Annotated in this window: 47 protein-coding genes and 1 pseudogene (1 of these 48 running past the window's edge); 31 read left to right on the plus strand and 17 right to left on the minus strand. The window is 70.5% G+C overall.

Annotation, left to right across the window (positions count from 1 at the left end):
• Positions 1-159 precede the first annotated feature (159 nt).
• The 3 genes from KUM44_RS21790 to KUM44_RS21800 are packed head-to-tail and all read right to left on the minus strand — an operon-like array spanning position 160 to position 3,633.
• The gene (locus KUM44_RS21790; RefSeq protein ID WP_217210067.1) at positions 160-789 is read right to left on the minus strand and encodes a TetR/AcrR family transcriptional regulator; all 630 of its coding nucleotides are present in this window, start codon (positions 787-789) and stop codon (positions 160-162) included.
• Between the two features lie 23 nt (positions 790-812).
• Positions 813-2,897 carry a YhgE/Pip domain-containing protein gene (locus KUM44_RS21795; protein ID WP_217210069.1) on the minus strand — a complete coding sequence of 695 codons (2,085 nt, stop codon included), beginning with the start codon at positions 2,895-2,897 and terminating at the stop codon, positions 813-815.
• Positions 2,869-3,633, minus strand: a complete 765-nt coding sequence (locus tag KUM44_RS21800; RefSeq protein WP_217210075.1) for an ATP-binding cassette domain-containing protein — start codon at positions 3,631-3,633, stop codon at positions 2,869-2,871. The genes KUM44_RS21795 and KUM44_RS21800 overlap by 29 nt, the downstream gene beginning before the upstream one ends.
• A 165-nt stretch (positions 3,634-3,798) precedes the next feature.
• Here KUM44_RS21800 and KUM44_RS21805 point away from each other — a divergent pair, with 165 nt between their 5' ends.
• The 3 genes from KUM44_RS21805 (at position 3,799) to KUM44_RS21815 (ending at position 6,033) form a co-directional block, all read left to right on the plus strand.
• Entirely contained in the window at positions 3,799-4,371 is a 573-nt protein-coding gene (locus KUM44_RS21805; RefSeq protein ID WP_217210077.1) for an SAV_6107 family HEPN domain-containing protein, read from the plus strand.
• 198 nt (positions 4,372-4,569) lie between these two features.
• Complete coding sequence (locus KUM44_RS21810; protein ID WP_217210079.1) at positions 4,570-5,340, plus strand: methyltransferase; 771 nt, start codon at positions 4,570-4,572, stop codon at positions 5,338-5,340.
• 300 nt (positions 5,341-5,640) lie between these two features.
• A complete protein-coding gene (locus KUM44_RS21815; RefSeq protein WP_062718999.1) occupies positions 5,641-6,033 on the plus strand; it encodes a DUF3040 domain-containing protein in 393 nt (130 codons plus the stop codon).
• Between the two features lie 206 nt (positions 6,034-6,239).
• Here KUM44_RS21815 and KUM44_RS21820 read toward each other — a convergent pair whose 3' ends face one another.
• The 4 genes from KUM44_RS21820 to KUM44_RS21835 all read right to left on the minus strand — a co-directional run bounded on the left by KUM44_RS21820 (position 6,240) and on the right by KUM44_RS21835 (position 11,878).
• Positions 6,240-8,627, minus strand: coding sequence for a DUF3488 and transglutaminase-like domain-containing protein (locus KUM44_RS21820; RefSeq protein ID WP_217210082.1), 2,388 nt, complete (start codon positions 8,625-8,627; stop codon positions 6,240-6,242).
• Positions 8,624-9,997, minus strand: a complete 1,374-nt coding sequence (locus KUM44_RS21825; protein ID WP_217210085.1) for a DUF58 domain-containing protein — start codon at positions 9,995-9,997, stop codon at positions 8,624-8,626. Before KUM44_RS21825 ends, KUM44_RS21820 begins: the two co-directional genes overlap by 4 nt.
• Complete coding sequence (locus KUM44_RS21830) at positions 9,994-11,037, minus strand: MoxR family ATPase (protein WP_217210087.1); 1,044 nt, start codon at positions 11,035-11,037, stop codon at positions 9,994-9,996. The genes KUM44_RS21825 and KUM44_RS21830 overlap by 4 nt, the downstream gene beginning before the upstream one ends.
• Before the next feature lie 232 nt (positions 11,038-11,269).
• Positions 11,270-11,878, minus strand: coding sequence for a carbonic anhydrase (locus tag KUM44_RS21835; protein WP_217210088.1), 609 nt, complete (start codon positions 11,876-11,878; stop codon positions 11,270-11,272).
• A 373-nt stretch (positions 11,879-12,251) separates the two neighbouring features.
• Between KUM44_RS21835 and rsmH the strand changes: the two genes are divergently transcribed.
• The 16 genes from rsmH to KUM44_RS21915 all read left to right on the plus strand — a co-directional run bounded on the left by rsmH (position 12,252) and on the right by KUM44_RS21915 (position 30,134).
• The gene (gene rsmH, locus KUM44_RS21840; protein WP_217210092.1) at positions 12,252-13,208 is read left to right on the plus strand and encodes a 16S rRNA (cytosine(1402)-N(4))-methyltransferase RsmH; all 957 of its coding nucleotides are present in this window, start codon (positions 12,252-12,254) and stop codon (positions 13,206-13,208) included.
• Positions 13,209-13,286: 78 nt separating this feature from the next.
• Positions 13,287-13,889, plus strand: coding sequence for a septum formation initiator family protein (locus KUM44_RS21845; RefSeq protein WP_217210095.1), 603 nt, complete (start codon positions 13,287-13,289; stop codon positions 13,887-13,889).
• Between the two features lie 5 nt (positions 13,890-13,894).
• The gene (locus tag KUM44_RS21850; protein ID WP_308402688.1) at positions 13,895-15,853 is read left to right on the plus strand and encodes a penicillin-binding protein 2; all 1,959 of its coding nucleotides are present in this window, start codon (positions 13,895-13,897) and stop codon (positions 15,851-15,853) included.
• Between the two features lie 172 nt (positions 15,854-16,025).
• Complete coding sequence (locus tag KUM44_RS21855; RefSeq protein ID WP_217210099.1) at positions 16,026-17,555, plus strand: UDP-N-acetylmuramoyl-L-alanyl-D-glutamate--2,6-diaminopimelate ligase; 1,530 nt, start codon at positions 16,026-16,028, stop codon at positions 17,553-17,555.
• A gap of 4 nt (positions 17,556-17,559) precedes the next feature.
• On the plus strand, positions 17,560-18,981 hold the full coding sequence (gene murF / locus KUM44_RS21860; RefSeq protein ID WP_217210101.1) for a UDP-N-acetylmuramoyl-tripeptide--D-alanyl-D-alanine ligase: 1,422 nt from the start codon (positions 17,560-17,562) through the stop codon (positions 18,979-18,981).
• On the plus strand, positions 18,978-20,051 hold the full coding sequence (gene mraY / locus KUM44_RS21865; RefSeq protein ID WP_030049260.1) for a phospho-N-acetylmuramoyl-pentapeptide-transferase: 1,074 nt from the start codon (positions 18,978-18,980) through the stop codon (positions 20,049-20,051). Before murF ends, mraY begins: the two co-directional genes overlap by 4 nt.
• Entirely contained in the window at positions 20,033-21,457 is a 1,425-nt protein-coding gene (gene murD / locus KUM44_RS21870; protein ID WP_217210108.1) for a UDP-N-acetylmuramoyl-L-alanine--D-glutamate ligase, read from the plus strand. The genes mraY and murD overlap by 19 nt, the downstream gene beginning before the upstream one ends.
• Before the next feature lie 103 nt (positions 21,458-21,560).
• Positions 21,561-22,925, plus strand: coding sequence for a putative lipid II flippase FtsW (ftsW, locus tag KUM44_RS21875; RefSeq protein ID WP_217210110.1), 1,365 nt, complete (start codon positions 21,561-21,563; stop codon positions 22,923-22,925).
• A gap of 6 nt (positions 22,926-22,931) precedes the next feature.
• Entirely contained in the window at positions 22,932-24,023 is a 1,092-nt protein-coding gene (gene murG / locus KUM44_RS21880) for an undecaprenyldiphospho-muramoylpentapeptide beta-N-acetylglucosaminyltransferase (RefSeq protein WP_030049257.1), read from the plus strand.
• A 25-nt stretch (positions 24,024-24,048) separates the two neighbouring features.
• Positions 24,049-24,846: an FtsQ-type POTRA domain-containing protein gene (locus tag KUM44_RS21885; protein WP_217210117.1), complete on the plus strand. Its 798-nt coding sequence runs from the start codon at positions 24,049-24,051 to the stop codon at positions 24,844-24,846.
• A 284-nt stretch (positions 24,847-25,130) separates the two neighbouring features.
• Positions 25,131-26,354: a cell division protein FtsZ gene (ftsZ, locus tag KUM44_RS21890; protein ID WP_217210118.1), complete on the plus strand. Its 1,224-nt coding sequence runs from the start codon at positions 25,131-25,133 to the stop codon at positions 26,352-26,354.
• A 10-nt stretch (positions 26,355-26,364) separates the two neighbouring features.
• Entirely contained in the window at positions 26,365-27,093 is a 729-nt protein-coding gene (pgeF, locus tag KUM44_RS21895; RefSeq protein WP_217210123.1) for a peptidoglycan editing factor PgeF, read from the plus strand.
• Positions 27,094-27,099: 6 nt separating this feature from the next.
• Entirely contained in the window at positions 27,100-27,819 is a 720-nt protein-coding gene (locus KUM44_RS21900; RefSeq protein ID WP_217210132.1) for a YggS family pyridoxal phosphate-dependent enzyme, read from the plus strand.
• Positions 27,820-27,941: 122 nt separating this feature from the next.
• Positions 27,942-28,583 (plus strand): cell division protein SepF, encoded by a 642-nt coding sequence (locus KUM44_RS21905; RefSeq protein ID WP_030049252.1) that lies wholly within the window; start codon positions 27,942-27,944, stop codon positions 28,581-28,583.
• A 59-nt stretch (positions 28,584-28,642) separates the two neighbouring features.
• Positions 28,643-28,930 (plus strand): YggT family protein, encoded by a 288-nt coding sequence (locus KUM44_RS21910; protein WP_004001943.1) that lies wholly within the window; start codon positions 28,643-28,645, stop codon positions 28,928-28,930.
• A 55-nt stretch (positions 28,931-28,985) separates the two neighbouring features.
• Complete coding sequence (locus KUM44_RS21915) at positions 28,986-30,134, plus strand: DivIVA domain-containing protein (RefSeq protein WP_217210138.1); 1,149 nt, start codon at positions 28,986-28,988, stop codon at positions 30,132-30,134.
• Between the two features lie 209 nt (positions 30,135-30,343).
• On the opposite strand, the gene ileS is transcribed toward KUM44_RS21915, so the two are convergent.
• On the minus strand, positions 30,344-33,487 hold the full coding sequence (gene ileS, locus KUM44_RS21920) for an isoleucine--tRNA ligase (protein ID WP_217210143.1): 3,144 nt from the start codon (positions 33,485-33,487) through the stop codon (positions 30,344-30,346).
• 1,275 nt (positions 33,488-34,762) lie between these two features.
• Here ileS and KUM44_RS21925 point away from each other — a divergent pair.
• From KUM44_RS21925 to KUM44_RS21950, 6 genes and pseudogenes are all read left to right on the plus strand, one after another.
• Positions 34,763-35,932: a TraR/DksA C4-type zinc finger protein gene (locus tag KUM44_RS21925; RefSeq protein WP_374202060.1), complete on the plus strand. Its 1,170-nt coding sequence runs from the start codon at positions 34,763-34,765 to the stop codon at positions 35,930-35,932.
• A 70-nt stretch (positions 35,933-36,002) separates the two neighbouring features.
• Positions 36,003-36,599, plus strand: a complete 597-nt coding sequence (lspA, locus tag KUM44_RS21930; RefSeq protein WP_217210150.1) for a signal peptidase II — start codon at positions 36,003-36,005, stop codon at positions 36,597-36,599.
• A gap of 75 nt (positions 36,600-36,674) precedes the next feature.
• The gene (locus KUM44_RS21935) at positions 36,675-37,619 is read left to right on the plus strand and encodes an RluA family pseudouridine synthase (protein WP_217210152.1); all 945 of its coding nucleotides are present in this window, start codon (positions 36,675-36,677) and stop codon (positions 37,617-37,619) included.
• On the plus strand, positions 37,616-38,098 hold the full coding sequence (locus tag KUM44_RS21940) for a GNAT family N-acetyltransferase (RefSeq protein WP_217210154.1): 483 nt from the start codon (positions 37,616-37,618) through the stop codon (positions 38,096-38,098). The genes KUM44_RS21935 and KUM44_RS21940 overlap by 4 nt, the downstream gene beginning before the upstream one ends.
• A gap of 87 nt (positions 38,099-38,185) precedes the next feature.
• Positions 38,186-39,803 (plus strand): annotated as a pseudogene (locus KUM44_RS21945) (Na+/H+ antiporter).
• 38 nt (positions 39,804-39,841) lie between these two features.
• A complete protein-coding gene (locus KUM44_RS21950; protein ID WP_217210156.1) occupies positions 39,842-40,582 on the plus strand; it encodes an SDR family NAD(P)-dependent oxidoreductase in 741 nt (246 codons plus the stop codon).
• A 131-nt stretch (positions 40,583-40,713) separates the two neighbouring features.
• Here KUM44_RS21950 and KUM44_RS21955 read toward each other — a convergent pair whose 3' ends face one another.
• Positions 40,714-41,832, minus strand: coding sequence for a mechanosensitive ion channel family protein (locus KUM44_RS21955; protein WP_217210158.1), 1,119 nt, complete (start codon positions 41,830-41,832; stop codon positions 40,714-40,716).
• Between the two features lie 95 nt (positions 41,833-41,927).
• Here KUM44_RS21955 and KUM44_RS21960 point away from each other — a divergent pair, with 95 nt between their 5' ends.
• Entirely contained in the window at positions 41,928-42,497 is a 570-nt protein-coding gene (locus KUM44_RS21960) for a dienelactone hydrolase family protein (RefSeq protein ID WP_217210160.1), read from the plus strand.
• Positions 42,498-42,561: 64 nt separating this feature from the next.
• Here the strand turns inward: KUM44_RS21960 and KUM44_RS21965 are convergent, their stop codons facing one another.
• The 4 genes from KUM44_RS21965 to KUM44_RS21980 all read right to left on the minus strand — a co-directional run bounded on the left by KUM44_RS21965 (position 42,562) and on the right by KUM44_RS21980 (position 47,418).
• Entirely contained in the window at positions 42,562-44,235 is a 1,674-nt protein-coding gene (locus tag KUM44_RS21965; protein WP_217210162.1) for an alkaline phosphatase, read from the minus strand.
• 112 nt (positions 44,236-44,347) lie between these two features.
• Complete coding sequence (locus tag KUM44_RS21970) at positions 44,348-45,187, minus strand: thioredoxin domain-containing protein (RefSeq protein ID WP_217210211.1); 840 nt, start codon at positions 45,185-45,187, stop codon at positions 44,348-44,350.
• Positions 45,188-45,295: 108 nt separating this feature from the next.
• A complete protein-coding gene (locus tag KUM44_RS21975; RefSeq protein ID WP_217210164.1) occupies positions 45,296-45,988 on the minus strand; it encodes a hypothetical protein in 693 nt (230 codons plus the stop codon).
• Between the two features lie 89 nt (positions 45,989-46,077).
• Positions 46,078-47,418, minus strand: a complete 1,341-nt coding sequence (locus tag KUM44_RS21980) for a DUF2252 domain-containing protein (RefSeq protein WP_217210166.1) — start codon at positions 47,416-47,418, stop codon at positions 46,078-46,080.
• Positions 47,419-47,619: 201 nt separating this feature from the next.
• Here KUM44_RS21980 and dnaE point away from each other — a divergent pair, with 201 nt between their 5' ends.
• A complete protein-coding gene (gene dnaE, locus KUM44_RS21985) occupies positions 47,620-51,159 on the plus strand; it encodes a DNA polymerase III subunit alpha (RefSeq protein ID WP_217210168.1) in 3,540 nt (1,179 codons plus the stop codon).
• Positions 51,160-51,277: 118 nt separating this feature from the next.
• Here dnaE and KUM44_RS21990 read toward each other — a convergent pair whose 3' ends face one another.
• Complete coding sequence (locus tag KUM44_RS21990; RefSeq protein ID WP_217210170.1) at positions 51,278-51,442, minus strand: hypothetical protein; 165 nt, start codon at positions 51,440-51,442, stop codon at positions 51,278-51,280.
• A gap of 244 nt (positions 51,443-51,686) precedes the next feature.
• Here KUM44_RS21990 and KUM44_RS21995 point away from each other — a divergent pair, with 244 nt between their 5' ends.
• The 4 genes from KUM44_RS21995 (at position 51,687) to KUM44_RS22010 (ending at position 55,799) form a co-directional block, all read left to right on the plus strand.
• Positions 51,687-52,904, plus strand: coding sequence for an NYN domain-containing protein (locus tag KUM44_RS21995; protein WP_217210171.1), 1,218 nt, complete (start codon positions 51,687-51,689; stop codon positions 52,902-52,904).
• 214 nt (positions 52,905-53,118) lie between these two features.
• Positions 53,119-54,093: an ABC transporter ATP-binding protein gene (locus KUM44_RS22000; protein WP_217210212.1), complete on the plus strand. Its 975-nt coding sequence runs from the start codon at positions 53,119-53,121 to the stop codon at positions 54,091-54,093.
• 124 nt (positions 54,094-54,217) lie between these two features.
• The gene (locus tag KUM44_RS22005) at positions 54,218-55,042 is read left to right on the plus strand and encodes an ABC transporter permease (RefSeq protein ID WP_217210172.1); all 825 of its coding nucleotides are present in this window, start codon (positions 54,218-54,220) and stop codon (positions 55,040-55,042) included.
• A gap of 34 nt (positions 55,043-55,076) precedes the next feature.
• Positions 55,077-55,799: a DUF2567 domain-containing protein gene (locus KUM44_RS22010; protein ID WP_217210173.1), complete on the plus strand. Its 723-nt coding sequence runs from the start codon at positions 55,077-55,079 to the stop codon at positions 55,797-55,799.
• 189 nt (positions 55,800-55,988) lie between these two features.
• Here the strand turns inward: KUM44_RS22010 and ybaK are convergent, their stop codons facing one another.
• The 3 genes in view from ybaK to KUM44_RS22025 are tightly spaced (at most 46 nt apart) and all read right to left on the minus strand, a layout consistent with a single transcriptional unit that may run on beyond the window.
• Entirely contained in the window at positions 55,989-56,498 is a 510-nt protein-coding gene (gene ybaK / locus KUM44_RS22015) for a Cys-tRNA(Pro) deacylase (RefSeq protein ID WP_217210178.1), read from the minus strand.
• Positions 56,499-56,544: 46 nt separating this feature from the next.
• Positions 56,545-57,282 (minus strand): LON peptidase substrate-binding domain-containing protein, encoded by a 738-nt coding sequence (locus KUM44_RS22020; protein ID WP_062719033.1) that lies wholly within the window; start codon positions 57,280-57,282, stop codon positions 56,545-56,547.
• Positions 57,283-57,293: 11 nt separating this feature from the next.
• Positions 57,294-57,671, minus strand: partial view of a hypothetical protein gene (locus tag KUM44_RS22025; RefSeq protein WP_217210180.1) — the 3' portion only. It continues 654 nt past the right edge of the window; 378 of the gene's 1,032 nt are visible here — the last part of the coding sequence; the start codon falls outside the window, past its right edge — the gene reads right to left on this strand; its stop codon occupies positions 57,294-57,296.

A 57,671-nucleotide genomic window follows, 5' to 3' on the forward strand; every position in this document is an offset into this window, starting at 1 on the left:
GACACGGGGGAGTACGGGGGAAACGGGGGACGGGGGAAACGGGGAACGGGGGAGCACGAGAAGGCGCCGGTTCGAGAGTGGCCCGCGGGGGACGCGGCCACTTTCGGACCGGCGCTTTCGTCTGCCGACCCTGCCGCCGCGGCCAACGCAGCGGCGGTTTCAGCGGCGCCCGCTCACCCTGCCCTGCAACAGCCGGGACAGCGCCGCGTGCACGTCGTCCAAGGAGCGCTCCGGCTGGAACGACTTCCAGTCGAGCGCGGCCACCAGGACCATGCCGACCAGCGCGGAGGCGGTCAGCGCGACATCGATCTCCTCGCTGAACTCGCCGTTCTCCACGCCCTCGCGCAACACCCCCTCGACGACCGCCACGGCCTGCTGCCGGACCACCATCAGCGTGGACTGCCAGGTCCGGTTCGTCCGCCACAGCTCGGCGACGTAGAGCTGGGTGAAGGACGGGTAGCGGTCGATGAAGACCAGCCCCGCGCGGACCATCGCGTCCAGGGCGTCCACCTTGGTGCCGCCGTCCCGGGCCGTCTTCTCGGCCGCCTCCCGAAGGGAGGCGGTCAGGAGTCCCACGCCGTGGCGCAGCAGCTCCTCGAAGAGGACCGACTTGCTCGCGAAGTTGTAGTAGACCGTGCCCTTCGCCACCCCGGCCCGCTCGGCGATCTCGTCGACGGTGGTGGCGGAGAAGCCCTGTTCGGCGATGAGCGTGACGGCCGCCTCGTAGAGCTTCTGCCGGGTGGCCTCACGGCGCGTGCTGCCGCCCGACGCGGCGTTGCTGCTTTCCATGGCCCTGATTGTCCCGCGCGCGCTCACAGGGTCAGCTCCGGGTGCAGCCGGTCGAGCGTCCACACCTGCCGGCGGCGGGCGGACAGCGCGGTCAGCGCGACGGCGCCCGCGGTGAAGGCGACGAGCACCACGCACGCGTGCCAGACCGGTTCGAGGCCGCCGCCCGTGATGAGCCTCCTGAGCGCCTCCACGACGTAGCTCATCGGCAGGAAGGGGTGAAGCGCGTTGAAGAAGGCCGGGCTGGTCTGAACGGGGTACGTGCCGCCCGCGGACGTCAACTGGAGCATCAGCAGGGCCAGGACGAGGATCCGGCCCGCCGCGCCGAAGCGCGCGTTCAGCCACTGCACGATGGCCGAGAAGCACGCCGTCACCAGGAACAGGAAGCCCACCGTCCCGGCCGCCCGCGCCATCTCCAGACCGATCGCCCAGTGCAGCACCGACATCAGCGCCACGGTCTGGAGCACCCCGATCGCCACCACGGGCAGCCAGCCGGCCAGCGCGATCCGCCATGCGGAGGCGCCCGCGGCGAGCGCACGCCGGTTCATCGGCGAGATCAGCATGTACGCCACCATCGCGCCCACCCACAGGGACAGCGGAATGAAGTACGGGGCGAACCCGGTGCCGTAGTTGGCCGCCTTGTGCATGTCCCGGGAGACGAGCTGGACCGGGTCGGACATGACCTCGGTGCGCTGCTCGCGGGCCTTCTTGTCGTAGTCGGGGATCTGCTCGGCGCCGTCGTGCAGTCCGTCCGAGAGCTTCCCGGAGCCGTCGACGAGCTTGTAGATGCCGCCGTTGAGGTCGACCGCGCCGGTCTTGAGCTCGCCCACGCCGGTGTCCAGGTCCACCGCGCCGGTCCTGGCCGAGCCGAGGCCCGAGTGCAACTTCTTGGCGCCCGCGGCGACCTTGGCGGCGCCCTGGTTCAGCTTGTTGATCCGGGTGACGGCGTCGTCGAGGTCCTCGGAGAGCCGCGGCGCGCGGTCGGCGAGCGCCTGGGACTGCTTCTGGAGGGTGGCGAGGTTCTTGTCGAGCTTCTTCAGGTCGCCGTCGTGGTCGGCGACCAGCGTGTTGAGGTCGTCGGCGATCGTCGCCACGTCCGCGGCCGCGTTCTTGGCCTTCTTCAGGTCCGAGCAGGCCGGATCGGACAGTACGGCGTCCTCGCAGCGCGCCTTGTGGACGGTCTCCAGGACGGCGGCGGCCGCATGGGCGTCCCGCGCGGCGCCCGGAGCGTGCTCCACCAGGTCGTCGAGGTTGTTGCGGATCGCCTTGGAGGTGTCGGCGACCAGCTTGGCGGTGTCCCCGATGGTCTTCTCGTTGTCCTGGAAGAACGGGCCGATCTTCTTGTCGACTCCGTTGACCCGGTCTGCGAGCGTCTGTGTCCCCTCGGCGACCTGCCGGGAGCCGCTCTCCAGGTCGCCCGCGCCCTGGTTGAGCTTCTTCAGGCCCGTGGACAGCTTGCCGCTGCCCTTCTTGGCCTCCTTCAGCCCGTCGGCGAGGTCCTTGGAGCCCTTCTCCGCCTTCCCGATGCCGCCTTCGAGCTTGTCGGCGCCGCTCGCGGCCTTGACCGTCTTGCCGTGGATGTCGGAGAACGACACGAAGATCTTGTCCAGGAACGACCGTGACGCCTTCGTGGACGCGGCCTCGCGCACCTCGCTGAAGACCGTCCGCGAGATCTGCCCGACGATGTAGTTGTTCGCGTCGTTCGTACGCACCTGAAGGGCGCCCGTCTCCGGCGAGTCGCCCGCGCTGGACGCGATCCGCTCGCTGAAGTCGGCCGGCATGGTCAGCGACAGGTAGTAGGTGCCGTTCTCGACGCCCTTCTCGGCCTCGGCGGCACTCACCTCCCGCCAGTCGAAGACGTCGCTCTCGCGCAGCCCCTTGGTGATGTCGTCGCCGGCGGCGAGCTTCTTGTCGCCGACCCGAGCCCCCTTGTCGTCGTTCACCAGGGCCACGGGGATGCGGTCGAGACGGCCGTACGGGTCCCAGAACGACCACAGGTACAGGGCGCCGTACAGCAGGGGCAGCACCAGCAGCGCGACCATGGCGGCACGCGGCAGCTTCCCCCGGCCGAAGCGCCTCAGCTCAAGCGCGGCCAGCCTCGGCGAGCGCATCGGCGGCCTCCTTTCCGTCGGATTCCCGGGCATCGGCCTTCGGGGCGGTGGACACCTTGACGGTGCCGTCGGGGGCCTCGCTGCACACCGCCACGACCGTCGTCCCGGCCTCGGCGATCGACTTCAACAGCGCCCAGACCTCGGTCCGTTCGGCGTCCGAGAGCTTGAGGTCGGTGTCATCGACGCCGAGCACGCGCGGGCTTGCGATCAGGGCCAGCGCGACGGACAGCCGCAGCGCCTCCAGCCGCTCCAGATCCCGTACGGCCGTACGGGAGCCCTTGGGCAGGGACTCCCGGTCCAGGCCCGCCGCGGTCAGCGCGGCGTCGATCCGCCGCCGCTCCTCGTCCCCGCGCTCGCCCCGCCGGCGCAGCAGCGCGCGCACCGAGTCACCGAACCGCCGCTGAAGCAGCGCCCGTTCGTGGAGGTGCTCGGCGACGGTCAGGGCCGGGTCCAGGTCGGTCACACCCGGAACATGGGCCAGGGCGCTCACCCGCCGTACCGCCGCCATGCGCCTGGGCAGCCCGGCGTCGCCGACGACCGCGGAGCCCTCCGTGGGCTTCATCCGCCCCGTCAGGGCGAGCAGCAGGCAGGTACGGCCTGTACCGGACGGCCCTTCGATCGTGATCAGCGAACCGGCCTCCGCCTCGAAAGAGACCCCGCGGAACGCCCATCCGCGGGGCCCTTCGAGCCCGAGGCCGTGGGCCGTGACGCCGGCTGCGGCCACGGTTCCCCCCATCCCTGCCCCCTCATTTGAACTGACTGGTCAGTGCAAAAACTAGCCCGAACGCCCGATCGATGCAAAAGCCCAGGTCAGAACGGATTGTCAGTGCCATACCTCACGATGGGCACATACGGCATCCCGTAGCGGGCATGCCGTCACACAGACGACAGGAGGTTCGTCATGGCCAGCTATCACGCAGCCGCCGCCCGTCGGCGCGGCGCAACCGGCCCTGCCCCCTCACTGACCGGCCCGGCGAGCGATGTGCACCCCGTGCTCCGCCGGGCCACGGCCCCGCCCGCCGCCCTCGACCTGCTCGCCCAGGCCCGTGCCGGACTGGACGAGGCCGCCGTTCTGGAAACACCGAACGAGCGCTATGCCACCGCCCACCTCTCCGCCCTGCGCATCGCCGCCGCGGTACTCGCCGCACGGGGCCGCCCGGAACCCACGCCCAGGCGCCGCGCCCGCATCAGGAGCGCGTGGGAAGTGCTCCCCGAGATCGCGCCCGAACTCGCCGAGTGGAGTGCGCTGTTCGCTTCCGGAGCCCGGCGCCGCGCCCGGGCGGAGGCGGGCATCCAGGGCGCGGCCAGCCGTCGGGACGCCGACGACCTGATACGCGACGTGGCGATGTTCCTGCGCCTCGTCGAGCGGATGCTGGTGCTCCAGCCGGTCCTGCCACAGCCGCGACCGGACGCGGACGGGGAGGAGAGCGTCGGTTCGCGTCACGCACGCGACGATCTGCCGGACGCGGGCTGACGGCGAAACGGCCGGATCGGTGCCCGTCCGCCGGCTGGGACGGGCGGCGTCGCGCGGCACCGCGATGGCCGGTCAGGGTGCCGCAGGCAATAGGGTGGAGAGCGCCTGAAGCCTTCCCGCGCCCGTGACCCGGGCCGGGGAGGCAGCCCGTTCGCTCCGCCGTGCAAGTGGCGGTGCCGCGCCGAGGAGTCAACTGCCGTGTCGGACCCTATGCGGCCCCGCGCCGCCCTCCGTACCGCCGTGGTCTGGGAGGTCCTCCAGGACGCCCTGGACCGCCGTGTGAAGGCCACGGGTCGCCAGGCGCTCGACGTCCTCGACACCGGGGGCGGCAGCGGCAACTTCGCGGTGCCCCTCGCCCGTCTCGGCCACCGGGTCACGGTGGTCGACCCCAGCCCGAACGCGCTCTTCGCCCTGGAGCGTCGCGCCGCCGAGGCCGAGGTCGCCGACCGGGTGAAGGGCGTCCAGGGTGACGCGCACGGCCTCTTCGACGTGGTCGAGCGCGGCGGGTACGACATCGTGCTGTGCCACGGGGTCCTGGAGTACGTCGACGACCCCGCCGAGGGCGTCCGCAACGCGGTTGCCGCCCTGCGCGCCGAGGGCGTCCTCAGCCTGCTCGCCGCCGGTCTGGGCGGAGCGGTGCTGGCGCGGGCCCTCGCCGGTCACTTCAAGGAGGCCAAGCAGGCCCTTCAGGACCCGGACGGCCGCTGGGGCCAGGGCGACCCGGTGCCGCGCCGTTTCACCGCCGAGCAGCTCACCGGGCTGGTTGAGGGCGCCGGCCTCACCGTCGGCGCCGTGCACGGCGTACGCGTCTTCGCCGACCTCGTCCCCGGGGTCCTGGTGGACACCGAGCCCGGCGCCCTGGAGGCACTGCTGAAGCTGGAGGAGGCCGCCGCCGAGCTGCCCGCATTCCACTCGGTGGCCACCCAGCTGCACGTGCTCGGCGAGACGGGGGAGACCGCCGGGGCCTGAGCCGCCCGCCGTGCCTTGCGTGGGCGGACCTCGGGCGCGCGCCGTTGATCAGGGACTTGGCTGCACATGGAGTACGCCACAGGCCCCCCGATCGGACGCTCAGCGCCGTATGATCGAGGGAGACCGTTCCGGCATGACGGGTCGGCCGCTGGGGAATGCAGATCTCAGTGAGCCGGGCGTCCATGGCGGAGCCCGGTTGGCCAATTGGCGTAGAGGGGCGGGTTTCACGGGGGCGATTCCCTGCCTATCCTGAAGGGACCCCCCGGGTCGCCCCGGCGACTGCACGATGAGGAGGACTCCGTGCCGCTCTCGGAGCACGAGCAGCGAATGCTCGAGCAGATGGAGCGAGCGCTGTACGCCGAAGATCCCAAGTTCGCGACAGCGCTTGAGGGAAGCGGGCTGCGTACGTACACCCGGCGACGGGTCTACCAGGCGGTCGCGGGCTTCCTCGTAGGTATCGCGCTCCTCATGGCTGGAATGGTCGCCAAGCAGGTCTGGCTCAGCGTGGTGGGCTTCCTCGTCATGCTGGGCTGTGCGGTACTCGCCGTGACCGGCTGGCGCAAGGCCCCCAAGCCGGGCGAACAGCCCGCCGGCGGTCAGCAGGCCCGCCGCCAGCCACGCCAGAAGCGCTCCATGATGGACCGCATCGAAGAGCGCTGGCAGCGCCGCCGCGACGAACAGGGCGGCCATTAGCCCGACAAGCAGCTCCCATAGCGACGCAGGGGGTGACCACCGGTGGGTGGCCACCCCCTGACGTATGCCTGCTGACCTGTGCCTGCGCTGACCTGTGCCTGCGCTGACGCAGGACTGACTGCGCCTGGGCGGTGGAGGCCTTTGGGGCGGGGCGGGGCGGGGCGGGGCGGGCTACGCCATCCCCGCCCCTCACCCTCAGCCCACCGTCACCCCCGCTGCCCCGGAGTGGACGGCCTGCGCAGCGTCGGTCGGGCCGTGGCGGCCCGCTGCTTGACGGTGATCCACCAGTCCGACAGCGCCCAGACCACCCGCACGCCGGAGCGTGGGGCCAGCAGAGCGCGCAGCCTCGTCGTCCGGTCGGCCTTGGCCCCGAGCTGGGACACAACGCCGCGGACATCCTCCGCGAGGCCGGCCACCGGGCGGGGACTGGGCGCGTACAGGACCTGTTCCACCGCGTCGGCCACCCGGTGCACCGAGGCCGCGGCCGCCGGGTCGAGGTGGCCCAGCCGCACGATACGGGCGGCGGTCTTCCGGGGGGTCTGGGAGTCGTCCGGGGCAATGCCGAAGTCCCAGGCCGTGTCCGTCAGTTCCCGCCAGACCGCCAAGGTGTGGAGCGACACGTCGGCCTGTGTGCGGCCATGTGCTCCCAGCCGTTTCGCTCTCGTCCGCTGCCGCCACAGCATCGGCGCCAACGGGATCAGCAGCGCCGCCGCTCCACCGAGTGCCCAGGCCGGCACGACGAGGTACCACTTCGGTCCGTCGCCATCCGTGGCCGGTGCGGCCGCCGGGGACTCGCTCGCGCACAGCTGCGGGTTCCGCCCCGCGCAGCTCTCGCTCGTGGAGGGCGAGGCGGAGGGGCCCGTGCCGGCCGACTGCGTGGGCCGTGTCACGTCCGGCAGCGTGGAGCCGGGCGTGTCCGACTGGGTGTACGCCGGTATCGAGCCACGGGTCGGCGTCGGCTCGAAGCGGGTCCAGCCCACGCCCTCGAAGTACAGCTCCGGCCACGCGTGGGCGTCCCGCAGCCCCACCGAGACCACGCTGGCGCTCTGCGCGGTACCGGGCGCGAAGCCCACCGCGACCCGGGCCGGTATGCCCAGCGAGCGGGCCATCGCCGCCATCGCGAAGGAGAAGTGGACACAGAAGCCCTGCTTGTCCTTCAGGAAGCGGGCTATCGCCTGCCGGCCGCTGCCGACCTTGACGTTGGTGTCGTACTGGAAGCCGCCCGTGATGGCGAAGTACTCCTGAAGCTTGACGGCCTGCTCGTAGTGGCTGGTCGCCCCCTCGGTGACCTCACGTGCGGTCCGGGCGACCACCGAGGGCAGCGAGTCGGGGAGCTTCGTGAACTCACGCTTCAGGGCGGAGGGCGGCTCCGGCGCGTTCGCCAGCTGATCCGCCGTCGGCTGTACGTCGAGGCTGCGCACGGTGTACGTCACTCCGCGTGTGGTCTGACGGCGGTCGCCGACGACCGTCATGCCCAGCGGTTCGTACCGCCAGTTGCCCGTGATGTCCACGCCGCTCGGGGGGTACGGCATCGGCAGCCAGTTCTGGGCGTACCAGTCCGCGGCCGAGACGGTCGTCTCGACCTCGGTGCGGCGGACGTCCGGGCCGAGGCCGAAGGGCGTGGGGAACTCGGCGGGCACGGCCTGGATGTTGCGCTTGGACGGCTGCCAGGTGGTGCCGTCGAAGTCGTCCAGGGACACGATCCGCAGATACAGGTCCGAGAGGTCGGCCGTGTTGGTCCTGAGGGTCAGGACCTCGCGGTCCTCCTCCACGTTCAGGCTGTCGCGCAGCGACACCAGCGGGTTCACCGCGGAGATCGTGCCACCGCTCCCGCTGCCGGTGCCCACACCGGTGCCCGCGGCGTCCAGCAGGCCGCCGTTCATCGCGGGCAGCGCGACCGGCACCACCAGGGCGATGCCCAGCGCGACCGCGCCGATGCGCCGTCCGGTGCGGACCGGTGCCACCGCACCGGTCGGCTCACCACCCGCCCCCCGCGGGCCCCCGCCGAAGACCCGGCCCCACTGCGAGAGCCGGTCGCGCCCCTCGGCCAGGAGCAGCATGAGATAGCCCGCGGCGGCGACCAGGAACCACAGCCAGTCCCCGGCGCCCTCGGCCAGCCCCGCGGCCACCGAGTACAGCGCCAACAGCGGCAGCCCGGCCGGTGCGGCGCTGCGGAACGTCACCGCGAGGGTCTCCACCGCCAGGCCGATGACCAGGACACCGCCGATGAGCATCAGGCGGATGCCGTTCGACAGCGGCGCCGGGATCGAGTACCGGCTGACGTCGTCCGCGCCCGCCTGCAACAGGTCGCCGAAGTGACGGAAGGCCTCCGGGCCGGGGATCACTCCGATGATCGCCTGCTTGTTGGCGAAGACCATGGTCAGCAGCATCAGGGCGACGAGGGCCTGCACCGACACCGTCAGGGGACGGGCCAGCGGTACACGCCGGGCCGCCATGCCCACGCCCGTCTGGATCGCCAGCAGGAAGAACGCCTGGATAAGCCAGCTGACCGAGGAGACCAGCGGTAGCAGGGCGCAGGACGCCATCAGTGTGGCCGCCGCGGCGCACAACGCCATCCGCGTCCGCCCGCTCATGACCGTCCCCCCTCACCCCGTGCGCCACCGGCCGCGACCGCGTCGGTACGCGCCCGGTCCGCCCGACGCCAGAGCTCGTTCAGCGAGGCGCCGCGCGGCACGCTCAGGACCGTCCAGCCCGCCTCCCGCAGCATCCGCAGCCGCTCCTCGCTCCTGTCCAACGCGCCGGGCACATCGGCGGGTTCCCGCACCCACGTCCCGCTGTCCAGCACGAAGGCCACCGCGCCCCCGCTGCGCTGACGCATCTTGGCAGCCACCGCCGCCTGCTCCTCGTCGAGGTCGCCGAAGAACGCGACCAGCAGTCCCTCGTTGCCGCCGCGCAGCACGTCGTACGCCCGCGACAGACCCGTGCCGTCCGAGTGGTCGATCACCGCGAGGGTGTCCATCATCAGCCCCGCCGCGTCCGCCGACTCCTGGCTCGCGCCCGCGAACCCGTCGGTGCCCTCCCCGGGGACCGAGCTGCCGGTGTCGGTCAACAGCCGGACGGAGAAGCCCCGTTCGAGCATGTGGACCAGCACGGACGCCGTACCCGACACGGCCCACTCGAAGGCCGAGTCCGGGCCCGCGCCCTGGAAGGCAAGGCCCCGGGTGTCCAGCAGCACCGTGCAGCGGGAGCGCTGTGGCTGCTCCTCGCGGCGCACCATCAGCTCGCCGTAGCGTGCGGTGGAGCGCCAGTGGACGCGGCGCAGGTCGTCGCCGTAGCGATACCCGCGCGGGATCACGTCGTCCTCGCCGGCCAGTGCCAGCGAGCGCTGGCGTCCGTCGCCGTACCCCTTCGCCTCCCCGCTGAAGCGCACCGGCGGGAGCGGTTCCACGCGCGGGATGACCGTCAGGGTGTCGTGCGTCGAGAAGGAGCGGGTCAGCTCGCACATGCCGAACGGGTCGCTCAGGCGCAGCTGCAACGGGCCCAGCGGATAGCGGCCGCGCAGGTCGGAGCGGACCCGGTAGGACACCTCGCGGCGGCCGCCCGCCTCCACCCGGTCCAGTACGAAGCGCGGGCGCGGCCCGAGGACGTACGGCACCCGGTCCTGGAGCATCAGCAGGCCGGTGGGCAGCCGGGAGACGTTGTCCATCCGCAGATGCACGCGGGCCTCGCTGCCGGCGGGTACGCGCGCGGGGGAGAGCCTTCGGCTGCCCGCGACCCGGTAGCGGGTGCGGTACAGCACGGTCGCGCACACCAGCGGGAGCACCGCCAGCAGCAGGCCGACGCGCAGCAGGTCGCTCTGGCCGAGGACGTAGGCGCAGACGGCGGCCGCGATGCCGGCGGCCAGGAAGGAACGGCCACGCGTGGTCAGACCGGCCAGTGCGGTGCGGATCCCGCTCTTCTCGCCGCGGTCCGCCTCCGCCTGTCCGGTCCCACCGGAGGTCATCCGAGCCTCCGCGGCGGCTGCTGGCCGTACACCGGAGTGCCGCGGCCCAGGCCGCCGAAGCCGCTCTGCTGCTGGGGCGCGGCGGGTACCGGGGTGCGCTGGAGGATCTCCTGGACGACCTGCTCGGAGGTACGGCGGTTCAGCTGGGCCTGCGCGGTCGGCAGCAGGCGGTGGGCCAGGACGGCCACGGCGAGGGCCTGCACGTCGTCCGGCAGCGCGTACTCCCGGCCGCTCAGGGCCGCCGACGCCTTCGCCGCGCGCAGCAGATGCAGCGTCGCGCGCGGGGAGGCGCCGAGTCTGAGGTCCGGGTGGGTGCGCGTGGCGGCGACCAGTTCCACCGCGTACCGGCGCACCGGCTCGGCCACATGGACGCCGCGGACGGCGTCGATCAGCTTCACGATGTCGTGCGCGTGCGCCACCGGCTGGAGGTCCTCCAGCGGCGAGACGCCGCCGTGCACGTCCAGCATCTGCAGTTCGGCCTCCACACTCGGGTAACCGACGGAGACACGGGCCATGAAGCGGTCGCGCTGGGCCTCGGGCAGCGGGTAGGTGCCCTCCATCTCGACCGGGTTCTGCGTGGCCACCACCATGAAGGGGCTCGGCAGCTCGTAGGTCTGGCCGTCGATCGTGACCTGGCGCTCCTCCATGGACTCCAGCAGCGCGGACTGCGTCTTCGGCGAGGCGCGGTTGATCTCGTCGCCGATCACGATCTGGGCGAAGATCGCGCCGGGCTTGAACTCGAAGTCCTTGCGCTGCTGGTCCCAGATGGACACACCGGTGATGTCGGACGGCAGCAGGTCAGGCGTGAACTGGATACGCCGGACGGAACAGTCGATGGACCGTGCCAGCGTCTTGGCCAGCATGGTCTTGCCCACGCCGGGGACATCCTCGATCAGAAGATGTCCCTCGGCGAGCAGTACGGTCAGCGAAAGCCGTACGACCTCGGGCTTGCCCTCGATCACACCCTCCACCGAACTGCGGACACGCTCCACAGTGGCGGTCAGATCAGTGAGGCTCGCTCGATCGTCATAGGTCGTCACCCGGCCCTCCTCGGCCCGTTCTTTCCGGGCCGACGCGATGCGGACCGGCCCACCCCTGGAACACGGACACCACGCGGGAAAAGTTCCGCGTGTTGCCACACTCGCATTCTTGCTGCCGTTACCGATTCGTGTCACTCGACTGTGGACAACTGTCCGCGATATGTCAGGGCTTAGGGCCTTTTGTGCCGCCCGAAGCCGGAATTGACAGCGAAACGACAGCTGAGGCGGAGGGTTACGCGGGGTCGATCTCGCGCAGCAGACCCGTCTTCACGTCGAAGACGAAGCCCCGGACGTCGTCCGTGCTCACCAGGAACGGCGAGGTGCGCACGCGCTGCATCGACTGCCGCACGTCCTGGTCGACGTCCCGGAAGGACTCCACGGCCCAGGCGGGGCGCTGGCCGACCTCCAGCTCCAGCTCGGTGCGGAAGTCCTCGGTGAGGGACTCCAGACCGCAGCCGGTGTGGTGGATCAGGACGATGCTGCGGGTGCCGAGCTTGCGCTGGCTGATGGTGAGCGAGCGGATCACGTCGTCGGTGACGACGCCGCCGGCGTTGCGGATGGTGTGACAGTCACCGAGTTCCAGACCGAGCGCGGCGTGCAGGTCGATCCGGGCGTCCATGCAGGCGACGACGGCGACGCGGAGCACGGGGCGGGCGTCCATGCCCGGGTCGGTGAACGCGGAGGCGTAGCGCTCGTTGGCCTCGACCAGGCGGTCGGTGACCGTGCCGCGGACTATCGCACTCTCGGGACCGGCGGGAACCGATGCAGATGTCGTCATACCCATGACGGTACTGGTCACGTCCGAAATGGTCCTGCTGTGAGAGGGGACAAAGAACGCCATTGAGTCGTGTTGTGAGCTAACCCACAGGGGTGGCGTGAGTGCGCCCATACGAGCGATTTCACGCATGGGGCGGCAGGGCCGGAACCCGAAGTGGCGACGCGCAGGCCGGTTGATTGACCGCGAGACACCGTGGACTAAAGTGACGCGAAGCGGGAGGCGAGACTCCCTGCTGGACTGAATTCCCCGAGACCCCGGCGATTTTCCGGAGATCTCCCCGCGTGCGCGGCGCGTACGCACGGCTCGGCCTCCTCCCGCTCCGGTCGGCTGACGCTTCCGGCGCCGGCAGGCCTCCCCTTCACTGGGGGTCCCCAGTTCGCCGGGGCGGGCGGGGACCTGGCGGTGTGTACGGCCCCGCCGGATCTGAGAGGGCCCCTTGAGCCAGAGTCGACATGTCCCGGTGATGCTCCAGCGGTGCCTGGACCTGTTGGCCCCCGCGCTCCAGCGGCCCGGAGCGGTGGTCGTCGACTGCACCCTCGGGCTCGGCGGCCACAGCGAGGCCCTGCTCCAGAAGTTCCCCGAGGCCCGGCTCGTCGCCCTCGACCGGGACAAGGAGGCCCTGCGGCTGTCCGGCGAGCGGCTCGCGCCGTACGGCGACCGCGCGACCCTGGTGCACGCCGTCTACGACGAGCTCCCGGACGTTCTGGACAGGCTCGGCATCGCGCGCGTGCAGGGCGTCCTGTTCGACCTCGGCGTCTCCTCCATGCAGCTCGACGAGGCCGACCGCGGCTTCGCCTACGCCCAGGACGCCCCCCTCGACATGCGCATGGACCAGACGACCGGCGTCAGCGCCGCCGAGGTCCTCAACACCTACCCGCCCGGCGAACTCGTCCGGATCCTGCGGGCGTACGGCGAGGAGAAGCAGGCCAAGCGGATCGTGGCCGCCATCGTGCGCGAGCGCGACAAGGAGCCGTTCACCAACAGCGCCCGGCTCGTGGAGCTCATCCGGGACGCGCTGCCGCAGGCCGCCAAGCGCACCGGCGGCAACCCGGCCAAGCGCACCTTCCAGGCGCTGCGCATCGAGGTCAACGGCGAGCTCTCCGTCCTGGAGCGGGCGATCCCGGCCGCGGTGGAGGCCCTCGCCGTCGGCGGGCGGATCGCGGTGCTGTCGTACCACTCGCTGGAGGACCGGCTGGTCAAGCAGGTGTTCGCGGCCGGCGCCGCCAACACCGCGCCGCCCGGGCTGCCCGTCGTACCCGAGCAGTACCAGCCGCGGCTCAAGCTGCTGACGCGCGGTGCCGAACTTCCCACCGAGGAAGAGGTCGCCGAGAACCGGCGCGCCGCACCGGCGCGTCTGCGGGGCGCCGAACGCATCAGGGAGTCCATCGAATGACGGCCGGGAGGCAGGGGCGGGTGTCCGGGTCCAGTAGTCAAACCCACGAGTTGGAAAACCGGACCCGGGGGAGGGCAAGTGAGTAGGAAACCCGAACTGAGGGGTCGGGCCGCCCGGCTCGCGCGGATCTTCCCCTCCGGGGCCCGGCAGGCCGCCCGTGCCCCGTTCGTCCTCCTTGTCGTCCTCCTCCTCGGCGGTGGCCTCATCGGGCTCCTCGTGCTGAACTCCGCGCTCAGCGAAGGCGCGTTCAGACTCGACGACCTCCAGAAGGAGACGAAGTCCCTCACCGACGAGGAACAGTCCCTCCAGCGGGACATCGACACCTACTCCGCCCCCGACGCCCTCCAGCGCCGAGCCCTCGAACTCGGCATGGTCCCCGGCGGCGACCCCGCGTTCCTCAACCCCGACGGCACGGTCAAGGGTGCCCCCAGCCCCGCGGCCGGGGGGCAGGGCGCCGCGTACAGCCCGCTCATCCTGGCCCCCGAGGCCCTGGTCACCGAGCCCGGACCGCCGCCTCCTGCGGCCGGTGCGACGCCCACCACGCCGGCCCCCGAGGCGACGCCCGCCACGCCGACCCCCGCGGTCACCCCGACCGAGCCGCAGCCCGCGGCCACCTACGCCGTGCCCCAGTACGCGCCCTCCGTCCAGCAGTCCACCGCATACCCGACCCCCGGCAGGTGACGGAAGTGTCCGACAGGGAACCGCCCCGCCGCCGCGTGCCCGGCCCCGCGAAGCCCGCCCGCTCCGCCGGCGCCCAGCGACGGCCGGGCCCCGGCGCCCGCCCGGCCCGCCGGCCGACCCGGCCCCGCCCCATGCCCACCGGCAGGATCCGGCTCGGCAGCCCCCGCCCCCGGCTGCGCATGGTCGGCCTGGCCCTGACCCTCGTCCTGGCCGTCTTCGTCGTACGGCTGCTTCAGGTGCAGGGCGTCGAGGCGAGCACCTATGCCGCCAAGGCCGAGAAGAACCGGTACGTGGGCTACACCCTGGCCGCCGAGCGCGGCGGCATCACCGACCGCAACGGCGTGGCGCTCGCGGCCAGCGTGGACGCGTACGACATCACCGCCGACCCCACGCTGTTCTCCCGAGAACAGCTGAAGATTGACGACGGCCCCGAGCAGGCGGCCGCCCTCCTCGCGCCGATCCTCGGCCAGGAGCAGGAGACGATCGTCAGGAAGCTGCGGCCCGAGAACAAGAACTCGCGCTACACCCTGCTGGCGCGCCGCCAGACCCCGCAGGTCTGGAAGCAGATCAAGGACCTGAAGAGCGCCCTGGCCACCAAGGCCGAGACCGACAAGAGCACGGTCAATGTCCTCGCGGGGGTTCTCTCGGTCGCCAGCAGCAAGCGCGTGTACCCGAACGGCGACCTCGCCGCCGGGATACTGGGCTGGGTCAACGCCGACGGCAAGGGCGGCGGCGGTATCGAGCAGCAGCTGAACAAGCAGCTGTCCGGCAAGGACGGCGAGATCCGGTACGCCCAGTCCGGCGGCCGTCAGGTCCCCACCGTGGGCTCCACCGAGACGCCCGCAGTGCCCGGCAGCGACGTCGAGCTCACCATCGACCGCGACATCCAGTGGGCCGCGCAGAACGCGATCACCAAGCAGGTGCAGGAGTCCAGGGCGGACCGCGGCTATGTGATCGTCCAGGACACCCGCACCGGCGAGATCCTCGCCATGGCCAACTCGCCCGGCTTCGACCCGAACGACCTCTCGGCGGCCAGCAGCGCCAACATGGGCAACGCGGCCGTCCAGGACGCCTTCGAGCCCGGTTCCACCGCCAAGGTCATGTCGATGGCCGCCGTACTCGAGGAGGGCGTGGCCACGCCCGGCACACATGTCATCGTGCCCAACCGGCTGCACCGCGGCGACCGGCTGTTCAAGGACGACATCGACCACGACACCTGGTTCCTCACGCTCAACGGCGTGCTCGCCAAGTCCAGCAACATCGGCACCATCCTGGCCACCGGCCAGCTCGGCAAGACCCAGCGGGAGGCCAACAAGGTCCTCTACAGCTATCTGCGCAAGTTCGGCCTCGGCAGCTACACCGGCCTCGGCTTCCCCGGCGAGACCCCGGGCATCCTGGCGGCGCCGGACAAGTGGTCGACGTCGCAGCAGTACACGATTCCTTTCGGCCAGGGTCTGTCCCTCAACGCGATGCAGGCGGCCTCGATCTACTCGACGATCGCCAACGGCGGCGTCCGCGTCGAACCCACGCTCGTACGCGGCACCGAGGGACCCGACGGAAAGTTCACCGAGGCCCCGAAGCCCGAGAAGACCCGCGTCATCAGCGCCAAGACGGCGAAGACCCTCGCCCAGATGCTGGAGTCGGTCGTGGACGACAGGGAGGGCACCGGCACCAAGGCGCGCATCCCCGGCTACCGGGTCGCGGGCAAGACGGGTACGGCGAACCGAGTGGATCCGGCCACCGGCAAGTACCGCGGCTACACGTCGTCGTTCGCCGGATTCGCGCCGGCGGACAAGCCCCGTGTCACGGTGTACTGCGCCATCCAGAACGCCACCCAGGGCAACTACTTCGGTGGCCAGATCTGCGGACCCATCTACAAGCAGGTGATGGAGTTCGCCCTGAAGACCCTCCAGGTCCCGCCGACCGGGGCCAAGGCCGCCAAGCTCCCGGTCGCCTTCAACTGACCACCCTGATCAGCACCGAGCAGCCAGGAAACACCTCGTGACAACGATCACTCCCGACCCCGGGAACCAAGGCGCCCCCCGCCCCTCACTTCGCTCCCAGGCGGGTACGCCCGGTACGCTCACCGCCGTGCCACACGCTGATCAGTCCCAAACCACCCAGAAGGGGCATCCCGTGACATATCCCGGGCCGCCCAGGCCGGTGCAGGTCTCCGCCACACCCCTCGCGGAACTCGCCGACCAGCTGGGTGCCGCCGCGCCGGGCAGCGCGGACGCCGCCGCAGCGGTCACGGGCATCACCCATGACTCGCGCGCCGTCCGCCCCGGCGATCTGTACGCCGCTCTCCCGGGCGCCCGCCTGCACGGCGCCGACTTCGTCACGCAGGCCGCGGGCCTCGGCGCGGCCGCCGTGCTGACCGACCCGAGCGGCGCCGAGCGCGCCGCCGTGACCGGCCTGCCGGTTCTGGTCGTCGAGGACCCACGCGGGCAGATGGGTGAACTGGCGGCCACGATCTACGGCCACCCCGGACGCGATCTCCTCCAGATCGGCATCACCGGCACCTCGGGCAAGACCACCACCGCGTATCTCGTCGAGGGCGCCCTCAAGACCGCCCGGTCGACCGGCCTGATCGGCACGGTCGAGATGCGCATCGGCGAGGAGCGCATCAAGTCCGAGCGCACCACGCCCGAAGCCACCGATCTGCAGGCCCTGTTCGCCGTCATGCGCGAACGCGGCGTGGAGGCGGTCGCCATGGAGGTCTCCAGCCACGCGCTGGTCCTCGGCCGGGTCGACGGCTGCGTCTTCGACATCGCCGTCTTCACCAACCTCAGCCCGGAACACATGGAGTTCCACTCCGACATGGAGGACTACTTCCGGGCCAAGGCACAGCTGTTCACCCCGAAACGCAGCAAACTCGGCGTCGTCAACCTCGACGACGAGTACGGCCGCAGGCTGGTCAAGGAAGCCGGCGTCCCGGTCGTCACCTACTCCGCCGAGGGCCACCCCGACGCCGACTGGCGCGCCGAGGACGTGACCATCGGCCCCATGGACTCGACGTTCACGGTGATCGGCCCCGGGGGCGAGCGGGTCGCCGCCAGGTCCCCGATCGCCGGCCCCTTCAACGTGGCGAACACCCTCGCCGCCATCACCGCCTTGGCCGCCGCAGGCCTCGACGTACAGGCCGCCGCCGACGGCATCGCCGCGGTGCCGGGCGTGCCCGGCCGCCTTGAGCGCGTGGACGCCGGGCAGCCGTACCTCGCGGTCGTGGACTACGCCCACAAGACCGACGCCGTCGAATCGGTGCTGAAGGCACTGCGCAAGGTCACCGAGGGCAGCCTGCACATCGTGCTCGGCTGCGGCGGCGACCGGGACGTGACCAAGCGCGAGCCGATGGGCGCCGCCGCGGCCCGCCTCGCCGACACCGCCGTACTGACCTCCGACAACCCCCGCTCCGAGGACCCCCTCGCGATCCTCGCAACCATGCTCCAGGGCGCGGCTTCCGTACCGGCACACGAGCGTGGCGAGGTCCAGGTCTTCGAGGACCGGGCCGCCGCCATCGCCGCGGCCGTCGCCCGCGCCCGGCCCGGCGACACCGTGCTGGTCGCCGGCAAGGGCCATGAGCAGGGCCAGGACATCGCCGGAGTGGTCCGCCCCTTCGACGACCGCCAGGTCCTGCGCGAAGCTATCCAGAAGACCCAGGGATGAACTTGTGATCGCCCTCTCTCTCGCCGAGATCGCAGAAGTCGTCGGCGGGCAGACGCACGACATACCGGATCCGTCCGTCCAGGTCACCGGACCGGTCGTCCGGGACTCCCGTGAAGTGGAGCCCGGCACCCTCTTCGCCGCCTTCGTCGGCGAGCGTGTGGACGGCCACGACTTCGCCGAGAAGGTCGTCGAAGCGGGCGCGGTCGCCGTACTGGCATCGCGTCCCGTCGGCGTTCCCGCGATCGTGGTGGCCGACGTCCAGACGGCCCTCGGTGCCCTCGCCCGGCATGTCGTACGCCGGCTCGGTGCGACCCTCGTCGCCCTGACCGGCTCGGCGGGCAAGACCAGCACCAAGGACCTGATCGCCCAGGTGCTCCGGCGCAAGGCGCCGACCGTGTTCACGCCGGGCTCGCTCAACAACGAGATCGGGCTGCCGCTGACCGCCCTCAGCGCCACCGAGGAGACGAGGTTCCTCGTCCTGGAGATGGGCGCCCGCGGTATCGGCCACATCCGCTACCTCGCCGATCTGACGCCGCCGAGGATCGGCCTGGTGCTCAACGTCGGCACCGCCCACATCGGCGAGTTCGGCGGCCGCGAGCAGATCGCGCAGGCCAAGGGCGAGTTGGTGGAGAGCCTTCCTCAGGACGGCGCGGCGATCCTCAACGCCGACGATCCCCTCGTACGGGCCATGGCGTCCCGTACGAAGGCGAAGGTGATCCTTTTCGGAGAGTCCGGCGAAGCGGACGTACGCGCCGAGAACGTGCGACTCACGGACAGCGGACAGCCTTCCTTCAGGCTTCACACACCCTCCGGGTGCAGTGATGTGACCATGCGCCTGTACGGTGAGCACCACGTGTCGAACGCGCTCGCCGCGGCCGCCGTCGCCCATGAGCTGGGCATGTCCGCGGAAGAGATCGCCACCGCGCTCTCCGAGGCGGGCTCCCTCTCCCGCTGGCGGATGGAGGTCACCGAGCGCCCGGACGGCGTGACGGTCGTCAACGACGCCTACAACGCGAACCCCGAGTCCATGAGGGCCGCTCTGCGTGCGCTTGCTGCCATGGGCGAAGCCTCACGGGCGAAAGGGGGCCGTACGTGGGCGGTGCTCGGCAAGATGGCCGAGCTCGGGGACGAGGCGCTCGCCGAGCACGACGCGGTCGGACGGCTCGCCGTCCGGCTCAACGTCAGCAAGCTCGTCGCGGTCGGGGGCAGGGAAGCGTCCTGGCTGCAACTGGGCGCATATAACGAGGGTTCGTGGGGTGAGGAGTCGGTGCACGTGTCCGACGCACAGGCGGCGGTCGACCTGTTGCGCAGCGAGTTGCGCCCGGGGGACGTCGTACTCGTGAAGGCGTCCCGTTCGGTAGGTCTGGAGAGCGTCGCCGAGGCGCTGCTCGCGGGCGGCACCGAGGGTGAGGTTGCCGCCCGATGATGAATCAGATCCTGTTCTCAGGAGTCATTGGTCTCTTCCTGACCCTGGTCGGCACCCCGCTGCTGATCAAGCTGCTGGCCCGCAAGGGCTACGGCCAGTACATCCGTGACGACGGCCCGCGCGAGCACCACGCCAAGCGCGGTACGCCGACCATGGGCGGTATCGCCTTCATCCTGGCGACGATCGTCGCGTACTTCCTGTCCAAGCTGATCACCGGCAAGCCCCCGACGTTCTCCGGCGTCCTGGTCATCGGCCTGATGGCCGGCATGGGCCTGGTCGGCTTCCTGGACGACTACATCAAGATCGTCAAGCGTCGTTCGCTGGGTCTGCGGGCCAAGGCCAAGATGGCCGGCCAGCTGCTCGGCGGTATCGCCTTCGCCGTGCTCTCGCTGCAGTTCGCGGACAACCGCAACAACACCCCGGCCTCCACCAAGATCTCCTTCGTGCAGGACTTCGGCTGGTCCATCGGCCCGGTGCTGTTCGTCGTCTGGGCGCTGTTCATGATTCTCGCCATGTCGAACGGCGTGAACCTGACGGACGGTCTGGACGGCCTCGCCACCGGCGCCTCCGTGCTGGTCTTCGGCGCCTACACCTTCATCGGCGTGTGGCAGTTCCAGGAGTCCTGCGCCAACGCGCAGACCCTGGCCAACCCCGGCGCCTGTTACGAGGTGCGAGATCCACTCGACCTGGCCGTCGTCTCCTCGGCGCTGATGGGCGCCTGCCTCGGCTTCCTGTGGTGGAACACGTCGCCCGCCAAGATCTTCATGGGTGACACCGGTTCGCTGGCCCTCGGCGGCGCGCTCGCCGGTCTCGCCATCTGCTCGCGCACCGAGCTGCTGCTCGCCATCCTCGGCGGCCTGTTCGTGCTGATCACCATGTCGGTGGTCATCCAGGTCGGCTCCTTCCGCCTCACCGGCAAGCGCGTCTTCCGTATGGCGCCACTCCAGCACCACTTCGAACTCAAGGGCTGGTCAGAAGTGCTCATCGTGGTCCGTTTCTGGATCATTCAGGGCATCTGTGTGATCGTCGGACTGGGCCTCTTCTACGCGGGATGGGCAGCGGACAAGTGACCGATTGGCAGGGGAAGAACGTCACCGTCGCCGGGCTCGGCGTCTCCGGGATCCCGGTGGCCAAGGTGCTGCACGCGCGCGGGGCGCACGTCACGGTCGTCAACGACGGCGACGACGCACGCGCGCGTGCCCAGGCCGCCGAACTGGAGGCGCTCGGCATCACCGTCCGCCTCGGCGACGGGGCGACCCTGCCCGAAGGCACCGAACTCATCGTCACCGCACCCGGCTGGAAGCCGGACAAGCCACTGTTCGCGGCGGCTCGTGAGGCGGGCGTCCCGGTCTGGGGCGACGTCGAGCTGGCCTGGCGGCTGCGCGGACCGGACGCCGCGCCCTGGCTCGCCGTCACCGGCACCAACGGCAAGACCACGACCGTCCAGATGCTCGCCTCCATTCTCAAGGCGGCCGGCCTGCGCACGGCCGCCGTCGGCAACATCGGCGTCTCCCTCCTCGACGCGGTGCTCGGCGACGAGCAGTACGACGTCCTCGCCGTGGAGTTGTCCAGCTACCAGCTGCACTGGGCGCCCTCGCTGCGGGCGCACTCCGCGGCCGTGCTGAACCTCGCCCCCGACCACCTCGACTGGCACGGCTCGATGGAGGCGTACGCCGCCGACAAGGGCCGTATCTACGAGGGCAATCGCGTCGCCTGTGTCTACAACGTCGCCGACAAGGCCACCGAGGACCTGGTACGCGCGGCGGACGTCGAGGAGGGCTGCCGGGCCATCGGCTTCACCCTCGGCACCCCGGGCCCGTCCCAACTCGGCGTCGTGGAGGGCATCCTGGTCGACCGTGCCTTCGTCGAGAACCGGCAGAAGAACGCCCAGGAGCTCGCCGAGGTCGCCGACGTCAACCCGCCGGCCCCGCACAACATCGCCAACGCCCTTGCGGCGGCGGCCCTCGCCCGGGCCTACGGCGTACCCGCCAAAGCCGTACGGGACGGCCTGCGCGCCTTCACCCCGGACGCCCATCGCATCGCGCATGTGGCGGACCTGGACGGGGTCGCGTACGTCGACGACTCCAAGGCCACCAACACCCACGCGGCGCAGGCCTCGTTGGCGGCGTACGAGTCCATCGTGTGGATCGCGGGCGGGCTCGCCAAGGGCGCCGTCTTCGAGGAACTGGTCGCCAGGTCGGCCGAGCGGCTGCGCGCAGTCGTGCTGATCGGCGCCGATCGCGGTCTGATCCGTGAAGCCCTCGCGCGACACGCGCCGGAAGTACCCGTCGTCGACCTCGACCGGACCGACACTGGGGCGATGCTCGCGGCGGTTCAGGAAGCGAAGCGGCTCGCCCAGCCCGGCGACACGGTGCTGCTTGCCCCGGCCTGTGCCTCGATGGACATGTTCGTCAACTACAACCAGCGCGGTGACGTGTTCGCGGAGGCGGTTCGCGAACTCGGCGCGGGCGCCTGACGCCGGGTCTCGGCCACTGCGGGTGCTTCGGGACCCTTGGAGGGACGCGTGACTCGGAAGTGGCCGGACGATACGTACTCCCACGGCGAGGCGGTGGGCGCCGATGCCCGGTAGCCGTACGGGACGACCCCCCGTCCAGCGCGCGGTCCGGCGCCCCGTCGCTCCCCGGCCCTCGCCGCACGACAGCGCCGTACGCCGGCTCTACATCCGGCTGAACCGGGCCTGGGACCGGCCGCTGACCGCGTACTACCTGATCCTCGGCGGCAGCCTGCTGATCACCGTGCTCGGTCTGGTGATGGTCTACTCGGCCTCCCAGATCAAGGCATTGCAGATGTCGCTGCCGGGGTCGTACTTCTTCCGCAAGCAGCTGCTGGCCGCGGCGATCGGCGCCGGTCTGCTGTTCGCCGCCTCACGGATGCCGGTGAAGTTGCACCGGGCGCTGGCGTACCCGATCCTCGCGGGCGCCGTCTTCCTGATGGCGCTGGTGCAGGTCCCCGGGATAGGAGTCGCGGTCAACGGCAACCAGAACTGGATCGCCCTCGGCGGCTCCTTCCAGATCCAGCCCAGCGAGTTCGGCAAGCTCGCGCTGGTGCTGTGGGGCGCGGACCTGATCGCCCGCAAAGAGGACAAGAAGCTGCTCACGCAGTGGAAGCACATGCTGGTGCCGCTCGTGCCGGTCGCCTTCATGCTGCTCGGGCTGATCATGCTCGGCGGCGACATGGGTACGGCGATCGTCCTGTCGGCGATCCTGTTCGGCCTGTTGTGGCTGGCCGGGGCGCCGACCCGGCTGTTCGTGGGGGTCCTGTCGGTGGCCGGCCTGATCGGCCTGCTCCTGATCAAGACCAGCGAGAACCGCATGGCCCGCCTTCAGTGCCTGGGCGCCACCGAGCCGCAGGCCGGTCCTGTCGACTGCTGGCAGGCAGTGCACGGCATCTACGCGCTCGCCTCCGGCGGAATCTTCGGTTCCGGGCTGGGTGCGAGCGTGGAGAAATGGGGCCAACTACCCGAAGCCCACACCGACTTCATCTTCGCCGTCACCGGTGAGGAACTGGGCCTGGCGGGGACGCTGTCGGTGCTCGCCCTGTTCGCGGCTCTAGGCTATGCGGGTATCCGCGTGGCCGGACGTACGGAGGATCGCTTCGTCAGGTATGCCGCGGGAGGTGTGACCACCTGGATCACCGCGCAAGCCGTGATCAACATCGGTGCGGTGCTCGGCCTGCTGCCGATCGCCGGCGTCCCCCTTCCGCTGTTCTCCTACGGAGGATCCGCCCTGCTGCCGACCATGTTCGCCATCGGGCTGCTGATCGCGTTCGCGCGCGACGAGCCCGCTGCGCGGGCAGCGCTTTCCGTGCGGCAACCCCGCTTTGGTAGAAAGCGTGCGGGAGGCGCCGGCTCCGGCCGGCCGCCTCGGAGATGGAACACGATGCGACGGCGTGCCTCGGCGGCGCGCTCGTCCGGAGAGCGGTGAATTTCGGTGCATGTCGTACTCGCCGGTGGGGGGACCGCCGGCCACATCGAGCCCGCGCTCGCCCTCGCGGACGCCCTGCGCAGGCAGGACCCGACCGTGGGAATCACGGCCCTGGGCACGGAGCGCGGCCTGGAGACCAAGCTCGTCCCGCAGCGGGGCTACGAGCTCGCGCTGATCCCCGCCGTGCCGCTGCCGCGCAAGCCCACGCCCGAACTGATCACCGTCCCGGGCCGGCTGCGCGGCACGATCAAGGCGACCGAGCAGATCCTGGAGCGCACCAAGGCGGACGCCGTCGTCGGCTTCGGCGGCTACGTCGCCCTGCCCGGCTACCTCGCCGCCAAGCGCCTCGGTGTGCCGATCGTGATCCACGAGGCCAACGCCCGCCCGGGCCTCGCCAACAAGATCGGTTCGCGGTACGCCGCCCAGGTCGCCGTCTCGACTCCGGACAGCAAGCTGCGCAACTCGCGCTACATCGGCATCCCGCTGCGCCGGACCATCGCCACTCTCGACCGGGCCGCCGTCCGCCCCGAGGCCCGCGCCGCGTTCGGCCTCGACCCGAACCTGCCCACGCTGCTGGTCTCCGGCGGGTCGCAGGGCGCCCGCCGCCTCAACGAGGTCGTCCAGCAGGTCGCGCCCTGGCTCCAGCAGGCCGGAATCCAGATCCTGCACGCGGTCGGGCCGAAGAACGAACTGCCGCAGGTGCACCAGATGCCGGGGATGCCCCCGTACATCCCGGTACCGTACGTGGACCGGATGGACCTCGCGTACGCCGCGGCCGACATGATGCTCTGCCGTGCGGGCGCGATGACCGTCGCCGAACTCTCCGCCGTCGGACTCCCGGCCGCCTATGTCCCGCTGCCCATCGGCAACGGCGAACAGCGGCTCAACGCCCAGCCGGTGGTCAAGGCCGGCGGCGGACTGCTGGTCGACGACGCGGAACTCACGCCCGAGTGGGTGCAGCAGAACGTCCTGCCCGTGCTCGCCGACCCGCACCGGCTGTACGAGATGTCCCGCGCCGCAAGCGAGTTCGGCCGCCGGGACGCCGACGACCTGCTCGTCGGCATGGTGTACGAGGCGATTGCCTCGCATCGCCGCTAGGAACGTATGACGGAGGGCAGGGAGCGTGGCCGGACCGACGACCGCAGAGCGCGGTGAACGCCAGCAGGAGTCGTCCGACCCGCCCCTCGCCCGGCGATTGAGGCCGACGCCGAGACTTCGTGCGATCATCATCCTTCTTGTCGTGCTCGCCCTCCTCGGCGCGGGCTCCGTGTGGCTGCTGTACGGCTCCAAGTGGCTGCGTGTCGAGCGCGTATCCGTCTCGGGGACCCGGGTTCTGACGCCCGAACAGGTCCAGGAGGTGGCCGACGTCCCGGTGGGAGCGCCGCTGATTTCTGTCGACACCGACGCGATTGAGACACGGCTTCGCCAGGAATTGCCCCGAATTGACGTGGTTGACGTGGTTCGCTCCTGGCCGCATGGAATCGGCCTTAAAGTGGCGGAGCGCACTCCGGTTCTGATTGTCCAAAAGGACGGAAAGTTCGTCGAAGTGGACAAGGAAGGCGTCCGTTTCGCCACGGTTTCTCAGGCTCCGAAAGGCGTTCCCGCACTGGAATTGACGGCGTCCCGGTCGAGCTCCGCCGCCGCGAGCCTGCGCCGCTTCGGGGAGAGCCGACTGGTGCGGGAGGCGGTGCGCGTCGCCCGGGCCCTTCCGGACGCCGTCGCGCGCGACACCCAGGTCGTCAAGGTCCGTTCCTACGACGACATCTCACTGGCTTTGACCGGCGGACGAACCGTGGCCTGGGGGAGTGGCGAGAAGGGGGATGCGAAGGCTCGCACACTCACCGCTCTCATGAAAGCCTCGCCGGATGCGCGGTACTTCGACGTCAGCGTTCCCACCGCGCCTGCGTCATCAGGGAGTTGACGCACATCCGCGCAGGCCAGCACCCTGGTTGGGCAGCGACATGGCTGATCACATAGGGTGAAAAGAAAAACGGGAGGTTCGGCGTGTTCGTTGAACGTGCGCCACTTGTCGACTTAGTGTCCTGTTCAGAAGACTTCAAGGAACAGACACACTGGTAACCCTAAACTTCAGGGTTAGGGTTCGGGTCGGCGCTACGGACCGTCCCATTCGGCATCAGTCGCGGTTCACGAAGCACAGCCTCTCGTGATCCGACGACCCGTAACTCGAGGCGAGAGGCCTTCGACGTGGCAGCACCGCAGAACTACCTCGCAGTCATCAAAGTCATCGGTGTCGGCGGCGGTGGTGTCAATGCCATCAACCGGATGATCGAGGTCGGTCTCAAGGGCGTCGAGTTCATCGCCATCAACACCGACGCGCAAGCTCTGTTGATGAGCGACGCCGACGTCAAGCTCGACGTCGGCCGTGAACTCACCCGCGGACTCGGCGCCGGAGCCAACCCGGCCGTCGGCCGCAAGGCCGCCGAGGACCACCGCGAGGAGATCGAAGAGGTCCTCAAGGGGGCCGACATGGTCTTCGTGACGGCCGGTGAAGGCGGCGGCACCGGGACCGGCGGCGCGCCCGTCGTGGCCAATATCGCCCGCTCTCTTGGCGCCCTCACCATCGGCGTGGTCACGCGCCCGTTCACCTTCGAGGGACGGCGCCGCGCCAACCAGGCCGAGGACGGCATCGCCGAGCTCCGCGAAGAGGTCGACACCCTCATCGTCATCCCGAACGACCGGCTGCTGTCCATCTCGGACCGCCAGGTCTCGGTCCTCGACGCCTTCAAGTCGGCCGACCAGGTCCTGCTCTCCGGTGTCCAGGGCATCACCGACCTCATCACCACCCCGGGCCTCATCAACCTCGACTTCGCCGACGTCAAGTCGGTCATGTCCGAGGCCGGTTCGGCTCTCATGGGCATCGGCTCGGCCCGCGGCGACGACCGCGCGGTGGCCGCGGCCGAGATGGCGATCTCCTCGCCGCTGCTGGAAGCCTCCATCGACGGCGCCCGGGGCGTGCTGCTCTCCATCTCCGGTGGTTCCGACCTCGGCCTGTTCGAGATCAACGAGGCGGCCCAGCTGGTCAGCGAGGCCGCCCACCCCGAGGCCAACATCATCTTCGGCGCGGTCATCGATGACGCCCTCGGCGACGAGGTCCGGGTCACCGTGATCGCGGCCGGCTTCGACGGAGGCCAGCCGCCGGCCCGGCGGGACAACGTCCTCGGTTCGACCTCGTCGTCCTCCTCCTCTTCCCCTTCCTCGTCCCCGGCCCGCCGTGAGGAGCCCACCCCGGTACGGCCGGCCGAGAGCCGCCCGTCCTTCGGCTCGCTCGGCAGCGTCACGCCGAAGGAGGAGCCGGAGTCCGCGCCCGAGCCGGCGAACGACATCCCGGTCGCCCCGCCGGTCCCGCCGTCGCGGACCTACGCCGACAGCGCGGCGGAGGAACTGGACGTTCCGGACTTCCTTAAGTGATCCTTCAGACGTGATAGGACAGCGCGACACCGTGAGCGGCGCGCACTTCGCCTTCACCGACCGGTGGGGCGGGGTGAGCGCCGCTCCGTATGAGGAGCTCAACCTCGGCGGCGCGGTCGGTGACGACCCGGGAGCCGTACTGACCAACCGCGAACTCGCCGCCAAGTCCCTTGGGCTCGGCCCGGGCGAGGTCGTCTGGATGAACCAGGTGCACGGGGCGGACGTCGTCGTGGTCGACGGACCATGGCGTGATCGTCCGGTGCCGGACGTCGACGCGATCGTCACGGCGCAACGGGGCCTCGCCCTTGCCGTACTCACCGCCGACTGCGTGCCGGTCCTGCTGGCCGACCCGGTCGCCGGGATCGTCGGCGCGGCACACGCGGGACGGCCCGGCATGATCGCCGGGGTCGTCCCGGCCGCGCTACGCGCGATGACGGACCTGGGTGCCGAGCCGTCCCGGATCATCGCCCGCACCGGCCCTGCCGTCTGCGGACGGTGCTACGAGGTGCCCGAGGCGATGCGCGCCGAAGTGGCCGCCGTGGAGCCGACGGCGTACGCCGAGACGAGTTGGGGCACGCCCGCGGTGGACGTGGCCGCCGGAGTGCACGCCCAGCTCGGGCGCCTCGGGGTGCGCGACCGGGAGCAGTCGCCGGTCTGCACGCTGGAGTCGCGCGACCACTTCTCGTACCGCCGCGACCGCACCACCGGTCGGCTCGCGGGCTATGTATGGCTGGACTGAATGGACATGACGGACCGTAAGGACGAACTCGCCGCGAACCTGGCGAAGGTGGAGGACCGTATCGCCGCGGCGTGCGCGGCGGCCGGGCGCGCCCGCGAGGAGGTGACCCTGATCGTGGTCACCAAGACCTATCCCGCGAGCGATGTGCGGATGCTGTCGGAACTCGGTGTGCGCCATGTCGCCGAGAACCGCGATCAGGACGCGGCACCGAAGGCCGCCGAATGTTCGGATCTGCCCCTTGCGTGGCATTTTGTCGGCCAACTCCAGACCAACAAAGTGCGATCTGTGGTCGGTTACGCGGATCTCGTGCAGTCCGTCGATCGTTCCAAGCTGGTGACGGCCCTGTCGAAGGAGGCCGTACGGCAGGAGCGTGAGGTCGGCTGTCTGATCCAGGTGGCGCTGGACGCGGGAGCCAGTGAGAGGGGCGAGAGGGGTGGTGTGGCGCCGGGCGGGATCGAAGAGTTGGCCGACCTCGTCGCGAAGGCCCCCGGGCTCAGGCTCGACGGGCTCATGACCGTGGCTCCGCTCAGCGGGGAGTACGCGGGGCGCCAACAGGCGGCGTTCGAGCGGTTGATGGATTTGTCGACGGACCTGCGCCGAGCTCATCCGGCTGCGAACATGGTCTCGGCAGGGATGAGTGCAGACCTCGAAGAGGCCGTGGCGGCCGGTGCGACACATGTGCGCGTCGGCACTGCGGTACTCGGAGTCCGCCCCAGGCTCGGGTAACGTCGCCAGGAAGTCGGACCACAGCAGAAAATATGGTCAATGTCGCCGAAAGGCGGGCGTAACGACCGCGTGGATCGCGGGCACTTGGCAGTCGATCCACCACAGAGCGGAGGACTCAGAGCATGGCCGGCGCGATGCGCAAGATGGCGGTCTACCTCGGCCTCGTGGAGGACGATGGGTACGACGGCCGGGGGTTCGACCCCGACGACGACTTCGAGCCCGAACTGGACCCGGAGCCCGAGCGGGATCATCGACGGCACGAGCCGTCACATCAGTCGCACAGTGCACATCAGTCCCAAAGGGACGAAGAGGTGCGAATCGTGCAGCCGCCCGCGCCGCGTGAACCCGTGGCTCGATCGACTTCGCTACCCGCGGAATCCGGCCGCCCGGCGCGCATCGCGCCCGTGGCGTCCATCACACAAGAACGCGCAAGCCTGGAGAAGAACGCACCGGTGATCATGCCCAAGGTCGTGTCGGAACGAGAGCCGTACCGGATCACCACACTTCACCCGCGGACCTACAACGAGGCCCGTACCATCGGGGAACACTTCCGTGAAGGCACCCCGGTGATCATGAATCTGACTGAGATGGATGACACAGACGCGAAGCGACTTGTCGACTTTGCGGCTGGTTTGGTGTTTGGTCTTCACGGCAGCATCGAGCGGGTGACGCAGAAGGTGTTCCTGTTGTCTCCTGCTAACGTCGATGTCACGGCGGAGGACAAGGCCCGTATCGCAGAGGGCGGGTTCTTCAACCAGAGCTGAGACGCACCACCGGAAACAACCGCACGGATCAGGGAACAGGGGAGAGGGAAGCACCAGTCATGAGCGTGGTCTTGCAGGTTCTCTACATCGCGCTGATGGTCTTCCTCATCGTGCTTATCTTCCGGTTGGTCATGGACTACGTCTTCCAGTTCGCCCGCTCGTGGCAACCCGGCAAGGCGATGGTGGTCGTTCTGGAGGCCACCTACACTGTCACTGATCCACCGCTCAAGCTTCTGCGGCGGGTCATCCCGCCGCTGCGTCTCGGGGGCGTGGCGCTCGACCTGTCCTTCTTCGTACTGATGATCATCGTCTACATCCTGATCACGCTCGTGCGGAGCGCGATGTGAGCGATGTGACAGATACGGTCTTGCCGACTGCCGACGACAACGTTGAGGTGAAGAGATGCCGTTGACCCCCGAGGACGTGCGGAACAAGCAGTTCACGACCGTCCGCCTCCGAGAAGGCTATGACGAGGACGAGGTCGATGCCTTCCTCGATGAGGTCGAAGCCGAACTGACGCGACTGCTCCGCGAGAACGAGGACCTGCGCGCCAAGCTGGCCGCGGCCACGCGCGCCGCTGCGCAGAACCAGCAGAACATGCGCAAGCCCCCGGAGGGCCCCGGCGGTCCGCAGGACCAGCAGCAGGGCGGCATGCCCCAGCAGGGCGGCATGCCTCAGCAGGGCATGCGCGGTCCCGGCGCTCCTGTGCCCGCCGGCATATCGGGCCCGCCGCAGCAGCAGATGGGCGGCCCCATGGGAGGCCCGCCCCAGCTGCCCAGCGGTGCTCCGCAGCTGCCCGCCGGTCCCGGCGGTCAGGGTGGCCCGCAGGGTCCCGGTCCGATGGGCCAGGGTCCGGGGCCGATGGGCCAGCCCCCGATGCAGCAGCAGATGGGTGGCCCGATGGGCGGTCCTATGGGTGGTCCCATGGGCGGCCCGGGTCAGGGTGGCCCCGGTGGCGACAGCGCCGCCCGTGTCCTCTCGCTGGCCCAGCAGACCGCCGACCAGGCGATCGCCGAGGCTCGTTCCGAGGCCAACAAGATCGTCGGCGAGGCGCGTTCGCGTGCCGAGGGTCTTGAGCGTGACGCCCGTGCCAAGGCTGACGCCCTGGAGCGGGACGCGCAGGAGAAGCACCGCGTCGCGATGGGCTCCCTGGAGTCCGCCCGCGCCACGCTGGAGCGCAAGGTAGAGGACCTGCGCGGCTTCGAGCGCGAGTACCGCACGCGGCTGAAGTCCTACCTCGAGTCGCAGCTGCGCCAGCTGGAGACCCAGGCGGACGACTCGCTCGCCCCGCCGCGGACCCCGGCCACGGCGTCCCTCCCGCCGTCCCCGGCGCCTTCCATGGCACCGGCCGGCGCGAGCGCCCCGTCCTACGGCGGCAACCAGACGATGGGCGGCGCCCCGTCTCCGGCTGCTCCGTCCTACGGCGGTCAGCAGCAGATGTCCCCGGCGATGACCCAGCCCATGGCACCGGTCCGGCCGCAGGGTCCGTCCCCGATGGGCCAGGCTCCCTCGCCGATGCGCGGGTTCCTCATCGACGAGGACGACAACTGACGGTTGGTAGTACGCCGTAGGCGTCGGCAGCGTTCAGGGCGGGGCCCCGGATTTCGATCCGGGGCCCCGCCCTTTTGCTACGCGTGTTCATGGCGTTTGCGGTGTTTGTTCGGGGATCGGATGCGGTGTCCGACGTACACAACGCCGAAGGCCCGGGCCGGCCAAGATTTTTTGGCGGCCCGGGCCTGCTACGCGCGCGGGGTGTGTGACTACGCCTTGCGCAGGCGGAACGTCAGGGTCAGGCCCTCGTCCTCGAACGGGGAGCCGTAGCTGTCGTCCGCCTCGCCCTGGGCGAAGTCCGTGGCGAGGACCTCGTCGGCGATGAGCTCGGCGTGCTCGGCCAGCGCCGCGGCGGTCGCCTGGTCGGTCGCCGTCCAGCGCAGGGCGATGCGGTCGGCCACGTCCAGGCCGCTGTTCTTGCGGGCCTCCTGGATCAGGCGGATCGCGTCACGGGCCAGGCCCGCGCGGCGCAGCTCCTCCGTGATCTCCAGGTCCAGGGCGACCGTCGCACCCGAGTCGGACGCCACGGACCAGCCCTCGCGCGGGGTCTCGGTGATGATCACCTCGTCCGGAGCGAGGGTGACCGTCTCGCCGTCGACCTCCACCGATGCCGTGCCCTCGCGCAGGGCCAGGGACAGCGCCGCGGCGTCCGCGCCCGCGACGGCCTTCGCCACGTCCTGGACGCGCTTGCCGAAACGCTTGCCCAGGGCGCGGAAGTTGGCCTTGGCGGTGGTGTCCACCAGGCTGCCGCCGACCTCGGAGAGGGACGCGAGGGAGGAGACGTTCAGCTCTTCCGTGATCTGCGTGTGCAGTTCGCGGTCGAGGGAGTCGAAGCCCGTCGCCGCCACCAGGGCACGGGACAGCGGCTGACGCGTCTTCACGCCCGACTCCGCGCGCGTGGCACGGCCCAGCTCGACCAGCCGGCGGACCAGGACCATCTGCTTGGACAGCTCCGGGTCGATCGCCGACAGGTCCGCCTGCGGCCAGGACGCCAGGTGTACCGACTCAGGCGCGTCCGGGGTCACCGGGACGATCAGGTCCTGCCAGACCCGCTCGGTGATGAACGGGGTCAGCGGGGCCATCAGCTTGGTGACCGTCTCGACGACCTCGTGCAGGGTGCGCAGCGCCGCCTTGTCGCCCTGCCAGAAGCGGCGACGGGAACGGCGGACGTACCAGTTGGACAGGTCGTCGACGAACGCCGAGAGCAGCTTGCCGGCGCGCTGGGTGTCGTACGCCTCCAGGGACTGGGTTACCTGGTCGGTCAGTGCGTGCAGCTCGGACAGCAGCCAGCGGTCCAGGACCGGGCGGTCGGCCGGGGCCGGGTCTGCGGCGGAGGGCGCCCAGTTCGACGTACGGGCGTACAGGGCCTGGAAGGCGACCGTGTTCCAGTACGTGAGGAGCGTCTTGCGGACGACCTCCTGGATCGTGCCGTGGCCCACGCGGCGTGCCGCCCACGGGGAGCCGCCGGCCGCCATGAACCAGCGCACCGCGTCGGCGCCGTGCCGGTCCATCAGCGGGATCGGGTCCAGGGTGTTGCCCAGGTGCTTGGACATCTTGCGGCCGTCCTCGGCCAGGATGTGGCCGAGGCAGACGACGTTCTCGTACGACGACTTGTCGAAGACCAGCGTGCCGATCGCCATCAGCGTGTAGAACCAGCCGCGGGTCTGGTCGATCGCCTCGCTGATGAACTGCGCCGGGTAGCGGCTCTCGAAGAGCTCCCGGTTCTTGTGCGGGTAGCCCCACTGCGCGAACGGCATCGAACCCGAGTCGTACCACGCGTCGATGACCTCCGGCACGCGCGTGGCCGTCTTGCCGCAGCCGTCGTGGCGGCAGGCGAAGGTGACGTCGTCGATGTACGGGCGGTGCGGGTCCAGGTTCGCCTGGTCGGTGCCGGTCAGCTCGGTGAGCTCCGCGCGGGAGCCTACGCAGGTGAGGTGGTCGTCCTCGCAGCGCCAGATCGGCAGCGGGGTGCCCCAGTAGCGGTTGCGGGACAGCGCCCAGTCGATGTTGTTGTTCAGCCAGTCGCCGAAGCGGCCGTGCTTGACCGTGTCCGGGAACCAGTTGGTCTTCTCGTTCTCCTCAAGGAGGCGGTCCTTCACGGCCGTGGTGCGGATGTACCAGGACGGCTGCGCGTAGTAGAGGAGCGCGGTGTGGCAGCGCCAGCAGTGCGGGTAGCTGTGCTCGTACGCGATGTGCTTGAAGAGCAGGCCGCGCTGCTGGAGGTCCTCGGTGAGCTTTTCGTCGGCCTTCTTGAAGAAGACGCCGCCGACCAGCGGGACCTCCTCCTCGAAGGTGCCGTCGGGGCGGACCGGGTTCACGACGGGCAGGTCGTACGCGCGGCAGACCTTGAGGTCGTCCTCACCGAAGGCGGGGGACTGGTGGACCAGACCCGTGCCGTCCTCGGTCGTGACGTACTCGGCGTTGACCACGTAGTGGGCGGGTGCCGGGAACTCGACCAGGTCGAAGGGGCGCTGATACGTCCAGCGCTCCATCTCGGCGCCGGTGAAGGACTGGCCGGTGGTCTCCCAGCCCTCGCCGAGGGCCTTGGCGACGAGCGGCTCGGCGACGACGAGCTTCTCCTCGCCGTTGGTCGCGACGACGTAGGTCACGTCGGGGTGGGCGGCCACGGCGGTGTTGGACACCAGGGTCCAGGGGGTCGTCGTCCACACCAGGAGGGCGGCCTCGCCGGCGAGCGGACCGGAGGTGAGCGGGAAGCGGACGTACACAGACGGGTCCACGACCGTCTCGTAGCCCTGGGCCAGCTCGTGGTCGGACAGGCCGGTGCCGCAGCGGGGGCACCAGGGGGCGACGCGGTGGTCCTGGACCAGCAGGCCCTTGTTGAAGATCTCCTTGAGCGACCACCAGACGGACTCGATGTACTCGGGTTCCATCGTGACGTAGGCGTCGTTCAGGTCGACCCAGTAGCCCATGCGGTTCGTGAGCGCTTCGAAGGCGTCGGTGTGGCGCAGCACGGACTCGCGGCACTTGGCGTTGAACTCGGCGATGCCGAACGCTTCGATGTCCTTCTTGCCGCTGAAGCCGAGCTCCTTCTCGACGGTCAGCTCGACCGGGAGGCCGTGGCAGTCCCAGCCGGCCTTGCGGGCCACGTGGTAGCCGCGCATGGTGCGGAAGCGGGGGAAGACGTCCTTGAAGACGCGGGCCTCGATGTGGTGGGCGCCGGGCATGCCGTTGGCGGTGGGCGGGCCCTCGTAGAACACCCACTCGGGGCGGCCCTCGGACTGCTCCAGGCTCTTGGCGAAGATCTTCTGCTCGCGCCAGAAGTCGAGCACCGCGTGCTCGAGGGCGGGCAGGTCGACCTGGGCGGGTACCTGGCGGTACGTCGGCGTTGTCATCAGCGGGCTTCCTCCGGCGGACTTGCTGCCTTCCGTCCGGAGGGACGAGAGCCGTGTCTTCCTACGCCGGTTTCGGCGCGCTCCCGCGGTACCACCCTCCTTGGCCCTCCGACACGGGGTGTGCGTCGGCGAGCCCCCTCATTGGGGTCGCGATGCCGGTTCTACTGGCCGCTGCTGTTTGGCTGCGGCTTTCTTCCGACGGCTCCGGGGTGATCTTCACGTCGCGCTCGCCCCCGGGCTTCCACCGTCCCCGGGTCGCTCTGGGCTGCGTACGTCGCTACTCGTCCCCATCCACGCTTTTCGCTCCGCCCAGTGTACGGCGCCCCGAGGACAGCGGCCGACCGGTTTTCCGGCGGCCGGGGGTGGCCGGGGTGTGCCGGCCGGGTGACCCGAATGGAGCGGTACGCGTGTTCGGATTCTGGGACGTCCGGCTCGATTGCATACCCGGCGGGGAGCTGGGCACAACGGTTGCAGGTCTCCCGCGCTGCATGCGCGAGGCGGGCGAATCGGGCGGTGTGCCCCGTTGCCGCGGGACTCAAGTCGATTTATCGTCCCAGCACGATTCGCGAGCAAGATCACAATATGTGAAGGGGCCGCGGCATGGTGGCTAAGAAGACCGCCGAACAGCAGTCGGCGTCGGGCAGGTCCATCCATGCGGGCGCCTCCGGCGGGGTGAGGGCCGGGGTGGGTGCCGCCGACGGTATGGGGGCCTCCGATGGTGTGGGTGTGTCCGGTGGTGCTCGTGCCTCACGTGGTGCCGGTGTGTCGGTGAGTGCGGGGACTGCTGGTGTTGCTGGTGTGTCCGATGCCGCGGGTGCCGCGGGTGAAGTGGGTATGTCCGGTGGTGCGGGGGCTTCCGGTGGCGCGGCCAAGGACGTGGGTGGGAAGAAGAGCGCGCAGGGGGGTGCGGCGCGGGCGCGGGACGGGAAACCGCTGAAGGCGGTGCGGGGGGCGGACAAGGCGGCGGGCGGCAGGACGGGGGCCTCTACGGCGGGCGGCAAGGTGACCGCTCCCGAGGCGGGCGGTGGAGAAGCGGCCGTATCGAAGACCACCACCAAGAAGGGCGGCGGCGAGAAGGCCTCGGCGAGGAGGGCGGCGGCCAAGGCGAGCGCCGACAAGTCCGACGCCGGGAAGGGCACCGACGAGAAGACGGTGGAGGCGGCGGCCAAGAGGGGTACGGCAAAGGGAGCGGCGGCAAGGAAGGCTGCCGCTGAGGAAGGTGCCGCCAAGAAGGACACAGCCAAGGAAAGTGCTGCCAAGAAGGCGACTGCGAAGGTGGCCGACGCAAAGGAAGCTGCCGGTCAGAAGGCGTCTCGGAAAAGGGGGGCCGGTGGTCAGGGGGGCGCGGCCAAGGTGAGTCCGGTCGAGAAGGGCGCGGCCGGCAAGCGCACCGCCAAGGTGAGCGCGGCGGAGAAGGGTTCGGCAGGGAAGCGTTCGGCCGAGGTGAGCGCGGTGGAGAAGGGGTCGGTGGGGAAGCGTTCGGTCGAGGTGAGCGCGGTGGAGAAGGGTTCGGTGGGGAAGCGCTCGGTCGAGGTGAGCGCGGCGGAGAAGGGTTCGGTGGGGAAGCGCTCGGCCAAGGTGAGCGCGGTGGAGAAGGGTTCGGCAGGGAAGCGCTCGGCCAAGGTAAGCGCGGTGGAGAAGGGTTCGGTGGGGGAGAGCGGGTCCGAGGTGAGCTCGGCAAGGCAGGGTTCGGGAGGGGGAAGCGCGGCCGAAGTGAGCGTCGCGGAGAAGGGCTCGGCAAGGAAGGGCGTCGAGGGGAAAGGCTCGGCGAGGAGCAGCGCGGCAGTGAAGGGCTCGGCGGAGGGTGGGGCGGTAGTGAAGGGCTCGGCGAGGAGCAGCGCGGTAGTGAAGGGCTCGGCGGAGGGTGGGGCGGGCGAGGTGCGGGCGGCTGGGGTGCGTGGGGTCGCCGAGGGCAGGGCCAAGAAGGCGGGCGCGGCGCAGGCCGCGGAGCAGACGGGAGCCACGACGGTGGTTGCGAAGAAGACTCCTGGCACGGCCACGGCGGCCAAGACCGCCGTTCCCAAGGCACGCATCGCCGCGGTGGAGCCCGGCGAACTCGCGGTGCGCCCCGGTGAGGACCCCTGGACCCCGGAGGAGGTCGAGGAGGCGCGCGCCGAGCTACAGGCCGAGGAGACGCGGCTGCGCGAGGAGATCACCTCCTCCGAGCAGTCCCTCGTCGGCCTCATGCGGGACTCCGGGGACGGAGCCGGCGACGACCAGGCGGACACCGGCGCCAAGAACATCACGCGCGAGCACGAACTGGCGCTCGCCGCCAACGCGCGCGAGATGCTCACCCAGACCGAACGCGCCCTGGAGCGGCTCGACGCGGGCACCTACGGCCTCTGCGAGAACTGCGGCAACCCGATCGGCAAGGCACGGATGCAGGCCTTCCCGCGCGCGACCCTGTGCGTCGAGTGCAAACAGAAGCAAGAACGCCGGTACTGACCGGTAGGCGGGTGCCCCCGGACGTGTCGTACTCTCGTCCTCAGTCAGGTACCTAGGTTGAGGGACTCACGTGGCAGAGGCGGAGCGCATCATCGGTACGCCGGATACCCCAGAGGCGGCGGGAGCCGAGCCGGAGCAGGCCGCCGGGCACGCGAAGGACACCGCGGCCGAGCGGCCCCGGGGCAGGCGCCGGATCGCCGTGCTGTTCGGCGTCGCAGCGTTCGCGTACGCCCTCGACCTGGTCAGCAAGATGATCGTGGTCGCCAAGCTGGAGCACCACCCGCCGATCGAGATCATCGGTGACTGGCTGAAGTTCGAGGCGATCCGCAACGCGGGCGCGGCCTTCGGTTTCGGCGAGGCCTTCACCGTGATCTTCACGGTGATCGCGGCGGCCGTGATCGTGGTGATCGCCCGGCTCGCCCGCAAGCTGTACAGCCTGCCCTGGGCCATCGCGCTCGGCCTGCTGCTCGGCGGCGCCCTCGGCAACCTCACCGACCGGATCTTCCGTTCGCCGGGCGTCTTCGAGGGCGCGGTCGTGGACTTCATCGCGCCCAAGCACTTCGCCGTGTTCAACCTGGCCGACTCGGCGATCGTGTGCGGCGGCATCCTGATCGTGCTGCTGTCCTTCAAGGGGCTGGACCCCGACGGGACCGTCCACAAGGACTGAGGCGGGCAGCGGCCGGGCGGCGGTTGTCCACAGGCTCCGTACGGGGCTGTCCGCCCCGTCCGGCATACTCGACGGGTGAGCACGATTCCCGAGATCCGTACCCTGCCCGTGCCCGACGGCCTGGAGGGCGAGCGCGTCGACGCCGCCATCTCCCGCATGTTCGGCTTCTCCAGGACCAAGGCGGCCGAGCTGGCCGGGGCGGGCAAGGTCCAGGTCGACGGCACCGTGGTCGGCAAGTCCGAGCGGGTCCGCGGCGGGGCCTGGCTGGAGGTGGAGATGCCGGGCGCGCCCGCGCCGGTGCAGATCGTCGCCGAGCCGGTCGAGGGCATGGAGATCGTGCACGACGACGATGACGTGGTCGTGATCGTCAAGCCCGTCGGGGTCGCCGCCCATCCGTCGCCGGGCTGGTCGGGGCCGACCGTCATCGGCGGGCTCGCCGCCGCCGGGTACCGGATCTCGACCTCCGGTGCCGCCGAGCGCCAGGGCATCGTGCACCGGCTCGACGTGGGCACGTCCGGGCTGATGGTCGTCGCCAAGTCCGAGTACGCGTACACGTCGCTCAAGCGCCAGTTCAAGGAGCGCACGGTCGACAAGCGGTACCACACCCTGGTCCAGGGCCACCCCGACCCGACCAGCGGCACCATCGACGCACCCATCGGCCGCCACCCCCACCACGACTACAAGTGGGCCGTCACCGCCGAGGGCAAGCCGTCCATCACGCACTACGACCTCATCGAGGCGTTTCGCGCGGCCTCACTGCTCGACGTGAAGCTGGAGACCGGCCGCACCCACCAGATCCGCGTCCACATGGCCGCCCACCGCCACCCCTGCGTCGGCGACCTGACCTACGGCGCCGACCCGACGCTCGCCAAGCGCCTCCGGCTGACCCGCCAGTGGCTGCACGCCGTACGGCTCGGCTTCGAGCACCCCGGGGACGGGCAGTGGGCCGAGTTCGAGAGCGACTACCCGGCCGACCTCCAAAAGGCCCTGGACCAGGTCCGCGAGGAGACATACGCGTGAGTCCGCCGTCGCCGTCCACCCGGTACGCGGTGCGCGTCGCCGAGGACCCCGCCGACCGCGAGGCCTGCTTCGCGGTGCGCAAGGAGGTCTTCGTTGTCGAACAGGGTGTTCCGCAGGAGATCGAGTACGACGCCTACGACGCCGACGCCGTGCATGTGCTGGCCGTCCGGGAGGACGGGCTGCCGCTCGGGACCGGGCGGCTGCTGTACGGCGAGGCGGCCGCGGCGAAGGCCGACGGCGATGCGTCGGTGGGCTCGCTGGGGCGGCTCGCCGTGACGCAGGCGGCGCGTGGCCTCGGCGTCGGCGCGGCCCTGGTGCGGGCCATCGAGGACGCGGCACGCGCGCGTGGGCTCACGGCCGTGGACCTGCACGCGCAGACACATGCCCTGGGCTTCTACGAGCGGCTGGGATACGTGGCCTACGGGCCGGAGTTCCCCGACGCGGGGATACCGCACCGGGCGATGCGGCGCGCTCTGTAGCCGAGGGTCCGTAAACGCTGGTGGGAAAACCGGCGCGGCAGGCTTGAGACCTGTTGTGAGGACGTCGACCCGCCCGGAGCGCTGACCGTGGATCAGTTGGCCCTGCTGTTCGTGCTGTTACTCGGGGCCGTGGTGAGTGTCCCGGTGGGGGACCGGCTGGGGCTGCCGGCACCGGTGCTGATGACGCTGCTCGGGATCGTGCTCGCGCTGCTCGAGTTCGTGCCGAACGTCGAGGTTCCGCCGGACCTGATCCTGCCGCTGCTGTTGCCGCCCCTGCTCTACGCCGCCGTACGGCGGACCTCCTGGCGGCAGTTCGCGGCTGGGGGTCCCCCCACGCCTTTAAGGCAGTGGGGGAGTGCGGCCCATCTTCCTGCTCGCCGTGGCGCTGGTCTTCGTCACGACGCTGTGTGTGGCCGCGACCGCCCACGCGATCGTGCCGGGGCTGCCGATCGCCGCCGCCGTGGCGCTCGGCGCGCTCGTCGCGCCGCCCGACCCGGTCGCTGCCACCGCCGCGGCCGGCCAACTCGGGCTGCCCCGGCGGCTGGTGTCCATCCTGGAGGGCGAGGGGCTCTTCAACGACGTGACGGCCATCGTGCTGTACCACGTGGCCATCGCCGCCGCCGTGAGCGGCACCTTCTCCCCCTGGCAGGTCGGACTCGACCTGGTGCTCTCCGCCGTGGTGGCGCCGGCCGTCGGGCTCGCGCTCGGCTGGGGCGCCAACAAGCTGATGGACCTGCTCGGGGACCCGACCCTTCAGATCGGTCTCTCGCTGCTCGTGCCGTACGCCTCGTACGTGATGGCCGAGGAACTCCACGGCTCCGGCGTGCTCGCCGTGCTGATCACCGCCCTGTTCCTCGCCGAGTACGCCACCGACGCCGACGACGTGATGACGCGGCTGGCCGGACACACGTTCTGGGACATCGTCGACACGCTGGTCACCGGTGTCGCCTTCGGCCTGATCGGGCTCGAACTGCACAACGCGGTACGCACGGCGTCCGGGCGCTGGGACGAGATGCTCGGCTGGGCGGCCGCGATCGTGTGCGTCGTCGTCCTGGTGCGGCTGCTGTATCTGCTGCCGGCGACCTGGCTCACCAAGCGGATGCACGCCAAGCGGGACGTCGACGAGGAGATCCCGATGAGCCGGCGGGAGACCGTCGTGATGTGGTGGTCGGGGATGCGTGGCGTGGCCTCGGTGGCGCTGGCGCTGGCCGTTCCGCTGGAGACCGACTCGGGCGCCCCGTTCCCAGACCGGGACGAGATCGTCTTCATCGCGTTCGGCGTGATCATGGCGACGCTGGTGCTGCAAGGACTGACCCTGCCGTGGCTGGTGAAGCGGCTCGGGGTGCGGGCCGACAGCGCGCGCGAGAAGGAGTTCGAGAAGCAGCTGGCGGTGCGGGCGGCGCGGGCGGCGAAGCGGAGGCTGAAGGAGATCGAGGCCGTCGAGGACCTGCCCGAGGAGCTGTCCGAGCAGATGCTGCGACGGGCCTTCGAGATCGGGGTGCGGATCAGCCCGGACATGGGTGAGGAGGAGCGCAGGGAGGCGCATCAGCAGCGGGTACGGCGGCTGAAGCGGGTGCGGCGGATCCAGAGCGAGCTGCTGAGCGCGGCGCGGCACGAGGTGCTCGCGGCCCGCAGCGAGCCGGGGGCCGATCCGGAGGTGGTCGACCGGGTGCTGCGGCATTTGGACGTGCGCAGCCTGCGGTGATCCCGCCGACGGCGACCCTGACTTCGTACGCTCTGGTCATGGCTCGCAACGTGGTGATCAGTGGTGGCGGTACGGGAATCGGGCTCGCGACGGCGCAGCTGTTCGCGGCGGACGGGGATCAGGTGCTGCTGCTGGGGCGGCGCGCCGAGGTGCTGGAGCGGGCCGGCGTGCCCGGTGCCCTCACCTGTGCGGCGGACCTGAGCCGGCCGCGCGCCGTGCGGGGCGTGGAGCGGTTCGTGGCGGCGGAGTTCGGCACCGTGGACGTACTGATCCACAGCGCGGGAGGCGCCGGCCATCTGGAGCCCGAGGTGGACAGCGACGAGCCCCTCGACGTCGTCCTGCACAGCTGGACGCTCAACTTCGGCCTCAACACCCTGACCGCGGCCCTGCTCACCGAGGCGCTGAAGGACCGGCTCGCCGACCCCGGCGGACGGGTGCTGTTCATCAGCTCCATCGCCGCCTTCCGGGGGTCCGGCAGCGTGGCGTACGCGGGGTCGAAGGCCGCGCTGCATCCGTACGCCCATGCTCTGGCCCGGCAGTTGGGACCGCGGGGGATCACCGTGAACGTGGTCGCGCCCGGCTATGTCGAGGACACCGAGTTCTTCGGCGGCGCGATGGACGAGGCACGGCGCGAGCGGCTGGTCGCGGAGACCTCGACCGGGCGGGCGGCCACGCCCGGGGACGTCGCCGCGACCCTGCACTGGCTGGCGTCCCACGCCGCCGGGCACATCACCTCGCAGATCATTCAGGTGAATGGTGGGGCCGAGCGCGGCCACTAGGCGCTCCGCTATTTGTGCCGCGGCTTGTCGTCGTGCGTCTGCGTCGACGTTGTGGCTGGTCGCGCCCACGCGGCGGTAGCCGCACATCGACTACAGCCCCGCGCCCGTCACGGGGCCCTGCCGTGCCCCGATCAGAAGCGGTCCGGGCGTTGTGGTGGCAGGTGGTCGTGTTGGTGGGTGCGGCGGGCCGCGGCACGGCCGGGGGCCGGGAAGCCGGGCGGCAGGGCCGCGTCCGTCGCGTTGACGCGCGGCAGGGCGTACGGGTGCTCGTCGGCCAGCCAGCGGATCAGCTGCTCGCGTACCGCGACCCGCACCGTCCACAGGTCGTCCGCGTCCTTCGCCGTCACCAGGGCCCGCACCTCCATGGTGCTCGGTGTCGAGTCCGTGACGACCAGGCCGTAGTCGCGGCCGTCCCACGCCGGGCACGCGCGCAGGACGTCACGCAGCTTCTCGCGCATCTTCTCCATCGGCGCCGAGTGGTCGACATGGAGGAAGACGGTGCCGGTCATCTGGGCGCCGCCGCGCGACCAGTTCTCGAAGGCCTTCGAGGTGAAGTACGACACCGGCATCGTGATCCGTCGCTCGTCCCAGGTCCGCACCGTCAGGAACGTCAGGGTGATCTCCTCGACCGTGCCCCACTCGCCATCCACGACCACCGTGTCCCCGAGACGCACCATGTCCCCGAAGGCGATCTGGAACCCGGCGAACATGTTGCTCAGCGTGGACTGGGCCGCGACACCGGCGACGATGCCCAGGATGCCGGCCGAGGCCAGCAGCGAGGCACCCGCGGCGCGGAACGCCGGGAACGTCAGCAGCATCGCCGCCACGGCCACCACGCCGACGATCGCCGACACCACGCGCGTGATCAACGTCACCTGGGTGCGCACCCGCCGGACCCGGGCCGGATCGCGGTGGACGCGGGCGTAGCGGCTGTACGTGGTTTCCACGACCGCCGCCGCGATACGGATCGCCAGCCAGGCCGCCGCCCCGATCAGCACCAGCGTCAGCAACCGGCCGACGGCGACCTTGTTCTCCTCCAGCAGCTTCGCCTCGTCGTACGACCCTCTGAGCAGGGCCGCGCACAGGACGACCTGGTAGGGGACGCGGGCACGGCGCAGCAGACCCCACAGCGGGGTCTCGCTGTGCCGTTCGTCGGCCTTGCGCATCAGACGGTCGGTGGCCCACCCGATGACCAGGGTGAGCAGGACCGAGCCGCCGATCACGATCAGCGGGCGGAGTATGTTCTCCATGCCGTCGAAGGTAACCACCCGAGGGCGGTCATGAACATGTGCGCCGGTGAGGCGGTGGTCACGGCGTTGTCGTACCCGGCTGGCACCATGGCCTCATGAACATCGTGCTCTTTCACTCGACCTATGGCCTCAGGCCCGCGGTGCGCCAGGCCGCGGACCGGCTGCGTGCCGCCGGACACGAGGTGTGGACGCCGGACCTCTTCGAGGGACGTACGTTCGAGACGGTCGAGGAGGGCATGGAGTTCCACGACTCGATCGGCAAGGACGAGCTGCTGAAGCGGGCCGTGCTCGCCGCCGCGCCCTACTCGGAGCGAGGCCTGGTGTACGCCGGGTTCTCGCTCGGCGCCTCCGTCGCCCAGACCCTGGCGCTCGGCGACGAGAAGGCCCGCGGGCTGCTGCTTCTGCACGGCACGTCGGACATCGCGGCGACCGCCTCGGTGGACGAGCTGCCGGTGCAGCTGCATGTCGCCGAGCCGGACCCGTTCGAGACGGACGACTGGCTGAGCGCCTGGTATCTCCAGATGGGCAGAGCGGGCGCCGACGTCGAGGTGTACAGATACGCCGGAGCCGGCCACCTCTACACCGACCCGGACCTGCCGGACTACGACGAGGAGGCCGCCGAGGCCACCTGGCGGGTGGCGCTCGGCTTCCTCGGAACCCTCTAGAAGCCATTCGACCCTTGGAAGCCTCGGCCGACCCTTACAAGCCTCGGCGGGCCCGTACGGCGCCTCAGACCGGGTCGTACGTCCGCTCGACCTTCTGCGTCCCGCTGCGCGTGCGGTACGAACGCGTCCAGGAGGCTGTCGCGTTCTGCTTCGTCTTGTCGGACAGGACGTAGTAGTCCATCTGGGCGCGCTCGGCCGTGATGTCCAGGACGCCGTAGCCGTGGCGGTCGGTGTCGACCCAGTGGACGTGCCGGTTGGCGGCCCTGATGACCGGCGAGGCGATGGCGGAGACCGTGCCCTCGGGGACCTTCACGAGGTCGTCGAGGTTGTCGGAGGTGACCGAGGTGACGACGAACTCCGTGGCGGCGGAGGCGGACAGCGGGTAGGTACCGGCGTCCACGGGCACGTCGTTGGCCCATGCCATGTGGATGTCGCCGGTCAGGAACACGGTGTTGCGGATCGCGTTCGAGCGCAGATGGGCGAGCAGCTCCCGGCGGTCGTCGGTGTAGCCGTCCCACTGGTCGGGGTTGAGGGCGAGGCCCTCCTGCGGCAGGCCCATCAGCTTGGCGAGCGGTTTGAGCAGGTCCGCGGTGAGGGAGCCGATCGCGAACGGGGAGATCATCACCGAGTTGCCGACCAGCCGCCAGGTGGTGTCGGAGGACTTCAGCCCTGCCTTCAGCCAGTCCAGTTGGGCCCGCCCGGTGAGCGTACGGTCCGGGTCGTCGACCTCGCCGTCGCCGACCGAGACCTGCTGCGAGCGGAAGGAGCGCAGGTCCAGCAGGGAGAGGTCGGCGAGCTTGCCGAAGCGCAGCCGCCGGTAGGTGGTGCCGGCGATGGCCGGGCGCACCGGCATCCACTCGAAGTAGGCCTGCTTGGCGGCGGCCCGGCGCGCGGCCCAGCTGCCCTCGGCGCCCTCGGTGTGGTTCTCGGCGCCGCCCGACCAGGCGTCGTTGGCGATCTCGTGGTCGTCCCAGATCGCGATGACGGGAGCCTTGGTGTGCAGGGCCTGAAGGTCCGGGTCCGTCTTGTACTGGCCGTGCCGGACGCGGTAGTCGGCGAGGGTGAGGATCTCGTGGGTGGGCGCGGTCTGCCGTACGACGGTGCCGCGCGTGCCGTACTCGCCGGTGCCGTACTCGTAGATGTAGTCGCCGAGATGCAGCCAGGCGTCCAGGTCGCCGCGGGCCGCGAGATGGCGGTACGAGGAGAAGTAGCCGCCCTCCCAGTTGGCGCAGGAGACGACGCCGAAGCGCAGGCCCGCGACGGATGCGGTGGCCGCCGGCGCGGTGCGGGTGCGCGCCGCCGGGGAGTCCGTGCCGCCGGCCGAGAAGCGGAACCAGTAGTCGGTGGCCGGCTCCAGGCCGCGTATGTCCGCCTTGACGGTGTGGTCGGAGGCGGCGGTCGCGGTGGTCGAGCCTTTGGCGACGATGTTCGTCAGCGCCTTGTCCTTGGCGACGATCCAGCTGACCTCGGTGTCCTGGCCGAGCCCGGAGCCGGGCGTCGCCTCGGGTATCGGCGTCACCCGGGTCCACAGCAGGACGCCGTCGGGCAGCGGATCGCCGGAGGCGACGCCGTGCAGGAAGGCGGGGGCCGCGTCGGCGGCGCCGGCGGGCAGCGCGGCGGCGAGCGGGCCGGCCAGGACAGCCGTCGCCGCCGCGGCCTTGACGACCGTACGGCGGCGAGGGGCAAGGGAGTTGAGTCGCTCGTTGAGTCGCTCGGATGATCTGTGTCGATTGGTCACGAGCGATCAGGTTACTGATCGGTATGAACGAGAGCGGGCGAACCGGTGAAAGTTCGCCCGCTCTTTGCGCGAAGGCCGCCTTCCGGGCCCTGCCGCTGTCCTGCGGCCGGCGTCAGCCCTTGAGGGCCGCGTCCACCGCCTTGGTGAACTCCTCCGCCGTCCAGGGCGTGTTGGGGTTGGAGGTCTCGAGCTTCTTGCCGTCCATGACGAAGCTCGGGGTTCCCGACACGTCGTCCTTGTTGGTGTCGAAGGCCTTCGACATGGCCAGCGCCCAGGCGTCGTAGGTGCCCTTCTTCACCGCGTTCTGGAACTTGGTGTTGTTCTTCAGGGCGGGGACCGAGTCGGCGATCTCGATCAGGTAGTCGTCGTCCTTGAACTTGTCGTCGGACTCCTCCGGGTGGTACTTCGCCGAGTACAGCGCGGTCTTGTACTCGAGGAACGCCTCCGGGCTCACGTTCAGCGCGGCGCCCATGGCGCTCATCGCGTTCTTGGAGCCCTCGCCGCGGGCTCCGATCTCGTTGTCCTTCATCTGGTCGCCGTCGAGGAACGTGCCGCCGACGAACTGGAGCTTGTACTTGCCGGCCTCGATGTCCTTGTCGACGACGGGGCCGGCAGCCTGCTCGAACGAGGCGCAGACCGGGCAGCGCGGGTCCTCGTAGATCTTGAGGGTCTTCTTGGCGCTGTCCTTGCCGATGACGACGGTCGTGCCGTTCGTGCCGGAGGTGTTGGCCGGCGCGACCACCTTGGCGTCCGTCATCGACTCCCAGTGGCTGGGCTTGTTGGCCTGGACGACCGCGTAGCCGATGCCGCCGGCCGCCGCCAGGACGCCGACGACCGAGCAGGCGACGATGATCTGCCGCCTGATCTTGGCCCGCTTGGCCTCGCGCTCACGCTCGGCGCGCAGCCGCTCCCGGGCCGCCGACTTCGCCGCCTGGCTGTTCCGCTTGCTCATCTTGATGATCTCCATGGGGTCACGCACACCTGTATGTGCGGGATACGTATCGGGACGTGGTGGTGCTCGAAATGCCGTGCGCGTGTGATCAGTGACGGTGCAGTCGGTTCACACGAGGGCGGGTGAGCACGGAGGGCCACGCCGTCCCAGGGAGTGCGCTAGGAGGAGGCTGCGGGCGCCGGCCGTACGGCGGGCGGGGCGCGGCAGCCGACGGACCGGCGCGGTCCGGCGCACCGACACGGCGGCGACCGCCAGCAGCAGCGGGCGGAACGTCGTCGCCGCCACGGCCCGCACCAGCTGGTCCAGCGCCCGCTCGCCGCGCCGCAGCCAGGCGGCGGCGACGAGGCCGACGCCGATGTGCGCGCCGAGCAGCAGCCAGGCGGTGGCCGGGTCGGCGTGGGCGAGCAGACCGCCGAGCTTGTCGGGATCGGTGCCGGTGACCTCGGCCAGCGGGGTGCCGACCCGGGTGCCGTCGCCGCACAGCACGTCCCAGCCGACCGAGGCCAGCGGACCGGCGACCGGACCGCCCGCCCTGCCGTAACAGACGTGCTGGCCGGTGGTGAGGATCGTGTCGGCGGCCAGTTCCAGGGGGATCAGCAGGGCGGCGATCCGCCCGAAGCTCCGCTCGCGCCCGGCCAGGGCGTACGCCAGGACGAACACGGCGGCGGCCAGCAGGGCCACCGTGTTCAACGGCAGGGGTGCCCGCGACAGCAGCACGTGCGACGCGGTGCTGAGCGTCACGACGAGTGACGTGAACAGCGCCGCGCGTACGGCTCGTAGCTGGGTTCCGGATATGTCCATGGCGGAGGAGAGTGTGTCACGTGGTCCTGTAAAAGACCCCTAAAGGGTGCCTGTGAGCGGCCGGGGAACGCCGGTGAGCGACCTTTCCGTCACAGACCCGGAATCCGGCCGTTGCGGAACAGGTCCACGAAGATCTGGTGGTCGCCGCGCGCGCGTGCGCCGTAGTCGTGGGCGAAGGAGACCAGGAGCTCCGCGAAGCCGTCCTCGTCGGCGGCGATGGCCGCGTCGATGGCCCGCTCGGTGGAGAACGGCACCAGGGACTCGCCGGAGGTGTCGTCCGCCGCCGCGTGCATGGTGGCCGTGGCTCGCCCGAGGTCGGCGACGACGGCCGCGATCTCCTCCGGGTCGTCGATGTCGCCCCAGTCCAGGTCCACCGCGTACGGCGAGACCTCGGCGACCAGCTGGCCCGCGCCGTCGAGCTCGGTCCAGCCGAGCCACGGGTCGGCGTTCGCCTGGAGCGCGCGCTGGGAGATCACCGTGCGGTGGCCCTCGTGCTGGAAGTAGTCGTGCAGCGCCTGGTCCGTGATGTGCCGGGAGACGGCCGGGGTCTGGGCCTGCTTGAGGTAGATCACCACGTCGTTCTCGAGGGCGTCGGTGTGGCCCTCCAGCAGGATGTTGTACGACGGCAGCCCGGCCGAGCCGATACCGATGCCGCGGCGGCCCACCACGTCCTTCACCCGGTAGGAGTCCGGGCGGGCCAGCGAGGCGTCCGGCAGGGTCTCCAGGTAGCCGTCGAAGGCGGCGAGCACCTTGTAGCGCGTGGCCGCGTCCAGCTCGATGGAGCCGCCGCCGGCGGCGAAGCGGCGCTCGAAGTCGCGGATCTCGGTCATCGACTCCAGCAGTCCGAAGCGGGTCAGCGCGCGGGCGTCGCGCAGCGCGTCCAGCAGCGGGCCCTGGGCGGTGTCCAGCGTGAACGGCGGCACCTCGTCGCTCTTGGCGCCGGTCGCCAGGGCGTGCACGCGCTCGCGGTAGGCGGCCGCGTAGATCCGCACCAGCTCGGTGATCTGCTCGTCGCCGAGCGCCTTCGCGTACCCGATGAGGGCGATGGAGGCGGCGAAGCGCTTGAGGTCCCAGGTGAAGGGGCCGACGTAGGCCTCGTCGAAGTCGTTGACGTTGAAGATCAGCCGGCCGTTGGCGTCCATGTACGTGCCGAAGTTCTCCGCGTGCAGGTCGCCGTGGATCCACACGCGCGAGGTGCGCTCGTCGAGGAACGGGCCGCCGCGCTTCGAGCCGAACTCTTTGTACGCGGTGAGGTCGTGGTAGAAGAGGCACGCCGTGCCGCGGTAGAACGCGAAGGCCGAGGCCGCCATCTTCCGGAACTTCACGCGGAACGCGGCCGGGTCGGCGGCCAGGAGCTCGCCGAAGGCGGTCTCGAAGACGGCGAGGATCTCGTCGCCGCGCTGCTCGTCGTTGAGCTGGGGGACCGACATCGCTGGGTGCCTCCTGGTGCATGTGTACGACAGCGTTTCTGTCATCTCCAACGGACGGGCCGCCGGGAAAGTGCCCGCGGCCCTCGCTGTGAAGGTACGCGGGGGAGCCCCGCGAGTGTCAGTGGCGAGGCATAGACTTCGACGCTGTCCCCGGAAGTGTCCGCCCGCCTGTCACCGAGTGTTTTCCATGGAGGCCAAGCCGTGTCAAAGCCGCCGTTCACGCACCTGCACGTCCACACCCAGTACTCGCTGCTGGACGGTGCCGCGCGGCTGAAGGACATGTTCAACGCCTGCAACGAGATGGGCATGACGCACATCGCCATGTCCGACCACGGCAACCTCCACGGGGCGTACGACTTCTTCCACACCGCGAAGAAGGCCGGAATCACCCCGATCATCGGGATCGAGGCCTATGTCGCCCCGGAGTCCCGGCGCAACAAGCGCAAGATCCAGTGGGGCCAGCCGCACCAGAAGCGGGACGACGTCTCAGGTTCGGGTGGTTACACCCACAAGACGATGTGGGCCGTGAACAAGACGGGCCTGCACAACATCTTCCGGCTGTCGTCGGACGCGTACGCCGAGGGCTGGCTCCAGAAGTGGCCCCGGATGGACAAGGAGACGATCTCCCAGTGGTCCGAGGGGATCGTCGCCTCCACCGGCTGCCCCTCCGGCGAGGTGCAGACCCGGCTGCGGCTGGGGCAGGAGGAAGAGGCCCTCAAGGCGGCCGCCGACTACCAGGACATCTTCGGCAAGGACAAGTACTTCCTGGAGCTGATGGACCACGGCATCGACATCGAGCACCGGGTCCGCGACGGCCTGCTGGAGATCGGCAGGAAGCTCGGCATCCCCCCGCTGGTCACCAACGACTCGCACTACACCTACGCGCACGAGGCGACCGCCCACGACGCCCTGCTGTGCATCCAGACCGGCAAGAACCTCTCCGACCCGGACCGCTTCAAGTTCGACGGCACCGGCTACTACCTGAAGTCCACGGACGAGATGTACGCCATCGACTCCTCGGACGCCTGGCAGCAGGGCTGCGCCAACACGCTCCTCGTGGCCGAGATGGTCGACACCACCGGCATGTTCGAGGCCAAGAACCTCATGCCGAAGTTCGACATCCCCGAGGGCTACACCGAGGTCACCTGGTTCAAGGAGGAGGTCCGCCGGGGCATGGAGCGCCGCTTCCCCGGCGGCATCCCCGAGGACCGGCAGAAGCAGGCCGAGTACGAGATGGACGTCATCATCTCGATGGGCTTCCCCGGCTACTTCCTCGTCGTCGCCGACTTCATCATGTGGGCCAAGAACAACGGCATCGCGGTCGGCCCCGGCCGAGGCTCCGCGGCCGGCTCGATCGTCGCCTACGCCATGGGCATCACCGACCTCGACCCCATCCCGCACGGCCTGATCTTCGAGCGGTTCCTCAACCCCGAGCGCATCTCCATGCCCGACGTCGACATCGACTTCGACGAGCGCAGGCGCGTCGAGGTGATCAGGTACGTGACGGAGAAGTACGGCGCCGACAAGGTCGCCATGATCGGCACCTACGGCAAGATCAAGGCGAAGAACGCGATCAAGGACTCCGCGCGCGTGCTGGGCTACCCGTACGCCATGGGCGACCGCCTCACCAAGGCCATGCCCGCCGACGTCCTCGGCAAGGGCATCGACCTCAACGGCATCACCGACCCCTCGCACCCCCGTTACAGCGAGGCGGGCGAGATCCGGGCGATGTACGAGAACGAGCCGGACGTGAAGAAGGTCATCGACACCGCGAAGGGCGTCGAGGGCCTGGTCCGGCAGATGGGTGTGCACGCGGCCGGCGTGATCATGTCCAGCGAGACCATCACCGAGCACGTGCCCGTCTGGGTCAGGCACACCGACGGCGTGACCATCACGCAGTGGGACTACCCGAGCTGTGAGTCGCTCGGCCTGCTGAAGATGGACTTCCTCGGCCTGCGCAACCTGACGATCATGGACGACGCCGTCAAGATGGTGAAGTCCAACAAGGGCATCGACATCGATCTGCTGAGCCTCCCGCTCGACGATCCGACGACCTTCGAACTGCTCCAGCGCGGCGACACCCTCGGCGTCTTCCAGTTCGACGGCGGCCCCATGCGCTCACTGCTGCGCCTGATGAAGCCCGACAACTTCGAAGACATCTCCGCCGTCTCCGCCCTGTACCGTCCGGGCCCGATGGGCATGGACTCACACACCAACTACGCCCTGCGCAAGAACAAGCTCCAGGAGATCACCCCGATCCACAAGGAGCTGGAGGAGCCCCTCGAAGAGGTCCTCGCCGTCACCTACGGCCTGATCGTCTACCAGGAGCAGGTGCAGAAGGCCGCCCAGATCATCGCCGGCTACTCGCTCGGCGAGGCCGACATCCTCCGCCGCGTGATGGGCAAGAAGAAGCCCGAGGAACTGGCGAAGAACTTCGTCCTCTTCCAGGACGGCGCCCGCAAGAAGGGCTACAGCGACGAGGCCATCCAGGCCCTGTGGGACGTACTGGTCCCGTTCGCCGGCTACGCGTTCAACAAGGCGCACTCCGCCGCGTACGGCCTGGTCTCGTACTGGACCGCCTACCTCAAGGCGAACCACCCCGCCGAGTACATGGCCGCGCTGCTGACGTCCGTCAAGGACGACAAGGACAAGTCGGCCGTCTACCTCAACGAGTGCCGCCGCATGGGCATCAAGGTGCTCCCGCCGAACGTCAACGAGTCGGTGCACAACTTCGCCGCCCAGGGCGACGACGTGATCCTCTTCGGCCTCGAAGCAGTGCGCAACGTCGGCACGAACGTGGTCGAGTCGATCATCAAGAGCCGCAAGGCCAAGGGCAAGTACGCCTCCTTCCCCGACTACCTCGACAAGGTCGACGCGACCGCGTGCAACAAGCGCACCACGGAGTCGCTGATCAAGGCGGGCGCGTTCGACACCCTGGGGCACACCCGCAAGGGCCTCACCGCGCACTTCGAGCCGATGATCGACAACGTGGTCGCGGTCAAGCGCAAGGAGGCCGAGGGCCAGTTCGACCTCTTTGGCGGCATGGGCGAGGAGGAGACCAACGAGCCCGGCTTCGGACTCGACGTCGTCTTCACCGACGAGGAGTGGGACAAGACCTATCTGCTCGCCCAGGAGCGGGAGATGCTCGGTCTGTACGTCTCCGACCACCCGCTCTTCGGTCTGGAGCACGTGCTGTCCGACAAGGCCGACGCGGGCATCGCCCAGCTGACGGGCGGCGAGCACGCCGACGGGGCCGTGGTGACCATCGGCGGCATCATCTCGGGCCTCCAGCGCAAGATGACCAAGCAGGGCAATGCCTGGGCCATCGCCACCGTCGAGGACCTCGCCGGTTCCATCGAGTGCATGTTCTTCCCGGCGACGTACCAACTCGTCTCGACCCAACTGGTCGAGGACGCGGTCGTGTTCGTCAAGGGCCGTCTGGACAAGCGCGAGGACGTCCCGCGGCTGGTCGCGATGGAGCTCCAGGTCCCCGACCTGTCCAACGCGGGCACCAACGCGCCCGTGATCCTCACCATCCCGGCCACCAGGGTCACTCCGCCGATGGTCAACCGCCTCGGCGAGATCCTCAGCCACCACAAGGGCGACAGCGAGGTCCGCATCAAGCTCCAGGGCCCGACCAAGACGACGGTGCTCCGGCTGGACCGGCACCGGGTGAAGCCCGACCCCGCGCTGTTCGGCGACCTGAAGGTGCTGCTCGGGCCGTCCTGCCTCGCGGGCTGACCGACAGAGCGCGCAAGCGCAGCGGCGCCACCGCGCTGTATGCGCGAGAGGGGCGCACCCCGTGCGGGGTGCGCCCCTCTTCTTTGTGCCTGGGTCTCAACAACCCGTTATGCAGATGTCAGTTGTGACCGAAGCGCTTCTGCCGGCTCTTGCGGGCCATGTCGCCCGGGGTCACCTGCGCGATGCGCTGCTCAGTCTGCGTCTCCATCGACGGCTGCTGGGCCTGCTGCTGACCACGCTCGGACTGCGGCTGCTTACGGTCCTGCTTCTTGTTCTTGGCCATGGTGATGCCTCCTGCGGGGATCTAGGGGCCAGGGCCGGGACCAGATTCACATAGGCTTATAAAGAACGCATTTCGGATAATTACCGTGTGTAACAGCGGTTGTCGGGGCGTGAGGTATGGCGCGTCCAGGAGGCGATGCCCCGAAACGCCACGCCGAAGATCGAGTTCGCCCCGTTAACCCCCGCGCGGTCGGGCAGACTCGAAGGAAGCCCAAAGCAAACCTCCCGGGAAGAGGGTGAGACGCGTGGACCGCTGCATCGTCCTGGTGGACGCCGGGTATCTGCTGGGGGCCGCCGCGAGCCTCCTCGCCGGGGAACCCTCCAGGTCCCGGATCACCGTCGATCACGCCGCCCTCATCCAGGGGTTGCGCGAACGCGCGGAGTCCGACACCCAACAGCCGCTGCTGCGCATCTACTGGTTCGACGGCGCCCCCGACCGCGTGCCCCAACCCGAGCACCGCCGACTGCGCGTGATGCCCCGGGTCACCGTCCGGCTCGGCGCCCTGACCCGCAGCGACGGCCGCTGGGCACAGAAGGGCGTCGACGCCGCGATGCACGCCGAACTGACCGAACTGGCCCGCAATCGCGCCTGCTCCGACGTCGTACTGGTGACCGGCGACGGCGATCTGCTGCCGGGCATGATGGCCGCCAAGGAGCACGGGGTCGCCGTACATCTGTGGGCCGTCCAGGCCGCCGACGGCGACTACAACCAGTCCGAGGATCTGGTCGCCGAGGCCGACGAGCGGCGCGTGCTCGACCGTACGTGGATCACCAAGGCCGTACGCGCCAAGGAGCTCACCGGGGTGTGCGCGCCCCCGCCCGCGCCCCGGCCCGAGATCGCCGCGATCCTGTCCGCGCCGCTGCCCGACTCCGCGCTCGGCGCGCGGGCCGAGCGGACCGCCGAGGAGAGCGAGCACGCCCCGGCCGCCGCCTCGGAGAACGGCACACAGGAGCGGGTGCCCGCCCCCAAGGGCGTGCCCACGCCGAAGGACCTCGCCGCCCTGCGCCCACCCGGCGTGCCGCCCGCCCAGCCTCCGGCGAGCGCGACGCTGCGCTGGTCCTCCGACAAGGGGTGGGTCGACCGGCCCGGCGTCGCGGCCGAGTCCCCCGACGTCGCCTCGATGCCGACCCTCGCGCAGCTGACCACGGCGGAGCAGCGCTGGGCCGACCGGGAGGAAGACATCACCACGGTCGGCGGTGATCCGTACGAGGTGGGACAGGTCTTCGCACGGCGCTGGATGGCCCGGCTCGGGGAGCCGGGGCATCTTCAGAAGCTGTCCGGGATGTATCCGCGGATCCCGCATCGGATCGACGGGGAGCTGCTCAGGTACGCGGCCCGCTTCGGGCTGCTCGCGCACAAGGACGACCAGATCGACGAGCACGACCGGTACGCGATCCGGGCCGGGTTCTGGCGTGAGATCGACGTACGGACGGCCGCGGAGCATGCGCCTGCCGGCGAGTGAGCCGGACGGGTGACGGTGCGTTCGGCACCGAGGGAACCGCCGTCGGGGCTGAGCGCCCTTGCGGTGGATTTGTGGCTACCGGCGGATTTACGGCCGTGAGCCGGTGGTTTGTGGCGACTGGCCGACCCGAGGGCGGATCAGGGTTGCGGACCCCTTAGGCTCGTCCCTTGTGAGTACGCGCGCGGCACAGGCACTTCGGCACAGCGGCGATGTCGTGTGCGCGGTGCGCGGGCTGACCAAGACCTACCCGGCCGTGCGAGGGCGGCGCGGAGCGCCCGGCACGCCCGAGGTGCGGGCCACCGACGACGTACGGCTGGACATCCGGCGCGGCGAGATCTTCGGACTGCTCGGCCCGAACGGCGCCGGCAAGACGACCCTCGTACGACAGCTCACCGGGCTGATGCGGCCCGATCGCGGCAGCGTGGAGATCCTCGGGCACGACATCGTGCGGCACCCGGAGCGGGCCGCGCGCATCCTCGCCTACCTCGGCCAGGAGTCGACCGCCCTCGACGAACTGACCGTCTCGCTGGCCGCCGAGACCACCGGGCGGCTGCGCGGCCTGGACGTACGGCAGGCACGGGCCGAACGGGACGCCGTACTCGACGAGCTGGGCCTCGGGCCGCTCGCCGGGCGGCCGATCAAGAAGCTGTCCGGCGGGCAGCGCCGGCTGGCCTGCTTCGCCGCCGCGCTGGTCGGGGAGCGGCCGCTGCTCGTGCTCGACGAGCCGACCACCGCGATGGACCCGGTGGCCCGGCGGGCCGTGTGGTCGGCCGTGGACCGGCGGCGGGCCGAGCGCGCCACCACCGTGCTGCTCGTCACCCACAACGTCATCGAGGCCGAGACCGTGCTCGACCGGGTCGCGGTGCTCGACCGGGGCCGCGTCATCGCCTGTGACACGCCGTCCGGGCTCAAGGAACGGGTCGCGGGCGAGGTACGGGTCGAGCTGCTGTGGCGGGACCGGGCGCCCCTGGAGGTGCCCGAGGTCGCCGCGCTCCAGGACCGGGTCGTGGAGTCCGGGCGGCGCTGGACGCTGCGGCTCGCCCCCGAGGAGGCCCGCGCGGTCGTCGCCACCGTCACCGGCGGGGCCGCCTTCGCCGCACTGGACGACTTCACGCTGGCCACGCCGAGCCTTGAGGACGTCTATCTGGCGCTGGGCGGGGACGCGCAGCAGGGGCTGGTGAAGGCTTGAGCACGCAGACTGTCGTTTCCGTATCGGTATGCGTATGCGTATGCGGATGCGTGCGGAACAGGGCCACCGGACGGAACAGGGGCACCTCCCCAGTGGACCCCCGTGTGAAAGGGAGCAGCGCCACGTGAGTGTCGTACCCGCCGAGGTTCTGCCGGGCAGCGCCCTGGCCGTGGACGAGACGGCCCGCCCGGTCGCGGCCGAGCTCGGGCCGCGGGCACGGCTGTGGCCGTCGCTGTGCGCCGTGTACCGGGCCCAGCTCTCCCGTGCCCGGGTCGCGCGCATCCCGCTGCTGTTCGTGGCGACCTTCCAGTCGATCGGGATCATGATCCTGATGCGCGGGGTCGTGGACGGCGGGGCCGAGGCGCAGGCTGTCGTGGCCGGGTCGTCGGTGCTCGTCGTGGCCTTCGTCGCGCTGAACCTGCTCGCCCAGTACTTCGGGCAGCTGCGGGCCAGCGGCGGGCTCGACCACTACGCCACACTGCCGGTGCCGCCCGCCGCGGTGGTGCTCGGGGCGGCGGGGGCGTACGCCTCCTTCACCGTTCCGGGAACCGTGGTCACGGCGCTCTTCGGGTGTGTGCTGTTCGGGTTGCCGGTGGCGCACCTGTGGGTGCTCGTCGCGGTGATCCCGCTGGCCGGCGCCGCGCTCGCCGGACTCGGGGCCGCGCTCGGGCTGCTCGCGCCCCGGCCTGAACTGGCCACGCTGCTCGGACAGTTGGGGATGTCCGCGGCTCTGCTGCTGGGCGTGCTGCCGGCCGACCGGATGCCCGAGGTGGTCCGGTTCGCGCGGGATCTGCTGCCCTCGACCTACGGCGTGGAGGCCTTCGCGCGGACCTTCGGGCCGCACCCCGACTGGGCGTTCGTGCTCGGGGACCTGGCCGTGTGCGCAGTGGTCGGCGTCGTCTCGCTGGCCGTCGCCACCTGGGCGTACCGCCGGGCGGCCGTCCGGTGACGCGCCGCACAGGGCGGCCTGGCACGATGGCAGGGTGACCGCTCCGCTGACTCCTCCGCCGCATCCGCGTGACCAGTCCCCGCACCAGGGGTGGCAGCCGCCCGCTGCCGCCGCCGGGCAAGCTCACGGACCTCACGGACCTCATGGCTCTTACGGCTCTCATGACACGTACGGCATATCCGGCTCGTACGGACAGGACGGTCCTGGGATGAAGACCGAGGTGCGAGAGGCCGCCGTGGTCGCGGTGGTGGTGGCGTTCTTCGGGGCGTTGCTCGGGGTGCTGTGGTGGTGGCTGGCGCCGAGGGTGCCGCTGGTCGGGGACGTCGGCGACGAGGGCTGGGTCGTCTACTTCAAGGACTCCGAGGGGGAGCAGGCTGCCGGGGTGGACGGAACGTTCACTCTGCTCGCGCTCGCGTTTGGGCTGGTGAGCGCGGTTGCCGTCTTTCTGTGGCGGCGGCGTGGGGGTGTGCCGTTGGTGGTGGGGCTCGCTGTCGGGGGGTTCCTCGGGGCGTTGCTGGCCTGGCGGGTCGGGGTGTGGCTCGGGCCCACGGACGATGTGATCGCCCATGCCAAGGAGGCCGGCAAGGGGGTCGCGTTCTCGGCGCCGTTGAAGTTGGGGGCCAAGGGCGCGTTGCTGGCGTGGCCGTTGGGGGCGTTGCTGGTTCACCTCGGGCTGACGGCGTTGTTCGGGCCTCGGGACGTGGATCCGTATCAGCTTCAGCCTCCGGCGGGTCAGCAGGGGCCGTACGGGTCGTAGCCAACCGGGGTTTCTCGCCCCCGCCGCCCCTACCCGTCCCATCCCTTGAAGGGGCTCCGCCCCTTCGACCCCGCCAGGGGGCTGCCGCCCCTGGACCCCCGCTGTCGGCCCTTCGGGCCTCGTCCTCAAACGCCGGACGGGCTGAAAATCAAACGCCGGACGGGCTGGAATGCCCAGGGGCGTCGAGGGTCACGCACGGCCGATGGGGGCGAGGGTCGCGTTCGTGAGCAGGGTCAGGTCGTCGGGGGAGAGTTCGACCTCCAGGCCGCGGCGGCCCGCCGAGATGCAGATCGTGGAGTGGGCTGTGGCCGAGGCGTCCAACACCGTGGGGAGTTTTTTGCGCTGGCCCAGGGGGGAGATGCCGCCCCGGACGTAGCCCGTGGTGCGTTCTGCCAGGGCCGGGTCGGCCATCGCGGCGCGCTTGCCGTGGACCGCCGAGGCCAGGGCCTTGAGGTCCAGTTGGCCGGCGACCGGGACCACGGCCACGGTCAGGGTGCCGTCCACGTCCGCCACGAGGGTCTTGAAGACGCGGTCGGGGGAGACGCCCATCGCCTCGGCGGCCTCCTCGCCGTAGGACGGGTGGGAGGGGTCGTGGTCGTAGGCGTGGAGCGTGTACGCGACGCCCGCGGCCGTGAGGGCCACCGTCGCGGGGGTGCCGCCGGCCGTTTGCTGCTGGTTCTTCTTCGACTTCTTCGCCATGTCGTTCTGCTTGTCGTTCCGCTCGTCGTTCCGCTCGTCGTTCCGCTCAGTTGAGGCTCGTCGGGCCGCGCGTCAGGTCCGACGCCGGGAGCGACGGCAGCGTACGGATGATCGAGGTCTCGGCGCGAAGGAGTTTCAGCTCGTCGCGCAGGCGGGAGGCGGTGTCGGGGGACTGGAGCAGGCGTTGCTTCGTGGGGGTGTCCAGCATCATCGCGGCCGCCACCAGGTAGGAGACGACGGAGGGCTGGTCCGGGAGGTCGGCCGTGGTGGACAGGGAGCGTTCGCGGGCGCCCGCGAGCCGCTTCTGGTACTGGCGGAAGGCCCGCAGGACCCCCTCCGCCAGCGCTCCCGCCTCGTCGCCCGGCTCCTCCGGGAGCTCCTCCAGCTCCGCGGTCAGGAACGGGCCCGACGCGTCCACCGAGAGCAGCCGTACACGTGTCGTACCCGTCGCCAGCACCTCGAAGGTGCCGTCGGCCCGCTCCCGGATCGTCGCCGCGTCCGCCACACAGCCCACCCCGTGGAAGGCCTTGACCGGGTCGGGGCCGAAGCCCGCCGCGGGGCCGCGCTCGGGGACGGAGGTGGGGTCCGGCATGCCGGGGGCGCTCTGGGCCACCTCGTGGCCGTCGCGGATCGCCACGACGGCGAAACGGCGAGGTTCCTCCTCGGCGGTCTTCAGGAGGTCGCGCATCATGGCGCGGTAGCGTTCCTCGAAGACGTTCAGCGGCAGCACGAGTCCCGGGAACAGCACCGAGTTCAGGGGGAAGAGCGGAAGACGGACGGTCACGGCGCCAAAGCCTAGTGGTCGCCGGAGTGAACGCGTCCGGCGTGCCCACCCTGTGGATGTCCGGTGAGTGTGCCCCGTGCGGCGGCGGCCGTCCGCAGCCGCACTTCGTCGCGCACCTCCAGGAAACGGCCCAGCGGATCTTCCGAGAACCGGCTCCAGGGGTAGGAGGTGGCGTACGGGCCGATCAGCCGCAGCTGCTCCAGGGCGTCCTCCCAGCGGCCGAGGCGTACGAGGACATACGTCAGCTTGTTGCGGATCGCCGCCGGCCAGAGGTCCGCGGCCGGGAAGCGGGCGGAGAGTGCGATGGCCCGGTCGGCCGCCGCGACCAGCCGCTCGGGCGGCACGCCCGGACCGCAGCCGTCGTTCAGGTAGGCGAGGACGGCCCGGGC

Origin of the sequence: Streptomyces sp. AC550_RSS872 (assembly GCF_019049285.1) — a bacterium.
Lineage (GTDB): Bacteria > Actinomycetota > Actinomycetes > Streptomycetales > Streptomycetaceae > Streptomyces.

Bases quoted from the DNA above. Each gene is read 5' to 3' on its own strand.
- KUM44_RS21790 (WP_217210067.1), bottom strand. From the start codon at position 789: ATGGAAAGCAGCAACGCCGCGTCGGGCGGCAGCACGCGCCGTGAGGCC.
- KUM44_RS21795 (WP_217210069.1), bottom strand. From the start codon at position 2,897: ATGCGCTCGCCGAGGCTGGCCGCGCTTGAGCTGAGGCGCTTCGGCCGG.
- KUM44_RS21800 (WP_217210075.1), bottom strand. From the start codon at position 3,633: ATGGGGGGAACCGTGGCCGCAGCCGGCGTCACGGCCCACGGCCTCGGG.
- KUM44_RS21805 (WP_217210077.1), top strand. From the start codon at position 3,799: ATGGCCAGCTATCACGCAGCCGCCGCCCGTCGGCGCGGCGCAACCGGC.
- KUM44_RS21820 (WP_217210082.1), bottom strand. From the start codon at position 8,627: ATGAGCGGGCGGACGCGGATGGCGTTGTGCGCCGCGGCGGCCACACTG.
- KUM44_RS21825 (WP_217210085.1), bottom strand. From the start codon at position 9,997: ATGACCTCCGGTGGGACCGGACAGGCGGAGGCGGACCGCGGCGAGAAG.
- KUM44_RS21835 (WP_217210088.1), bottom strand. From the start codon at position 11,878: ATGGCGTTCTTTGTCCCCTCTCACAGCAGGACCATTTCGGACGTGACC.
- mraY (WP_030049260.1), top strand. From the start codon at position 18,978: ATGATGAATCAGATCCTGTTCTCAGGAGTCATTGGTCTCTTCCTGACC.
- murD (WP_217210108.1), top strand. From the start codon at position 20,033: ATGGGCAGCGGACAAGTGACCGATTGGCAGGGGAAGAACGTCACCGTC.
- ftsW (WP_217210110.1), top strand. From the start codon at position 21,561: ATGCCCGGTAGCCGTACGGGACGACCCCCCGTCCAGCGCGCGGTCCGG.
- KUM44_RS21900 (WP_217210132.1), top strand. From the start codon at position 27,100: ATGACGGACCGTAAGGACGAACTCGCCGCGAACCTGGCGAAGGTGGAG.
- KUM44_RS21905 (WP_030049252.1), top strand. From the start codon at position 27,942: ATGGCCGGCGCGATGCGCAAGATGGCGGTCTACCTCGGCCTCGTGGAG.
- KUM44_RS21910 (WP_004001943.1), top strand. From the start codon at position 28,643: ATGAGCGTGGTCTTGCAGGTTCTCTACATCGCGCTGATGGTCTTCCTC.
- KUM44_RS21915 (WP_217210138.1), top strand. From the start codon at position 28,986: ATGCCGTTGACCCCCGAGGACGTGCGGAACAAGCAGTTCACGACCGTC.
- ileS (WP_217210143.1), bottom strand. From the start codon at position 33,487: ATGACAACGCCGACGTACCGCCAGGTACCCGCCCAGGTCGACCTGCCC.
- KUM44_RS21950 (WP_217210156.1), top strand. From the start codon at position 39,842: ATGGCTCGCAACGTGGTGATCAGTGGTGGCGGTACGGGAATCGGGCTC.
- KUM44_RS21955 (WP_217210158.1), bottom strand. From the start codon at position 41,832: ATGGAGAACATACTCCGCCCGCTGATCGTGATCGGCGGCTCGGTCCTG.
- KUM44_RS21960 (WP_217210160.1), top strand. From the start codon at position 41,928: ATGAACATCGTGCTCTTTCACTCGACCTATGGCCTCAGGCCCGCGGTG.
- KUM44_RS21970 (WP_217210211.1), bottom strand. From the start codon at position 45,187: ATGAGCAAGCGGAACAGCCAGGCGGCGAAGTCGGCGGCCCGGGAGCGG.
- KUM44_RS21975 (WP_217210164.1), bottom strand. From the start codon at position 45,988: ATGGACATATCCGGAACCCAGCTACGAGCCGTACGCGCGGCGCTGTTC.
- KUM44_RS21980 (WP_217210166.1), bottom strand. From the start codon at position 47,418: ATGTCGGTCCCCCAGCTCAACGACGAGCAGCGCGGCGACGAGATCCTC.
- KUM44_RS21990 (WP_217210170.1), bottom strand. From the start codon at position 51,442: ATGGCCAAGAACAAGAAGCAGGACCGTAAGCAGCCGCAGTCCGAGCGT.
- ybaK (WP_217210178.1), bottom strand. From the start codon at position 56,498: ATGGCGAAGAAGTCGAAGAAGAACCAGCAGCAAACGGCCGGCGGCACC.